38 protein-coding genes, 1 tRNA gene and 1 pseudogene are annotated in these 48,673 nt (G+C 35.5%); 16 read left to right on the top strand and 24 right to left on the bottom strand.

Annotated elements, in window-relative coordinates:
* Positions 1-260 precede the first annotated feature (260 nt).
* The 5 genes from WFZ86_RS18520 to thrA form a co-directional block, all read right to left on the bottom strand.
* Positions 261-1,283 carry a DUF4062 domain-containing protein gene (locus tag WFZ86_RS18520; RefSeq protein ID WP_342693317.1) on the bottom strand — a complete coding sequence of 341 codons (1,023 nt, stop codon included), beginning with the start codon at positions 1,281-1,283 and terminating at the stop codon, positions 261-263.
* Positions 1,284-1,421: 138 nt separating this feature from the next.
* On the bottom strand, positions 1,422-2,465 hold the full coding sequence (locus WFZ86_RS18515) for a tyrosine-type recombinase/integrase (RefSeq protein ID WP_342693316.1): 1,044 nt from the start codon (positions 2,463-2,465) through the stop codon (positions 1,422-1,424).
* Between the two features lie 378 nt (positions 2,466-2,843).
* A complete protein-coding gene (gene thrC, locus WFZ86_RS18510) occupies positions 2,844-4,139 on the bottom strand; it encodes a threonine synthase (RefSeq protein ID WP_342693315.1) in 1,296 nt (431 codons plus the stop codon).
* Positions 4,140-4,251: 112 nt separating this feature from the next.
* Positions 4,252-5,175, bottom strand: coding sequence for a homoserine kinase (locus WFZ86_RS18505; protein WP_342693314.1), 924 nt, complete (start codon positions 5,173-5,175; stop codon positions 4,252-4,254).
* A gap of 104 nt (positions 5,176-5,279) precedes the next feature.
* Positions 5,280-7,727, bottom strand: coding sequence for a bifunctional aspartate kinase/homoserine dehydrogenase I (gene thrA, locus WFZ86_RS18500; protein ID WP_342693313.1), 2,448 nt, complete (start codon positions 7,725-7,727; stop codon positions 5,280-5,282).
* 626 nt (positions 7,728-8,353) lie between these two features.
* Here thrA and hutH point away from each other — a divergent pair.
* From hutH to WFZ86_RS18485, 3 genes are read left to right on the top strand one after another with little or no spacing between them, the layout of a single operon-like run.
* Complete coding sequence (gene hutH / locus WFZ86_RS18495; protein WP_342693312.1) at positions 8,354-9,868, top strand: histidine ammonia-lyase; 1,515 nt, start codon at positions 8,354-8,356, stop codon at positions 9,866-9,868.
* Between the two features lie 50 nt (positions 9,869-9,918).
* The gene (locus tag WFZ86_RS18490) at positions 9,919-10,563 is read left to right on the top strand and encodes a DUF47 domain-containing protein (protein WP_342693311.1); all 645 of its coding nucleotides are present in this window, start codon (positions 9,919-9,921) and stop codon (positions 10,561-10,563) included.
* A 30-nt stretch (positions 10,564-10,593) separates the two neighbouring features.
* On the top strand, positions 10,594-11,883 hold the full coding sequence (locus tag WFZ86_RS18485; RefSeq protein ID WP_342693310.1) for an inorganic phosphate transporter: 1,290 nt from the start codon (positions 10,594-10,596) through the stop codon (positions 11,881-11,883).
* 72 nt (positions 11,884-11,955) lie between these two features.
* Here WFZ86_RS18485 and WFZ86_RS18480 read toward each other — a convergent pair whose 3' ends face one another.
* From WFZ86_RS18480 to WFZ86_RS18420, 13 genes are all read right to left on the bottom strand, one after another.
* Positions 11,956-12,423, bottom strand: coding sequence for a nuclear transport factor 2 family protein (locus WFZ86_RS18480; RefSeq protein WP_342693309.1), 468 nt, complete (start codon positions 12,421-12,423; stop codon positions 11,956-11,958).
* Between the two features lie 3 nt (positions 12,424-12,426).
* The gene (locus WFZ86_RS18475) at positions 12,427-13,104 is read right to left on the bottom strand and encodes a peptidoglycan DD-metalloendopeptidase family protein (RefSeq protein WP_342693308.1); all 678 of its coding nucleotides are present in this window, start codon (positions 13,102-13,104) and stop codon (positions 12,427-12,429) included.
* A 116-nt stretch (positions 13,105-13,220) separates the two neighbouring features.
* Positions 13,221-15,629 (bottom strand): alpha-ketoacid dehydrogenase subunit alpha/beta, encoded by a 2,409-nt coding sequence (locus tag WFZ86_RS18470; protein WP_342693307.1) that lies wholly within the window; start codon positions 15,627-15,629, stop codon positions 13,221-13,223.
* Positions 15,630-15,816: 187 nt separating this feature from the next.
* Positions 15,817-18,603, bottom strand: a complete 2,787-nt coding sequence (locus WFZ86_RS18465) for a gluzincin family metallopeptidase (RefSeq protein ID WP_342693306.1) — start codon at positions 18,601-18,603, stop codon at positions 15,817-15,819.
* A gap of 337 nt (positions 18,604-18,940) precedes the next feature.
* Positions 18,941-19,669 carry an LOG family protein gene (locus WFZ86_RS18460; protein ID WP_342693305.1) on the bottom strand — a complete coding sequence of 243 codons (729 nt, stop codon included), beginning with the start codon at positions 19,667-19,669 and terminating at the stop codon, positions 18,941-18,943.
* Positions 19,670-19,750: 81 nt separating this feature from the next.
* Positions 19,751-22,582 (bottom strand): excinuclease ABC subunit UvrA, encoded by a 2,832-nt coding sequence (gene uvrA, locus WFZ86_RS18455; protein WP_342693304.1) that lies wholly within the window; start codon positions 22,580-22,582, stop codon positions 19,751-19,753.
* Between the two features lie 118 nt (positions 22,583-22,700).
* Positions 22,701-23,654: a Fic family protein gene (locus WFZ86_RS18450; RefSeq protein WP_342693303.1), complete on the bottom strand. Its 954-nt coding sequence runs from the start codon at positions 23,652-23,654 to the stop codon at positions 22,701-22,703.
* Between the two features lie 112 nt (positions 23,655-23,766).
* On the bottom strand, positions 23,767-26,847 hold the full coding sequence (locus WFZ86_RS18445) for a WD40/YVTN/BNR-like repeat-containing protein (RefSeq protein ID WP_342693302.1): 3,081 nt from the start codon (positions 26,845-26,847) through the stop codon (positions 23,767-23,769).
* A 63-nt stretch (positions 26,848-26,910) separates the two neighbouring features.
* Positions 26,911-27,648, bottom strand: coding sequence for an outer membrane lipoprotein-sorting protein (locus WFZ86_RS18440; protein ID WP_342693301.1), 738 nt, complete (start codon positions 27,646-27,648; stop codon positions 26,911-26,913).
* 96 nt (positions 27,649-27,744) lie between these two features.
* Positions 27,745-29,544: a chloride channel protein gene (locus WFZ86_RS18435; protein WP_342693300.1), complete on the bottom strand. Its 1,800-nt coding sequence runs from the start codon at positions 29,542-29,544 to the stop codon at positions 27,745-27,747.
* On the bottom strand, positions 29,541-30,221 hold the full coding sequence (locus WFZ86_RS18430; protein WP_342693299.1) for a DNA alkylation repair protein: 681 nt from the start codon (positions 30,219-30,221) through the stop codon (positions 29,541-29,543). Before WFZ86_RS18430 ends, WFZ86_RS18435 begins: the two co-directional genes overlap by 4 nt.
* Positions 30,222-30,223: 2 nt before the next feature.
* The gene (gene ggt / locus WFZ86_RS18425) at positions 30,224-31,906 is read right to left on the bottom strand and encodes a gamma-glutamyltransferase (RefSeq protein WP_342693298.1); all 1,683 of its coding nucleotides are present in this window, start codon (positions 31,904-31,906) and stop codon (positions 30,224-30,226) included.
* A 91-nt stretch (positions 31,907-31,997) separates the two neighbouring features.
* On the bottom strand, positions 31,998-32,582 hold the full coding sequence (locus WFZ86_RS18420; protein WP_342693318.1) for an acyl carrier protein phosphodiesterase: 585 nt from the start codon (positions 32,580-32,582) through the stop codon (positions 31,998-32,000).
* Between the two features lie 148 nt (positions 32,583-32,730).
* On the opposite strand from WFZ86_RS18420, the gene glmM reads away from it, so the two are divergent.
* Both glmM and WFZ86_RS18410 read left to right on the top strand, forming a co-directional pair.
* Positions 32,731-34,119, top strand: coding sequence for a phosphoglucosamine mutase (glmM, locus tag WFZ86_RS18415; RefSeq protein ID WP_342693297.1), 1,389 nt, complete (start codon positions 32,731-32,733; stop codon positions 34,117-34,119).
* A 282-nt stretch (positions 34,120-34,401) separates the two neighbouring features.
* A complete protein-coding gene (locus WFZ86_RS18410) occupies positions 34,402-35,889 on the top strand; it encodes an aminotransferase class V-fold PLP-dependent enzyme (protein ID WP_342693296.1) in 1,488 nt (495 codons plus the stop codon).
* Between the two features lie 61 nt (positions 35,890-35,950).
* Here WFZ86_RS18410 and WFZ86_RS18405 read toward each other — a convergent pair whose 3' ends face one another.
* Positions 35,951-36,820 carry a lysophospholipid acyltransferase family protein gene (locus tag WFZ86_RS18405; RefSeq protein WP_342693295.1) on the bottom strand — a complete coding sequence of 290 codons (870 nt, stop codon included), beginning with the start codon at positions 36,818-36,820 and terminating at the stop codon, positions 35,951-35,953.
* A 113-nt stretch (positions 36,821-36,933) separates the two neighbouring features.
* Between WFZ86_RS18405 and WFZ86_RS18400 the strand changes: the two genes are divergently transcribed.
* Together WFZ86_RS18400 and WFZ86_RS18395 are read left to right on the top strand one after the other, a co-directional pair.
* Positions 36,934-37,572: a rhomboid family intramembrane serine protease gene (locus tag WFZ86_RS18400; RefSeq protein WP_342693294.1), complete on the top strand. Its 639-nt coding sequence runs from the start codon at positions 36,934-36,936 to the stop codon at positions 37,570-37,572.
* 64 nt (positions 37,573-37,636) lie between these two features.
* The gene (locus tag WFZ86_RS18395) at positions 37,637-38,332 is read left to right on the top strand and encodes an SIMPL domain-containing protein (protein ID WP_342693293.1); all 696 of its coding nucleotides are present in this window, start codon (positions 37,637-37,639) and stop codon (positions 38,330-38,332) included.
* 52 nt (positions 38,333-38,384) lie between these two features.
* On the opposite strand, the gene WFZ86_RS18390 is transcribed toward WFZ86_RS18395, so the two are convergent.
* The 5 genes and pseudogenes from WFZ86_RS18390 to WFZ86_RS18370 form a co-directional block, all read right to left on the bottom strand.
* Positions 38,385-38,465, bottom strand: a tRNA-Tyr gene (locus tag WFZ86_RS18390).
* A 171-nt stretch (positions 38,466-38,636) separates the two neighbouring features.
* Positions 38,637-39,026 (bottom strand): annotated as a pseudogene (locus tag WFZ86_RS18385) (peroxiredoxin family protein); the annotation flags it as partial.
* Between the two features lie 18 nt (positions 39,027-39,044).
* On the bottom strand, positions 39,045-39,803 hold the full coding sequence (locus tag WFZ86_RS18380) for a DUF4369 domain-containing protein (protein WP_342693292.1): 759 nt from the start codon (positions 39,801-39,803) through the stop codon (positions 39,045-39,047).
* A 169-nt stretch (positions 39,804-39,972) separates the two neighbouring features.
* Positions 39,973-40,413, bottom strand: a complete 441-nt coding sequence (locus WFZ86_RS18375) for a KTSC domain-containing protein (RefSeq protein WP_064714805.1) — start codon at positions 40,411-40,413, stop codon at positions 39,973-39,975.
* A gap of 162 nt (positions 40,414-40,575) precedes the next feature.
* Entirely contained in the window at positions 40,576-40,821 is a 246-nt protein-coding gene (locus WFZ86_RS18370) for a hypothetical protein (RefSeq protein WP_342693291.1), read from the bottom strand.
* A 91-nt stretch (positions 40,822-40,912) separates the two neighbouring features.
* On the opposite strand from WFZ86_RS18370, the gene WFZ86_RS18365 reads away from it, so the two are divergent.
* The 9 genes from WFZ86_RS18365 (at position 40,913) to WFZ86_RS18325 (ending at position 48,530) form a co-directional block, all read left to right on the top strand.
* Positions 40,913-41,482 (top strand): hypothetical protein, encoded by a 570-nt coding sequence (locus WFZ86_RS18365; protein WP_342693290.1) that lies wholly within the window; start codon positions 40,913-40,915, stop codon positions 41,480-41,482.
* Positions 41,455-41,607: a hypothetical protein gene (locus tag WFZ86_RS18360; RefSeq protein WP_342693289.1), complete on the top strand. Its 153-nt coding sequence runs from the start codon at positions 41,455-41,457 to the stop codon at positions 41,605-41,607. The genes WFZ86_RS18365 and WFZ86_RS18360 overlap by 28 nt, the downstream gene beginning before the upstream one ends.
* Positions 41,600-41,836 carry a hypothetical protein gene (locus tag WFZ86_RS18355; protein ID WP_342693288.1) on the top strand — a complete coding sequence of 79 codons (237 nt, stop codon included), beginning with the start codon at positions 41,600-41,602 and terminating at the stop codon, positions 41,834-41,836. Before WFZ86_RS18360 ends, WFZ86_RS18355 begins: the two co-directional genes overlap by 8 nt.
* Positions 41,826-42,212 (top strand): YchJ family protein, encoded by a 387-nt coding sequence (locus WFZ86_RS18350; protein WP_342693287.1) that lies wholly within the window; start codon positions 41,826-41,828, stop codon positions 42,210-42,212. The genes WFZ86_RS18355 and WFZ86_RS18350 overlap by 11 nt, the downstream gene beginning before the upstream one ends.
* 48 nt (positions 42,213-42,260) lie before the next feature.
* Entirely contained in the window at positions 42,261-43,055 is a 795-nt protein-coding gene (locus WFZ86_RS18345; protein ID WP_342693286.1) for an META domain-containing protein, read from the top strand.
* Between the two features lie 309 nt (positions 43,056-43,364).
* The gene (locus tag WFZ86_RS18340) at positions 43,365-44,483 is read left to right on the top strand and encodes a vWA domain-containing protein (protein ID WP_342693285.1); all 1,119 of its coding nucleotides are present in this window, start codon (positions 43,365-43,367) and stop codon (positions 44,481-44,483) included.
* A gap of 74 nt (positions 44,484-44,557) precedes the next feature.
* Positions 44,558-46,015, top strand: a complete 1,458-nt coding sequence (locus WFZ86_RS18335; RefSeq protein ID WP_342693284.1) for a magnesium chelatase — start codon at positions 44,558-44,560, stop codon at positions 46,013-46,015.
* A 92-nt stretch (positions 46,016-46,107) separates the two neighbouring features.
* Positions 46,108-46,968 carry an EamA family transporter gene (locus WFZ86_RS18330; RefSeq protein ID WP_342693283.1) on the top strand — a complete coding sequence of 287 codons (861 nt, stop codon included), beginning with the start codon at positions 46,108-46,110 and terminating at the stop codon, positions 46,966-46,968.
* A gap of 674 nt (positions 46,969-47,642) precedes the next feature.
* Positions 47,643-48,530 carry a right-handed parallel beta-helix repeat-containing protein gene (locus WFZ86_RS18325; RefSeq protein ID WP_342693282.1) on the top strand — a complete coding sequence of 296 codons (888 nt, stop codon included), beginning with the start codon at positions 47,643-47,645 and terminating at the stop codon, positions 48,528-48,530.
* The last annotated feature ends 143 nt before the right edge of the window (positions 48,531-48,673 follow it).

Genomic DNA, 48,673 nt, shown 5'->3' with positions numbered 1-48,673 from the left:
CACATTACAGTTTCCTAATAATGCAGCACAAAGTGGTTTAGTAACTACTCCTGAAAGTCGTCACTGATAGACCTACTATCATCTGTTTTAAAGCATCAACAACTACGTTGTTGTTCAAGTCACACACGTTCCAGCGATTGGCGAGGTTGCGAACTTCGGAACCGATTATTTTCTATCAAAGATAAAATTTCTTGCGAAAAGTAAATGTGAATTTACTACAAAATTCGCAATCTTGCCAAACGCTTGTTGGCAGTAGTTTATTATTTTTTTATCACTGCTCGAAGACTTATTAACTTTTCTTTTCCTTTTTCTGTTAGAGTAACCATTTTTACTAATTTTGTTTTATTGTCTTTGGTTGTTTCAACATCAAAAAGTTTGATTAATTCCAAAAGTTGGAATTGAATTTTTAATGTATCATAAAATTCATTTGATGAAGAAATTCTCAAATTACCGTCTAATTTTACATTACTGTTTTCATTAAGATAGTATTCTTTTAAAAAAGTTGTTATGCTTGCTTTAAAAGAACTTTCTGTAATTTGTTCAACGAGTTTAGGAAAAATATAATATGCAACTTTGTTCCAAGTTAAAATAATTTTTTTTCTTTCTATTTTAGGGCTGTTCCAACTGCCTGAAGTGATATCTATAGAAATTTCAATTTCTTCATTTCCATCAGCTAAATTGTCAACTTTTGCTTGATTTAAATTTAAGTTTTGACTTAATTGATTTTCTAAAAACTCAATTTTTTTATACAATTGAACGATTTCTTTTTCTGATGTTTCGCTAGCTAAATCAGCTCTTATCCAACCAATCCTTGGGTAATTTTTTTTAGCTTGACTTACACTTCTACTTACAACTGCTCCCAATTCTTGTGGAGTTTCCCAAAATTTACATAATTTTCTTTTAACTATTTCTTTAAAAGTGTCAAGTTTTTCAATTTTCTTTTTGTCCTTTTCTGTTTTAAGACTAGGAAGGTTGTCTATATTTCTGTGTAAAAAACCGATGATTGGTATATTTTTACTTAAAGCATATTCATATTCTTTTTGAGTATAACTTACACCTTTTTCATCTTCTGATCCATATTTTCCAGCAACAATTACAATATAATAATCTGATTCATCAATAAGTTTTTTGATAAAATCCCATTGGGTTTCATCAGCAGCTGGAAAATATTCCATACCAACAGGTATACAATCAAGCTCTAATAAGGCTTGTATAACTTCTATTCTTTCTTCTATTAAATCTTGGTAAGTTGAACTTACAAATACTTGATATCTTTTTTCCAATGGTGTTTTTTTAAATTACTGCCAACTAGTATATAGTCGCTACTTTATAGCGACTATACCGCCATAATGCAAGGCAAATGCGCTATTCAGTAGCGTATACTTTTGTACACTTGGTAAATATACATTTTAATTATTATCCTACAAATAATCAAATGGACTTTTAATTTGCTGAATACTTTTAGTACTAACATGTGTGTATATTTCGGTGGTTTTACTGCTATTGTGACCCAATAATTCTTGAATATAGCGTAAATCTGTTCCGCTTTCTAATAAATGGGTAGCAAAACTGTGTCGTAACCAATGCAAAGTTGCAGGTTTTGTAATGCCAGCTTTAACAAGGGCTTGTTTCATAACTTGTTGTAAGCTCCGACTATCATAGGGCTGTCCTTTGATGTTGCCTTCAAATAAATAAGTTTGTGGTTTGAATGTCGTATAATAGTCCCGAAGCAGGACTAATATTTTTGGGGATAAAGGAACGATTCTATCTTTTTTTCCTTTGGCATTTTTGATCATTATGATGTTTCTTTTAGAGTCAATATGTAAAGGTTGGAGTGCTAATAATTCACCGCAACGCAATCCACAGGCGTAAATTAAACTCAACATCATTTTGTGTTTGCGATTGCTATGGGCATTGAGAATCAGTTTTACTTCTTCTTTACTCAGTACATTGGGAAGTACTTTTTCTCTTTTTGGGCGATGAATTTTATCCATTTCAATTTTTGATTCGATTATAGTGGCAAAATAGAGTTTGATGGCGTTCACCATTTGATTTTGATAAGAGGAGGACAATTGATGCTCCAAAATGTATTCATTATTGAAACGAATAACATCATCATTGGTGATCGTTGTTATTGGCTTTTCGCGATAGAATGATAAGAATACTTTTAATGCCTCGGTGTAAGTGGTAATGGTACGATCACTATACCGTTTGGATAATAACCAGTGTTTGAATTTTTGGATATGCAAAATACCTTCGGTTGAAGGGAGCACTTTTGGGGTAGAATGAATTTTAAATTTTATCCGATACTCAAAGGTATCTGGCAAATGCCAAACGCCTAAAGTTTGACTCCAACGGGAACCTTCGAGTTGTTTGATGCGGGAGATTAATTCTGCGTCTTTTTCGAAAAAAACAGCTATTCTTTTTTCTTTTCGGTGGGTAATCAATTGGGCTTTCCAGAGCATAAGGCTTATAATTAGAGAGTTAAAGATGGTAAAAAAAGTAATTAGTGATTAGTCCTTAGTGAAAAGTCCTTAGTCCTTAGTGTGTGCTATGGATAACGGATTAGAGTTCTAACTTCTAATTTCTATTTTCTATTTTCTGCCTTCTATTTTCTGCCTTCTAACTTCTACTTTCTAACTTCCCTAGCCCTGATGGGAGTGGAAATCCTCTGGCTCGGATGGCTATTTTTTGGCGGGACGGAAAGAGCGACCTAAGAAGCTCCTTTGCGTCCCAGCCAAAAAAGCCAACCGAGGCGGAGATTATAACGGACAGCAGGATTAAGCTCCTAAAAAAAAGCGACTCCTTTACAGAAATCGCTTATGAATAGGGTAGTGGTGGAATTATTGGTTTTGTAAAAACGCTTTCAATACCTCGTAGGTGTTGATTTTGGTGCTTATTTTATCTTTGTTTAAGACGCTTTCTATTTGAGACGGAATGGGTAGAGTCACTCCTAATGCTGGCTCGACGATATCTAAAAACTTGATAGGGTGGGCGGTTTCGAGGAAAATCCCAAGAGCATTGGAATGATTTTGTAGTTCTTTTTTCAAGCCTAAATAGCCTACCGCACCGTGAGGTTCTGCGATGTAGCCTTTTTGTTGCTGAATAGTTTTCATGGCCTCGAGTGTGGCGGCATCGCTAAAGGTGTAGGACGAAAAGTCTTTTTCGAATTGCTTCAAATCATTTTGATACATTTCTTGTATGCGCACAAAATTACTAGGATTGCCCACATCCATAGCATTCGAAATAGTAGCGATGGAAGGTTTTGGGTCATATACGCCATTTTCTAAGAAACGCGGTACGGTATCGTTGGCATTGGTTGCGGCCACAAAGTGCTCTATAGGTAAACCTAATTTCTTGGCAATGATACCTGCGCAAATGTTGCCAAAATTCCCACTCGGACAAGAAAATACCAAGGGTTTTTGGTGTTGTTTCAAGGCTTTGTAGGCAAAGAAAAAGTAGAACATTTGGGGTAACCAACGTGCAATGTTGATGGAATTGGCAGAAGTTAAATGAACAGCAGCTAATTCAGGATCCAAAAATGCTTTTTTGACCATGTCCTGACAATCGTCAAAAACACCTTCGACTTCGAGTGCTTTGATGTTTTGTCCCAAAGTGGTCAATTGGCGTTCTTGAATGTCGCTCACCTTACCTGATGGATACAAAATTACGACATCTACTCCTGCCACGCCCAAAAAACCACTGGCCACGGCACCACCCGTATCACCAGAAGTAGCTACCAATACGGTGTTCTTTTTCGATGGATCGTTTCGGTTAAAATAAGCGATGCAACGCGACATAAAACGCGCTCCCACATCTTTGAACGCCATCGTTGGGCCGTGAAATAATTCTAACGAATAAATACCGTTTTCGACCTCGACTACTGGAAAATCGAAGCAAAGGGTTTCGGCTATAATTTGGCGTAAAGTGTCGGCTGGAATTTCGTCACCTACAAATTGTTGAATGGCTTGAAAAGCAATCTCCTCGTGAGATAGATCTTCGATGTTGTTAAAAAAATCGGACGTCAAAGGGCGAATCGATTCTGGGAAATATAAGCCTTTATCGGAGGCCAATCCTTGTACCACCGCCTCTTCAAAAGAAACGTTGGGTGCATTATGGTTTAAACTGTAGTATTTCATTTTTAGTAATTAGTCCTTAGTTCTTAGTTGTTAGTCCTTAGTTCTTGGTGATTAGTTTATGGTTTGTTCTTTTGCTTGCATAAAACTGTATTCCCTCTTTGGGGGTTAGGGGCTATGCTATTATGGTTACTCCCTCAGGGTTGATTTTCGACACGTGAATCTCGTAGGGCAACTTCATTTCTTCATAAACTTTACTCATGGCATCGGCTATTTTTTGGGCATTGATTTCACCTTTACTTAACGCAAAAATAGAAGGACCAGAACCCGAAATTCCAGAGCCCAAAGCACCGTTTTCGTATGCGGTTTGTTTGATGGCATCAAAACCTGGAATCAACATACTGCGCACCGGTTCGATGATTTCGTCATGTAATGAACGCCCAATAAGTTCGTAATCCTGAGTGTACAATCCTGCGACTAAACCACCCACATTCCCCCATTGGGTAATGGCACTTTTTAGGGAAACGGTTTGCTTTAAAACCGACCGCGCATCCGAAGTTTTGAGTTCAATTTGTGGATGAACTACTGTGGCGTATAATTCTGAAGGACTGTCGATTTTGATAATGTCTAATGGGGTAGCACTTCGCACTAAAGTAAAACCACCCAAAAGGCAAGGCGCTACATTGTCGGCATGGGCATTACCACTGGCTAGTTTTTCGCCTTGCATGGCAAATTGCACCAATTCCTTTCGGGAAAATGGTCGGCCTAACAATTCATTAATTCCAAAAACGGCTCCTGCTGAACTCGCAGCGCTACTTCCAATGCCGCTTCCGGCTTTTATGTTTTTATAGATTTCGATTTCAAAACCTATTTCTGTTTCGAAAGCTTCTAGCAGCGCCAAAGCAGCAACTCCAGCTACATTTTTTTCGGTTTCTAAAGGCAAATCGGCACCTACGATTTTGGTGATGCGAACGCCTTTTTCGGTAGCAGTTCGCACAATCATTTCGTCGCCTGCCGTAGCCAAACACAAGCCCAAGACATCAAATCCACAAGAAAGATTAGCGATAGTAGCCGGGCAAAATAGTTTTATTTCTTTCATAAGTCAGCCCCTCCCGACCTCCCCAAAAGGGAGGAGTACAGAGGATTTATTAGTTAATATTTATTTTAAGCTTTACGAAATTCCCCCATTTGGGGGCTAGGGGGCTACACATTTCCAATTCGAATGACATCGGCAAAAATTCCAGATGCTGTAACGGCGGCACCTGCACCAGCGCCCTTAATCAATAACGGTTGGTCTACATAACGATCGGTGTAGAATAACACGATATTGTCTTTTCCTTCTAGGTTATAAAACGGATGATCTTTGGCGATGCATTGTAATCCAACATTGGCTTTGCCGTTTTCGAATTGCGCTACAAATTTGAGACGAGCTTCTTTTTCGTTGGCTTCTTTTAATAGCTGTTGAAAATGCGATGCATGAGTAACTAAGGATTTGAAAAAATCGTCGTTGTTAGTCGTATTCATACATTCTTCCGGTAAGAAAGAAAGATTTTCTATGTCTTCAATTTCCATTTGATATCCGCTTTCTCGGATGAGAATCAGAATCTTTCTGGCTACATCAACACCGCTCAAATCGATTTTAGGATCGGGTTCTGTAAATCCTTGTATTCCAGCTTCTTTTACTACTTCATCAAAAGGGTTGTTTTCATTAAAATTATTGAAAATAAAGTTCAAACTACCCGATAAAACGGCTTGTATTTTGTGTACTTTATCTCCAGAAGCGATTAAATTTTTAACCGTATCGATGATAGGTAATCCAGCGCCTACATTGGTTTCGAATAAAAAGGGAGCATTGTATTTTCGAGATAAATTTTTAAGGTTCTGGTAGTTGGCATAAGCCGAAGAACAAGCAATTTTATTGCAAGTCACCACGGCTACATTTTGTTTTAAGAAATGTTCATACAATTGTGCTACCTTTTCGTTGGCAGTAATGTCTACAAAAATGCTGTTGCGTAAATTGAGTTCTTTTACTCTGGATACAAAGGCTTCAGCATTGCTAACTTCACCATTTACTAAAAGTGAAGGCCAATCTTTGAGGGACATGCCTTCTTCATCAAAATACATTTTTTTTGAATTCGAAACAGCAACGACACGCAAATTGATTTTTAAATTTTCTTTTAGGAATTTCTTTTGTTGGTGGATTTGCTCCATGAATTTTTCACCCACGTTACCCACACCCATGACAAACAAGTTGAGCTGTTTGGTGTTTTCTTCAAAGAAGTTTTCGTGCAAAGTGTTTAGTGCTTTCTTGACATCTCTTTCATTGATTACCACAGATATATTTCTTTCAGAAGCCCCTTGTGCGATTGCACGAATATTGACATTGTTTTTTCCTAAAGTGCTAAACATACGTCCGCTAAGTCCTTGGTGATTTTTCATGTTTTCGCCGACCAAAGCAATAATGCATAGGTTTTTTTCAACAATACAAGGTTCAACTTTGTTTTGAGCAATTTCTATTTCGAAAGCTTTGTTGATAGCGATTTCTGCGGTTTCGGCATCTGAATTTTGAATACCGATACAAATTGAATGCTCAGAAGAAGCTTGTGTAATGAAAATAACATTGATTTTTTCATTTGATAATACTTCAAAAAGGCGTTTGGAAGAACCCGCTACACCAATCATTCCTGAGCCTTCGAGCGTAATAAGTGTAATGTTATCGATATGGCTGATTCCTTTTACTGGTGTTCCATTCGCAGCAACGGAATTGGAAATTAAAGTACCCTCGGCTTGGGGCTCAAAAGTGTTTTTTATCCAAATGGGGATGTTTTTCTGTAAAACGGGTTGTATGGTTGGTGGATACAATACTTTGGCGCCAAAATGCGACAATTCCATGGCTTCTTGATAGGAAATAGTTGCGATGGGTTGTGCTTGTTTTACGAGTTTAGGGTTGGCAGTGTACATTCCGTTTACATCAGTCCAAATTTCTAATTCGTCCACAGACAAAGCACCAGCAAAAATTGCAGCGGTATAATCTGATCCGCCACGTCCTAAAGTAGTGGTGATACCATCTTCGGTAGCTGCGATAAATCCTGGAAGTAGCACCACTTGTGCATCATTATTTTCGAAATAATTTTGAATTAAAGCATTGCTCAGTTCGAAATTTACAGTGGCTTTTCCAAACACAGCATTGGTTTTGATTAATTCGCGACTGTCTTTGTAGTTAGTATTTTTTAACTTTTGTTTCAAAGCCTCCGCGATAATAAATGATGACAACAATTCACCAAAACTCAAAATTGTATCCGAAGTTCTAGGGGATAATTCGCCCAATAAGAAACAACCATCCAACAATGTTTCTAAATGATTAATGATGCGCTTGATGTGACTCAACAAAGCACTTTGTTCGCTAACAGGAATTAATTGTTTTAAAGTATCTAGGTGTTTTTTTTCTATTTCTAAAACAATGTCTCTGAAACTTTCGTCGTTTTGTGCAGCTTTGGAAGCGGCGAGTTGTAACAAATCGGTTACTTTGCTCAAAGCAGATACTACTACAGCCAAAGGTTCTTTTTCGGCTTTTTGTGCAATGATGGCTAAGACTAATTTGATATTATCGGCATTGGCTACAGATGTTCCGCCAAATTTTAATACTCTCATTTTTATTTTTATTTTATGTAATTGAATGCTAAGGTTTGCTGCCTCCCAAAAGTCTATTTTCTATATAAATAGATGGGATGATAAACGGATGATATGTAATAAAGTATACCCCTAAAGGGTAGTAGTGGTAGTTGTTGTAGTAGTGGTAACAGCAAAAGCAACCCCAGTTGGCGTTGTTAGTTGTATTGAGTATGTGCTGTTATTTTTTTTCATTTTGATTTTTCAAAAGTACAGTTTTTTTGTAAAGATTTAGAACTGTTTATTCTTTTTGCGAATATTTTAATAATCATGAATCAATCCTCTTAAAATTGTATTTAATTTATTTTTAACGATAGATGGTTGTGATATTTTTGGATATATCAAGTGTTTAAAAGCTAAAAGTAGTAGGCAGTTTTCAATGAAATTAGATAGGAATAAGTTTGAAGAAGTCGAATAGCCTTATTTGAAGTATTGTATCTGAGGTTTTTAAAAAAAAATGAAGCTTATGTATTACAAGATGAAAACTGTGTTCTTCTGATGAAGGAAGTAGTGTGTTAAAAATGTTTATTCTTTTTTTTAATTATTTCTATTTTCAGTTGGTTTTTAATGTGAATTTATTCAATTTTGACACTTAAACGATTCTTAAAATGGATAATACGCATTATATTTCTACTGAACTCCTTACTTTTGAAGTACTTCAAGAGATCGTAGCTTTTCAAAAAAACATTGCTTTGTCTGAAGAGGCCAAAGTAAACATTCAGAAATGTAGGGATTTCTTGGATAAAAAAATGGCCACCCATACAGAACCTATTTATGGGATTAACACTGGTTTTGGTTCCTTGTGCAACGTTAAGATATCAAATGAAAATTTATCAAAACTACAAGAGAATTTAGTAAAATCGCATGCTTGTGGTTCAGGTGAAGAAGTGCCTGCAGCTATCGTTCAATTGATGTTGCTGCTCAAAATTCAATCCTTAAGTTATGGCCACTCAGGAGTCCAATTGCAAACTGTTGAGCGTTTGGTTGATTTTTATAACAATGGAATTTATCCTGTGGTGTATACGCTGGGTTCACTGGGTGCTTCCGGAGATCTGGCGCCATTAGCGCATTTATCTTTGCCTTTGCTTGGAGAAGGCGAGGTATATTATAAAGGAAAAAAAGTCCATTCTAGCGAGGTACTGGCGGCCTTCAAATGGGAGCCTATCGTTTTACAATCCAAAGAAGGTTTGGCGTTGTTGAATGGGACTCAATTTATGGCGGCTTATGGTGCTCATATTTTGATTAAAGGGTATAAGTTTTCTTATTTTGCTGATTTAATCGGTGCGATTTCTCTAGAAGCTTTTGATGGACGAATGGAACCTTTTAATGAATTGATTCATTTTATTCGCCCTCATAAAGGTCAAATCGTGACAGCTCAGCGCATGAAAGATTTTTTAGAGGGAAGTGAAATTATCGCGCAACCCAAATCTCATGTGCAAGATCCTTATTCCTTTCGCTGTATTCCGCAAGTGCACGGTGCTTCCAAAGACGCCATGGAGTATGTGAAGAAAGTATTTAAGACCGAAATCAATTCGGTTACTGATAACCCCAATATTTTTATCGAAAGTGACCAAATTATTTCTGGTGGGAATTTCCATGGACAGCCTTTGGCATTAGCTTTAGATTTTATGGCGATTGCTTTGGCTGAATTAGGAAGTATTTCTGAACGTAGAACCTATCAATTGATTTCTGGATTACGAAATCTTCCTGCATTTTTAGTGGATAATCCGGGATTGAATTCGGGTTTTATGATTCCACAATATACGGCAGCAAGTATTGCTAGTCAAAATAAGCAATTGGCTACTCCTTCAAGTATTGATAGTATTGTTTCTAGTAATGGGCAAGAAGATCATGTGAGCATGGGGGCTAACGGAGCTACAAAATGCTTGCGAATTATGGATAATTTAGAACGCATCTTAGCTATTGAGTTGATGAATGCTTCACAAGCAATTGCATTTAGAAGGCCTTTGCAGTCCAGTGAATTTATTGAAATGTTTTTAGCTTCTTACCGAGAAGAAGTTCCTTTTGTTAGAGAAGATAGGATATTGCATTACGACATCGAAAAAACGATTTTGTTTCTTAATAGTTTTCATATTGAAGATGATTTGTTAACCTTAAGTTAACATCGACTTAAAATAATGAACTAATTTTGCAATTCTAAAATCCTCACAAAATGACGTTAAATAGTGTTTTCCAATTTTTAGTACCAAAGGACAAAAAGTTTTTTCCTTTATTCGAAGAAGCATCAAGCAATTTAATTGAATTAGCAACGAATTTGCATGAAGCAGTAAACTTACCCTTAAAAGAAAGAGAAGTTTTGTTCTTGAAAATTGATGAATTAGAACAACGTGGCGAAGATATAACTCGTCAAACCAATTTAGAATTAAGTAGAAATTTTATTACCCCATTTGATAGAGAAGATATTCACTCTTTAATTACTTCGATTGATAACGTAGCAGATAATTTACATGGCGCAGCTAGTAGAATGCGCTTGTATCAAGTAGATAAAATCACGAAATCTATTCGTAAATTAACAGAAATCAATTTAGAAGCTTGTCAGCATATAGATGAAGCTGTAAAGGAATTGAAGAATTTAGAGCGAATGCAAACGATCACAACGGCTTGTGCTAAAATCAACAAATTAGAGAACAAGTCGGATAACGTATACAATAAAGCTGTTTTTGAAATTTTTGAAAACGAAACGGACGTAAAAAATATTATTAAATATAAAGAAGTACTTTCTGTATTAGAAACTGCTACGGATAAATGTAAGAGTGTAGCTAGTGTTTTGGAATCCATCACTGTGAAACACTCGTAAATTTATTTATTTCCTATAGAAAATACAATTATGGAATTTACTTTATTAATAATTATCATTGTTTTAGCATTAATCTTTGATTACATCAATGGTTTTCATGATGCTGCTAATGCAATTGCTACTGTTGTTGCGACAAAGGTCCTTTCTCCTTTTCAGGCTGTATTATGGGCAGCTTTCTTTAACTTTTTGGCGTATTGGGTTTTTGGTTTTGGAGTAGCAGACACTGTTGCAAAGACCGCGAGCACAATGGATATAAATCTGGTGGTTATATTAGCTGGAGTTATAGCAGCGATTTGTTGGAACTTACTAACATGGTGGTTGGGGATTCCTTCTAGTTCTTCACATACTTTGATAGGTGGTTTTGCGGGTGCAGCGATTGCTCATGCTGGTTTTGGTGTAGTGACATGGTTCAAAGAAGGAAAAGACGGAGGTTTGCCTTCTGGTGTTTTAATAGTTATAGCATTTATTGTTTTAGCGCCTTTATTGGGAGCTTTGATTTCTTATTTAATTTCAATTTGGTTATTAAATTCTTCGAAGAAAAGCATATACCCAAAAATATTTACTTTGTCAATTATGGCAGTAACTGTTTGGTTTGTTGAGAAGCAAATGAAATATTATGCTGATATAGAAAAACCTAGATTTGATTCACACTTTTGGAGCGTAGCTTTTGAAGCACACAATATCAAATGGTTATTAGTAGCTTTTATTATTTTGTCTATTAGTTCTTTTTGTTTGATATTTAGTAGTTTGAATATTCATCAAGCGAATTCATGGCTTAAAAAGTTTCAATTGCTTTCTTCTGCTGCATTTAGCTTAGGACACGGAGGTAATGATTCTCAAAAAGTAATGGGAATTATTGCGGCAGCAGTTGCGGTATATATTCACACAAGTGGTGTGGCTCAAGAATCCTTGCCAGAATGGTTAAATGTGATTTTGCCTAACGAAGATAAAGGAATAAGTGGGGCGATGCCATCTTGGATTCCGCTAGCATGTTATTCTGCTATTGCAGCTGGTACCTTAAGTGGTGGTTGGAAAATTGTGAAAACAATGGGATCCAAAATCACTAAAGTATCATCCTTCGAAGGAGTTGCTGCCGAAACAGCAGGTGCATTGACCTTATATTTCACAGAACACCTTAAAATTCCAGTAAGTACCACACATACAATTACAGGTTCTATTATTGGCGTGGGATTGACCAAAAGAGTTTCTGCTGTTCGTTGGGGGGTAACGGTTAGTTTAATGTGGGCATGGGTTTTAACTATTCCTATTTCAGCATTGCTAGCAGCAATTACCTATTATATACTAAGTATCTTTTTGTAAAATAACTTTTATTTTATTAAGCATATAAAAATGGCTATTGAGAAAAATTCTTAATAGCCATTTTTTTACTTTTTAACGCTCGCTATATTTTTTTAATGAATAAAGTGCTTTTTCTTGAATTTTCTTCTGAAAAAAGCCCGTCCATCCTAATAAAAAACCTTTCCATCCCATAGCTTGTTGTGACCATTTCCATACATTAAAGTTGTCAGTATGTTTATATATTAAGCCATCTTTGAATTGAAATTCAGCAGCAATATGATTTACTACTTTTCGGTTAGTTTGTGAAAAAGTGTAATGTGCCACCCATTTTGCTCGTCCATAGGACTCATCTGCTTTTATATCAGTATATTTTATTTTTATAGTGCCTTTAGCTCTTTCTAAAAGCATTTTCCACATCATACTCGGTTGTTCTTTCTTTAAAATTCCAAAAGCAGGATCTTGAAATTGAATATCGGGATGATAACATTGGCTCATTGTGAGTGCGTCGCCGTTTTGAAAAGCGGTATAAAATTGATGGATGAGTTGTTCGTTTGGATGCATTTTTTATTTAATTTTTAGTAATAAATTTGGATTTGGGCAATTGGATAAATAAAATGGGAGAGTACTTTGACTACAAACTCCTGGATAATCTCCTTCTTTGTCTTGAATGTCTTTTATGATTTGAAAGTGCAAATGAGGCGCATAATCGCCATTAACGCTTGCGTTTCCTAATGTGGCGATTGTTTCTCCTTTTTTAATAATTTGTCCTTTAGATAGTTTTTGAATGCTCTCTAGGGATAAGTGTCCGTATAAGGTATAGAAGTGATGGCTATCTATTTCATGTTCTAGTATTATGGTTGGCCCATAATCTCCCAATTGATTGTTGAATTGAAAACTGTGAATTTTTCCATCTAAAGCCGCTAAAATTGGAGTATTAGCAGTTGTCCATAAGTCTAAACCAATGTGTATGTTGCGTTCCTCTTCCTTGGAGGTATTGAATACATGGCTTCTTTTATATAAGTTTCTTGTTTCGTTATATCCGCCATAAGCTATTTTAGCCTGATTTTCTTTTAAATAGTTTTCGATATAGTTTTCAAAATCATTAGAAGTGCTCAGATTATAGTTTGTTAATTCTTGGTTGTGAATGGATAAATCTAATCCCACGTATGAAGAATAAGGTACTGCTGGAGCGATTACTTTTATTCCTTCTAGTTTTTGTAGTACATGTTCAAGTGAGTTCATTCCTTTTTTTATCAGTTTTTAAAAGTAATAAAAAAAGTGTATAACAGAATGTTTATTTTTTTTAAATAAAAATGCCGTTCCTATTCGAAACGGCATTTGTTATAAGGATTAATTTTCTAGTACAAACTTGGGAATTTAGCAGGATTGCTCTCGTGTATCATGCTGTATACTTTTTCGAAAATATCTTCAGCAGATGGTTTTGAAAAATAATCTCCATCTGTTCCATAGGCGGGACGATGTGCTTTGGCAGTAAGTGTTTCAGGCTTGCTGTCTAAGTATTTGTAACCATCTTGAATTTCTATAATTTGTTGTAGAATAAAAGCAGAAGCTCCTCCTGGAACATCTTCATCAACAACTAAAAGACGATTTGTTTTGGCTAAACTTTTTACAATATCATGGTTCAAGTCAAATGGAAGTAATGACTGAGTGTCGATAACTTCACAATTGATACCTACTTCTAAAAGTTCGTTAGCCGCTTGTTGTACTAAACGTAAAGTAGACCCGTAAGAAACCAAAGTGATGTCGGTTCCTTCTTTCAGTGTTTCTACGACTCCAATAGGTGTTTTGAATTCACCATAATTAGTTGGTGCTACTTCTTTCAAACGGTAGCCATTTAAGCATTCAATTACCAAAGCAGGTTCGTCACATTCTAGGAGTGAATTATAAAAGCCTGCAGCTTGCGTCATGTTTCTTGGAACCAACACATGCATTCCTCTAACAGCATTGATAATCATTCCCATTGGAGAGCCAGAATGCCAAATTCCTTCTAAACGATGCCCACGAGTACGAACGATAAGTGGTGCTTTTTGTTTTCCAACGGTACGGTATTGAAGTGTAGCTAAGTCATCACTCATGATTTGAATAGCATACAGTAAATAATCTAAGTATTGAATTTCTGCGATCGGACGTAATCCTCTCAAGGCCATTCCGATTCCTTGACCTACAATGGTTGCTTCACGAATACCTGTATCGGCCACGCGAAGTTCTCCGTATTTTTCTTGCATGCCTTCTAAGCCTTGGTTTACATCTCCAATAGTTCCAGCATCTTCTCCGAAAATTAAAACTTCGGGATATTTGTTGAAAAGAGCGTCGAAGTTATCGCGTAAAATCATTCTTCCGTCTGTGTCAGCAGAAGTATTTTCGTTATATGTTGGCGCTACTTTTTGTACTGAATGTACATTGAATTGAGATTCAGAGTGAAGATTACTGCTGAATTTTGGTTGTGTGGTGGCGATGTAATTTGAAATCCATTGCGCTAACTCATTATGTCCATTTTGATTAATCAACAAACGTAATGACTTTCTTGCAGCAATTAATATTTCTTTTTTCAAAGGATTCTTGATTGCTTTTAAGTCGGCGCTATGTTTTAAAATAAAGTCTTTGTTGATGCTTGTTGGAGCTAATTTTTCTAATAATGCAATGAGTTCTTTTTGCTCGTTGATTATGGGTTGAATAAAGTTGTTCCAAGCTTCTTTTTTGGCTTCTAATACTTCTTTTTTGGCTTCAGAATCAATAGTGTCCAATTCTTCTGGAGAAGCGATATTGATCGCAATCATCCATAATCGCATTTGACGTAAACAATCAAATTCTTTTTCCCATCCTAAACGTTCACTGTTTTTGTAGCGTTCGTGAGAACCAGAAGTAGAGTGACCTTGTGGTTGGGTAAGTTCTTGTACGTGAATTAAAACAGGGACATGCTCTTCGCGGGCAATAGCTGCAGCTTTTTCATAAGTGGCTATCAATTCTGCATAATCCCATCCTTTTACTCTGAAAATTTCGTAACCGTTGCCTTTTTCGTCTCTTTGGTAGCCTTTTAGAATTTCAGAAATATTTTCTTTAGTTGTTTGGTGTCTAGCATGAACCGAAATTCCGTATTCGTCATCCCAAACACTCATTACCATCGGTACCTGTAGTACACCAGCAGCATTAATGGTTTCAAAAAATAAACCTTCGGAGGTGCTTGCGTTTCCGATAGTTCCCCAAGCAATTTCATTTCCATTGGTAGAAAAATTAGAGGCATTAGTAATGCCCTCAACATTTCTATATATTTTAGAAGCTTGTGCTAATCCTAATAATCTAGGCATTTGTCCAGCTGTTGGAGAAATATCAGCACTTGAGTTTTTTTGTTGGGCTAAGTTTTTCCAAGAACCGTCTTCGTTTAAGCTGTGGGTTACAAAGTGTCCTCCCATTTGTCTTCCAGCCGACATAGGGTCGAAAGTTAGATCTGTATGTCCGTAGAGACCAGCAAAAAATTGTACGGGTGTTAACTCGCCTATGGCCATCATAAAAGTTTGATCTCGGTAATATCCAGAACGAAAATCCCCATTTTGAAAAGCTTTGGCCATGGCCAATTGTGGTACTTCTTTTCCATCACCAAAAATACCAAATTTAGCTTTTCCGGTAAGTACTTCTTTGCGTCCTAAAAGGCTGCATTCGCGACTGGTAATGGCTAATTTGTAATCGTTTATAACTTCTGTTTTAAAATCTTCAAAAGTTAGAGTAGTGTTGTGTTCTTCTTTTACCATGATGCTGTAGATAGTAATTTTATACAAACTTACTTAAAAACAAGTGATTTTCATAATTCGTTGAATAAAATAAAATTAAATTATTTTCAATCAAAATGGTTTTTTAAGGCTTTGTAATTGCGTAATTCTTTTCTATTTTATTAAAAAAATAAATAATTGTTGTTTTTTGATCTATTTTTAAACGATTTTAAAACCATTTTCTAGTAAAAAGATTGATTAGTTTACTAGGGTCTAACGTAACTACAAACCGAATTTTTTGATTATAATTCTGTTGCGTGATTTCCCATCCTTTACTGGAATGGACAGGGAAATAAAGTTCGAAATAATCTGTTAATAAATTTAATCGAACGCCACTATCATAAACAAATTGTGCTTGGGTACCTCTATTTTTGACAAAACCAGCATCGCCATAGAGTTCGATCCAATTCCAAACATTGAAGCTAGCGTTGAAACTTGTCAACCATTGGTTGGCATAAGGCGTATCGAGTTTTGATTTAAATCCTCCTTCTGCCAAGATAAATTGTCGGCTGAAGAAACCAGTGCTTTCTGAACGTCCGTAATAGTTGTAATCAAACAAATAATCGGTTGGACGATCTAGTGCGTAGCTGAAAAAATCAGTATTAGTAGAAGTATTATACAAAAAACGACCAATGAACAATCTTAAATTCAGTTGTCGATTGCCTCGAAACAATTTTCGGTAATCAATCTCAACTGATGTTTTACCAAATTCTTTTGCCAATTGTAAATCCGTTGAAAAACTCAAGTGATTGGTTATTTCCGTTTTAGAATTAATATATTTAGCATTAAAAACCGAATAATTTAGCATGGAATTATCCACCACAATCGCGCTTTTCTCTCTATCGACCATGACATGACGAAATACTAAAAGTTGCTTCCGATTGTCACGAAAATCTTTACCTCTGATTTGCATTTGAATCATTGGATTCAGACGAAGATAGGTAGCATCTGGAGCATAATGAAAGTAGGATGCCCCAAGCGAATAGCGAACATTGTATAAACGGCTGTCTCGATAGTTCTCATTCACTACAAAAAATCCAGAACCCGAAAAAGTCTTCGCTTTTAATGAATACATCGGACTCATATCAAATGTAAAAGGCTTGTTTAAAATCGTTTTGTTGTGAAAACGAATTCCGGGAGAAAAACCATCATATACATTAAATCCTAAAACTGGAGTATACAATACTTGATTGTAATATGGATCTTCCAAGTCTTTCAGGAATACAAACTTTAAAGGGCGATTATTTGGAAAAAAACCATTCAATTTTCTCCAATTATTTCTTAAGTTAAATTCGGGAACTTCATTGTTTAAGTTCAAAATTATTTTTTCGGCATTTTCTCTTGGGATGGTGTAAATTGTATCTGAATTTTTTGGAATATCAAGCCATTTGCTAAATACGACAGTTCCTTTTTTTGTGCCATAAATTGGAACAGGAACAAAAACATTTGTCTTGTTTTTGATAGAAAAACGAATACTATCTTTTGTTTCACTAACTAAATCAAATTTAAAATCAATTAATTTTCTTGAGTTAATTATTTTCTCAAAAAACCAGTCAATGTTTTTTGTTGTATTCGATTTAAGTATAGTTATTAAATCATCACCATTGGTTTGTTTTCTTTGATTTAAATCATAAAAAGCCAATATGCTTTTAGGTACAGTTGCTTCTTTTAAATAATTGTTCAAGTACTTAAAACTCAATCCAGCTCTGTATTTACTTGCAATTTGTTCATTGAATTTTATTAATGTATTCTTTGGATCACCTAATGGTTGGTCTAGATTTTTTCTTGCCATTAGCATATAGAAGTAGCTGTATTGATCATTAAAATCAAGATTCACTAGATTGTAACTTTTTAATAGTTTTATCTTACTAATGGTTCCAAACATTTTGCTATCAGGATGGTAAGTATCAATATAATTCATCATAGTATAAATCTGTATACCATCATAAATCCAATTGTCTTTTCTGGGATCTAATCGTAAAGTGTTCTTTAGATAATTATTTAAAAAAGTTTTTAAAAACTGCAATTCAAATATAAATTCATTGCTAAATGGACTCAAAAAAGAGGGTAACTGATTCAATCCATAAAACTGATTGTGTTCATAATCAGATTGAGCAACTGTAATTTTAGTATGTGGATACAAGCCTATTTCATTTCTTGCAAAATGTACAATTCTATCAATAATAATTGCTTTTTGAATTGGGTCTATAGCATTGTCTTTAAGGTTAGTGTGTATGTCAATAAGATCACTTTTATAGTTTGTAAAGCTGCTTTTTTCCTCAACAAAAAGGCTAAAATCAGTTCTATTATTAGCACTCAAAGAATAATTTGTAGCGTTACTGTCTGATTCTTTTTTTGTAGCTATCAAGTCTGTAGTCACGGCATAATTTAGAGGAACTTTTAGCATAACTTCAAAGGAACTTAATGCGTTTGCAATATCTTCTGAGTTTGCATTACTGTTTTTTGTAAAGGCATGATTTTCATATCGAGCTGGCGACAAAAACCAATTTTTCAGGTTCATTTTTTTAGCAGAATAGCCAATACCAGTAAATCGATCACTTGGTATTTTGGCCAAGTAATTAAGTTGAATTATAAGATTTTCGCCTGGAAGTAGTGGTTTTTTTAATTGTATTTCAATGACATCCGGCTTTTTATTCAAACGTTCCCAAAGAAACTCCTGTAGTTCTTTATCTCGAATACTTAAATTAAAAGTTCCGCCTCGTTCTTCTTTTTTAGACAAATGAAAACCGCGATAAAATTCGTCAGAAAAACGTTTGCTAAGCGGAGTCGATATATCAGAGTAAGCGTGGTTCCAATCGTTCAAAACAATCGTTTTTAAGGTATCGCCACTATCATTATTAAAATTGATTTCTTGCTCTACATAAAGTGATTTGGCAGTCCAATTTACTGTGGCTTTAAGATTTGTATGATGTTGGCCTTTTGTAGAAAAAGACAAGAACAACAGTGACAAAAAAAATAAACAAGTAAATTGGCGCATCAAACAGCTATTGGATTTAGGGGTAAATTTACATTCAATTAAAATAGAGTTGCTTTTTTTGAAGCAGAAAAAATAGGCTTTTCAGGAAACAATGTCCCGCTATCCGCTATATCTTTGTTTTTTTGCTGCAAAAAAACAAAGGATGCCGCTACTATCGGGGCTAAAGATAAACATTTAGATTTCTTGTTTTCATTTGAAAATGACAGATTCAAACTGCATTTCATAAATATACATATTCTCCTTGAAATGAACTACTAATTGTAAAAAAAAACTGTCCGAAAGGACAGTTTTTCTATTAAAAATTTGGACTCAAATCATACTTCTTATAAAACTTATCCAATACATCTAGCACTTCATCTTCAGTATCTACGAGTTTGAATAAGTCCAGATCATCTACGCTGACAGTATGTTCTCTTTCCACTAACACGCTTTTAATCCAATCAATCAATCCAGTCCAGAAGCTAGTTCCCACCAAGATAATTGGGAACTTTCCAATTTTTTTAGTCTGAATCAAAGTAATTGCTTCAAATAGTTCATCCATTGTGCCAAAACCACCTGGCATCACGATAAATCCTTGTGAATATTTAACAAACATCACTTTGCGCACGAAGAAATAGTCAAAATTCAGGTTCTTATCGTGGTCAATATACGGATTGAAATGTTGCTCAAACGGCAATTCTATATTCAATCCTACTGATGTTCCACCGCCCAAATGTGCTCCCTTGTTTCCAGCCTCCATAATTCCAGGCCCACCACCAGTAATGATTCCATAACCAGCTTTACTGACTTTATATGCAATTTTTTCTGCCAATAAATAATAAGGTGTATCAGGTTTTAGACGTGCCGAACCAAAAATAGTCACACAAGGTCCAATTCGACTCATTGTTTCGTATCCATTTACGAATTCGGACATAATTTTGAAAATCGCCCAGCTATCATTCGTGCGAATTTCATTCCATGTTTTGCGTTTTAATTTGTCTTGAATCACTTTGTCTTCGTCGTTATCAAAATCTTCTAATTTCATATATTACAATTTTATTATTTTTTTTAACGGATAAAAATCTGTTATTATTATGTTTTTGTTCTTTTCTGTTATTGATGGAAATTATACCAATTCTTTTTTCAAGAATTCTCCAGTATAACTCTTTTTTACTTTAATGATTTCCTCAGGTGTGCCTTTGGCTACGAGTTGTCCACCACCTTTTCCTCCTTCGGGACCAATATCGATGATGTAATCGGCGAGTTTAATGACATCCATATTGTGTTCGATAATCAAAACGGTATTGCCTTTATCTACCAATCGATTAATCACATCCATCAACACTCGAATATCCTCAAAATGCAAACCAGTAGTAGGTTCATCTAAAATATAAAAAGTATTTCCTGTATCTTTTTTAGATAATTCTCCCGCTAGTTTAATACGTTGCGCCTCACCACCAGAAAGCGTGGTGCTTTGTTGTCCTAAAGTTATATAGCCCAAACCAACATCTTGTAAGGTTTTGACTTTTCTATATATTTTTGGAATATTTTCAAAAAACGGTACCGCTTCATCAATCGTCATATCCAATACATCCGAAATCGATTTGCCTTTGTATCGAATTTCAAGGGTTTCTCTATTAAAACGTTTCCCTTGACAGCTTTCGCATTCTACATACACATCAGGTAAAAAGTTCATTTCGATAGTTCGAACACCAGAACCTTCGCAGGTTTCGCAACGGCCACCTTTTACATTAAAACTAAAACGTCCCGCTTTGTATCCACGAATCATACTTTCAGAAGTCATCGTAAACAAGTTACGGATTTCGGTAAAAACTTCTGTATAAGTTGCAGGGTTGGAACGTGGCGTTCTTCCAATTGGACTTTGGTCAATATCAATTACTTTATCGATATGTTCTAAACCTTCTATTTTTTTATAGGGCTGTGGTTTTTTGACCCCGTTAAAATAATACGCATTCAAGATAGGGTAGAGGGTCTCGTTGATTAAAGTCGATTTTCCACTCCCCGAAACACCTGTCACACAAATCATTTGCCCCAATGGAATTTCTATAGAAACATTTTTTAGATTGTTTCCAGTCGCTCCAGTTAGTTTTAGAAATTTTCCATTGCCTGTTCTACGTTTTTTGGGAATATCAAATTTCATTGTTCCATTCAAATACTGAGCAGTAATTGTGTTAGAGGCTAAGGTTTCTTGTGGAGTTCCAATACTGATGATTTCGCCTCCATATTTTCCTGCTTTTGGACCAATATCTATTACATAATCCGCACGTTCAATCATATCTTTATCGTGCTCAACTACCAAAACTGAATTGCCAATATCACGCAATTGCTCTAGCGAATGAATTAGTTTTTCATTATCTCTTTGATGTAAACCAATACTAGGTTCGTCTAGAATATAAAGCACGCCCACCAATTGCGAACCGATTTGGGTGGCCAAACGAATACGCTGTGCTTCACCACCCGAAAGTGATTTTGAGCTTCGACTCAACGCCAAATAATTTAAACCAACATTCATCAAAAACGCTAATCTGTCTTTGATTTCCTTGATGACTTCTGTTGCAATTCGTTTTTGTTTATCGGTCAAATGATTTTCAAGATCCAAAAACCAATTGGTCAAATCTGAAATGTCCATATTGCACAATTCAGAAATATTCTTTTCGTTTACTCTAAAATAATTAGCTTCTTTTTTAAGTCGAGAACCTTCACAAACTGGACAAGGAATTTCGTCCATAAATTCTTTAGCCCAGCGTTTGATTGCAGTAGAGCCGCTTTCATCGTGTTGATTTTTGATAAAATGTGAAATACCTTCAAAATCAATTTTGTACTCTCTCGTAACACCCAAATCTTTAGATTGAACTGAGAATTTTTCTTTACCACCATTCAAAATCATTTCCATCGCTTCATCTGGAATTTTTTCGATGGGATCCGTAATTTTAAAATTGAATTTTTCTCCAATAGTTTCTAGCTGCTTAAAAATCCAAGACGACTTGTATTCTCCAAGTGGAGTAAAACCACCCGCTTTGATGGATAACTTTGGATTTGGAATGATTTTTTTGGTATTGATTTCATTAATAGTTCCTAATCCATTGCAGTGTTCACAAGCTCCTTTTGGTGAGTTGAATGAAAACAAATTGGGTTCAGGGTTTTGATAGGATATTCCAGTGCTTGGACACATCAAATTACGGCTAAAAAAGCGTACTTCACTGGTATCCTGATCCAAAATCATCAATACATTTTCACCATGATGCATAGCGGTATTGATGCTTTCGGATAATCGTTTTTGAATATCTTCAGAAGTATCAACCGCAATTCTATCCACAACAATTTCTATATCGTGTGTTTTGTAGCGATCAAGTTTCATTCCAGGTGTAATGTCTACAATTTCTCCATTTACTCTTACTTTTAGAAAACCTTGTTTGGTAATTTGTTGGAAGAGTTCGGCATAATGTCCTTTTCTCGCTCGAATAATAGGAGCTAAAATATTAATTCTTTTTCCATTAAAATCCTGAATAATTAATTCTTTGATTTGCTCATCAGAGTAAGAAACCATTTTTTCTCCCGTATTATAACTGTAAGCATCAGCGCCACGAGCATATAACAAACGCAAGAAATCGTATATTTCAGTAATAGTACCAACAGTAGAACGCGGACTTTTGCTAGTAGTTTTTTGTTCAATCGCAATCACAGGCGAAAGGCCATCGATTTTATCTACATCTGGACGTTCCAATCCTCCTAAAAATTGTCGGGCATAAGCCGAAAATGTTTCTACATAGCGGCGTTGTCCTTCGGCATAAATAGTATCAAAGGCCAAAGACGATTTCCCCGAACCCGAAAGCCCTGTTATGACTACGAGTTTTTCTCTAGGAATAGCAATGTCGATATTTTTTAGATTATGAACGCGAGCGCCTTGAACTTCAATGGTATTGTTTGTGTCTAGCATAATTTTGCAAATTCCGAATAGGTCGGAAGCAAAGTTACTATTTTGATTTATTCTTTTAGTAGAACACTATCGAAGATTGTGTTAAAAAAGGAATACTAAAAAACGCTAACTTTTGGGGTTAGCGTTTTCTTTTTCTGGTGCTGATATAAGCTTCAATGGCTTCTTTGGTGGTATACCAATTTCTGCCTTCTTTATAGGCATCTATTTTGCCAGTGCGAGCTAGTAAGCTAACGTATTCTTGTCCATAAGGGCTGCTTGGTTCACTAACAATATTAGCTATTGTCTGAAAGTCGTTGTTGCTATCAGGCATAGCATTTAGGTAAATATTCAAACTTCGTTCAAGTGCTTGACTCATCAAAAGTATTAATTTTTGATAGTTACCATTATTAGCTTGATTGAGGGCTTCATAGTATTTTTTTCTATCGTTCTTGAGAATAATTGCTGGAGGAAAACCACATCGCATCAATAACATATTCATACTCAAACGAACTGTTCTTCCATTGCCATCAAAAAAAGGATGAATCCAAACTAATTTGTGATGAAAGATGGTTGCCAACTCAATATCGTTTAAATTTAAAGGGTTGGTGTTAATAAAATCAATCAATTCATCTAGTAAATCTGAAACTTTGTTTGCATTAGGTGGAACAAAATTAGCCCCCGAAATACGGACACCTCCATTACGTAATCTACCTGCGAAATCATCTTCAATCGAGCGTAATACCAAACCGTTTAACGATAATATATCAATACTTCGTAACACATAGTTCTCATTGATTATAGAAAAAAGGTAATCAATGGCTTTGTCGTGATTGTGTGCTTCGAAATGTTCTCTTAAAGAAATCCCTTTTATAGTAATTCCTTCTTGCAAGACCATTTGTGTTTCTCTAAGTGTTAAGGTGTTTCCTTCTATACTATTGGAATTGTAGGTCCATTCTATGGATAAACTTTCTTTGATTTTATTCAAAGCGATGGTTGGCAAAGGTCTGCTATTTTGCAAATCTTGCTTTTTTTGATACAATCGTTCAAAAGTTGATTGAAATTCTTCCCGATATCCTAAGTCTATATCCCACATAATCTCACAAAAATGCAATTAATATCGGATATAAAAAATTTTATCACTATCCGATAATAAAAAAAACGCTAACTTCGGTTAGCGTTTTTGATTCATTGACTTTTAAATGGGCTTATTGTGCCACAAACTCAGCATAGGTTTTCAAAACAAACGGGATGTTTTGTTCTTTTGCTTGTTTTAAATAAGTAGCTTCATTTTTAGCTTTAACCGTTTTGAAATCTTTCATTTCGCTATCAAAGCGTTGCATAATGGCTTCTTTATTTTCTAATTGTGAAGGCGAAGGAGCCGTAAAGTTTCCAGCAACAGAAGCATATAATTCTCCAAGTTTCTCTCTCAACTGAGGTTCTGCTGAAGCTACGTAGCCATCACCAGTAGTAACTACCATTTTTGCTTTTACATTCTCAAAATCAGTTTTGATTTTTGTGCCATTTTTAGCAAAACCTTTATTTTTAGCAATCAATTGATCTAATAATTTTACAGTTTCGTCAATTTCATACACTGCATAGGCTAGTTCTTCATTTTTGTTGAACAACTCTCGTGTAGTTTCTTTTTGTTTCACTCTATCAGAAGCTGAAATACTACTTTTAGGATCATTAAGTACTTTAAAGGTGTGCGTGTAAGTATCTTTTCCTTTAGTCATCACTACTTTATAATTACCTTCTTGTACACGTGGCGAAGTAAAACCGGCAAATGATACTGTTTTTCCAGCAGCAATTTTTGGATTTTTCATATTGTAATCCCAAGTTACTACATTGATTCCTTTTTGTTTACCTGCAGGTAACGACACAATTTTATTGCCTTGTTCATCTTGTATTTCAAGATCCATCTTACCCAAGGTATGTCTTTTTTTCAAGTAATAGATAATTTGAGCACTAGATGATGGGTTACTACCCACAAACTCCAATTCTGTAGCAGTAGTTCCAAAACTTGATTGCTCTTCAATTACAGCTGGCTTCAAATCAAAGAAATGAACATCTTTAGCAAGAACGTCTTGACTTATTTGACGCAAAGGTGTAATATCATCTAAGATAATAATACCACGACCATGAGTTGCCATAACTAACGAATTGGTTTTAGTACTTAATTCCATGAAGTGCACGGCAACTGAAGGCATTTTATTAGTAAAATGAGACCAGTTCGCGCCACCATCTATAGTAATGTATAAACCTTTTTCGGTACCCAAGAACAATAAATTCTCATTGGTAAAATCTTCTTGAATGTTACGAACAAAACCATCAACATCAGGAGTAATGATAGATTTCCATGTTTTTCCAAAATCTGTAGTTTTGTAGGCATATGGAGTATAATCATTTTTTGCATGACCTTCAAAAACAGCATAGGCTGTTCCTTCTCCAAAAGTACTGGCTTCAATGTGATAACACCAAGTGTTTTTTGGAAGTCCAGTAATGTTGGCAACCACATTAGTCCATGTTTTACCTCCATCTTTAGTAACTTGTACATTACCGTCGTCAGTACCGGCCCAAATTACTTTTTCATTTAATGGAGACTCGGCAATTGTAAAAATAGTACAGTGCTTCTCTGCACCAGAATTGTCAACAGACAATCCACCAGATTTTTCTGTATTGTATTTTAATGCATCGTTCGTAGTTAAATCTGGTGAAATTTTGGTCCATGTACGACCCATATCTTCTGATTTATGTACGAACTGACTTCCCATATAGAAACGATCGGTTTGTTTTTTGCTTACTTCCATTGGAGCATTCCAGTTGAAACGTAATTTTGGATCACCTTTTACTGCTAATGGCTGAATCGTAATCAATTCTTGTGTATCCGTATTGTAGCGCCAAACATTTTCAGCACCTTGCATTTCGCTGTAAATAATATTTTTGGTTGGATGTTTGATTACTCTGAAACCATCACCTTGACCAATTCTTGTCCAGTCTCTAGATTCAATTCCACCTGGACTTTTTGATGGGCCGTACCAAGAACCGTTATCTTGTAAACCTCCATAAACATTAAATGGTTCTTTATCGTCGATACTTACGTGATAAAATTGAGAAACAGGAATGTTGCTAACCATTTCCATAGTATTTGCACCATCCCAACTTCTATAAACACCACCATCTGTCCCACAATACATTCTATTGCTATCATTAATATCAAAAACGATATCATGGATATCAGAATGCATGTTTCCTAGGTTTTTGAAGGTTTTTCCACCATCTCTACTAATGGATCCACTTAAACCTCCTTTTACTACAATTTCAGGGTTTTTTGGATCAACAGTAATTCTAGAAAAATAGAAAGGTCTTACCACTAATCCAAAATCACTATTCAGGTGTTTCCAATTGGCACCAGCATCATCAGAGCGATACAAACCATTCAATTCTGCTTTTTCTGTTTCAAGTACAGAATATAAGATGTTACTATTAGAAGGTGCAACAGCAATGGCTATTCTACCCAATTGACCTGCAGGAAAACCAGTGTGGATTTTGTTCCAAGTTTTCCCACCATCTACAGATTTATACAAAGCTGATTTGGTTCCTCCTGAACTGAATGACCAACCTGTTCTTCTGAATTCCCAAAAAGAAGCATACATTATGGCGCTATTTTTAGGGTCTATAATCAAATCTGAACATCCAGTTTTGTTATCTACAAAAAGAACTTTATTCCAAGTGGTTCCTCCATCTGTTGTTTTATAAATACCTCTTTCGTCACTATCTCCCCACAAGGCTCCAAGAACACCAACCCAAACAATATCGCTATTCTTTGGATCAATGATAATAGAACTAATTCGGTCAGATTTAGGTAATCCCATGTTTTTCCAGTTCTGACCTCCATCTGTCGATTTGTAGATACCATCACCCATAGAAACACTATTTCTAGTCCATGTTTCTCCTGTACCCACCCAAATGTTTTGGTCTGGTTTTGAAGGATCAATAGCTACACAGCCAATGGATTGGATATGTTCATCAAATATTGGATTAAAAGAGGCTCCACCGTCGTTACTTTTCCATACACCACCGCCAGCTGTTCCTGCAAATACGATTTTATTGTTAGTAGGATGTACTTCGAGATCGGTAATTCTACCACTCATTAAAGCAGGGCCAATATGTCTTGCTTGCATGTCACCAAAAAGTTCTTTGCCTTTTAGCACAATTTTATTTTGTGCTAAAGTATTTGTTGCAGATAGTAAACCTATACAAGCAACCCATATAATTGTTTTTTTCATAAAAATGCTAGTTAAAAAAAGCCCTTATTTTTCAATAAGGACTTGGGTTTGATTATATTGATGTTATTGCGCTGGGAAAACGTAAATTTTTGAATCAACAGTAGGATTTAGGATGATTTTTTTAACTTTCATCACTTGACCACCTTGATTCATTGAAAATGGAAAATAGATTCCATCCACTTCTTGATAATCACTCATAGTAGAAGTTGATTTTTGTCCTTTTGCAGGTCCTTGCTTAATTTCAGTTTCAGCTGCGATTGGTAAATTGTTTTCGGTTTCGAAAAAATAGTAAGTAACATCATCAGATTTTACACCATCAACCATGATTGGTTTTTTGGTAAATTTAATTTTATAGCATTCAGTACCTTCTTTAGTCTCTTTGCCGATAAATTCTGCAGTGTATCCTTTTGATTTGTAATCCAAAAAAGGATCAGGAAAATCTGCATTACTTAATTTAGCATTTGCTGTAGCTTCAGCATCCATTTTTTCAGCTTTCATAGTCATAAAGTTAGTGCTCCACATGGTTTCGCCGTCTGACGCCATTTGTGTTATTTCTTTTCCTTGGAAGTTAAGCTTTACAGCCATTTTTCCTCCTTTTTCTTGGAAAATTTCAACTGGAATTTCCATTCCTTGAGCGTTAGCTACCATTTCCATCTTCACACTTTTAAGTGCTTTTAGTTTTTCTGCTCCACCAATAGTGGTTATGTATTTTGAAATAATTTCATCTGCTGTTTGAGCAAATAAAGAAGCACTGCTTGTACAAAGAAAAAGTGCTAAGGCTGTCATTTTTAATGTTTTCATAATGAGTGTAATTTTGGTTTTATGATTATGTTCAAAGGGATAAGTAGGTTTTTTAGTAAAATGTTACATTTTTTTATAATTTATTTAAAAAAAAAATTAATCTATTGTCATGGCTTTAAGTTTAGATCGGTATGCTTCTAAAGCTACTGATTTTGAAATGAAACCAAAATATTTTCCATTTTGAACCACAGGCAAAAATGCTTTTCTGGTTTGTTCAAATTTATTCATCACAATTTCCATACGATCAGTTGGTGCAATTAATGCAGCTGGTGCAATCATAATTTCTTTGACCAAAGTATATTTTACACGATAGGTATTGAATATGATTTCTCTAATGTCATTAAAATGAACGACACCTAGTAATTCATTTTCTTCATTAACAACGGGAAAAATAACCTGATCTGAGTGGGAAATTAAATCCACCAAGCGTTCTAAGTTTTCGTTTGGTGAAATAGTGAGATAACTAGTGTCAATTATACTACTAGTTTCTAAAGTTGATAAAACATTAGCATCTTTATTACTGGTAAAGGCGTGTCCTTTTTTGGCTAAATTTTTCACATCCATCGAATGTTTTTCAAAGCGTTTTGAAATGGCGTAACTAGTTGATGCTACAATCATCAACGGAATCATCAGTCCATAACCACCTGTAATTTCGGCAATCAAGAAAATTGCTGTAAGTGGAGCGTGAAATAATCCACTCAAAATACCTGCCATTCCAACGATTGTAAAATTACTTACAGGCAATTTCGCTATACCAATAAGATTGAGTAAGGATGAAAAGAAAAAACCAACATAAGACCCTAAAAATAGAGAGGGAGCAAAATTTCCTCCATTTCCTCCACAACTTAAGGTAAATCCCGTAGCAAATACTTTGAGCATCATACTAGCACCAATGAATAAAAGTAATATCCAATTGTTATTGCGGAATCCTTTGAAAAGGGTGTTTTCTAACAGTTGACCAGGATCGTTTTGAGATAAAATACGGATGCTTTCATATCCTTCTCCAAAAAGTGTAGGGAATACAAAAATCAATAAAGCCAAGATACTTGAGCCCAATAAAGCCTTTTTGTAAACAGAAAGTTTTGAAATATGAAAATAGCGTTCTATTTTTTGAAAATATCTTGAATAATAAACGGAAATAAATCCTGTAAAAACGCCTAAAAAGACATAATAAATGATATTCAGATGATGAAAATGCTCTTGCTGTTTGAAGGATAGTAAGATGCTTTCATCTAATGCAACCACAGAGACCATCGCACCTGTTGCAGCGGCAATCATAATGGGTGTAAATGCAGAAATGCTTACATCCACCAACAAAACTTCTACCGCAAATAATACACCGGCTATGGGAGCGTTAAAAGCTGCCGCAATTCCTGCTGCAACGCCACAGCCAATAAGTAAAGTTCTGTCCTTGTAACTCAAATGATATTTTTGTGCATAATTGGAACCAAAAGCTGCACCAGTAATCACAATGGGACTCTCCAAGCCAGCCGAACCTCCCAGACCAACTGTTAATGAACTAGTCACAATTTGAGCATACATTTGTTTTTTGGGAATAATACTTGCTTTTTTAGCAACGGCATACAAAATTTGAGAAGTACCTTTTTCGATGCTACCTCCTAGTAATTTTTGAACCACAAAAACCGTCAGCAAAATTCCTATTATAGGCAGAATACTGTTGATGTAGTTTAGCTTTAGAATGCCATTAACATAGCTTGCAAATGTAAAAACTGAATGCGCAAACGATTTTAGGATAATAACCGCTAAACCTGCTGATATTCCTACCAATACACTTGATAAAAAAATGAATTGTTTATTAGTAAATTTACTTTGACTCCATACAATTAGTGATTCGAAGCGATTGACCACGCTAGTAATAATAGTGCTGAAATTCATAGTTTTTGTTTTTCAATAATACGTAAGGCTTCTTTTGTACTTAATGGTTTTAAATTGGTATTAATAACATAGTTTTGGACAGCTATCGGATTGATTTTACTGTATTCTCTTAGTGCCCAACCCATTGCTTTCTGAATAAAAAACTCATTGCTTTCTTTAAAGTGTTCACAAACAGCTTCTAAGATAGTAAAATTGGTATTCTTTTTATAGTCTAATTGAAATAAAAGTGTACTTCTGTTCAGCCAAATATTTGAAGCATTAGAAAATTTCTCAATCACCTTATTCGTTTGTTCAGGGAATTGAACCAAATAGCGTCCCAATAAATATTTGCTAATCGTATCGACAGAATCCCACCAAGAGTAGGTGAGCAGTAGTTGTTCTATCCACCTAATGTCATCTAAGACAAGTTTTTTGCTGCAATTCTGAATTAAAAGTTCTATTGCGCAATAATGAAATTCTCTCTGTGGTTTGTCATAAAGTTGAAGTGCCACCGTGCGAACATTTGTTTTTAAACTATCTGAATGAGCAGTATTAACCGATTTTAAAATTGCTCTTCGTTCTGGCATTGGAATACCAAAAAACTGAAAATTATTTTTCATATACGCTTCCATTGCCATACTTTGTACTGTATCTGCTTGCGCTATAAATTCTTTTTCTAAGGCTGTAATGAAATCCATAATTAAAAGCCAACCGCCGTATCGTCACCTCTAAAATCAGCTCCACCTTCAAGTTTTTTATTAGGTAAAACCAAAATAGCATCGACTTTGCCAATGACAGGAGTCGTTTTTTCATTGATGATATAGCCTTTTGTTTTTAGTTTTTCAAAAGTTGAAGTATCGAATGTTTTTGGTTCAAACGTAATTAAATCAGGCAACCACTGATGATGAAAACGAGGTGCATTTACAGCTTGTTGCATATTCATTTTATATTCGTAAACATTGAGAATCGTTTGTAGAACAGAAGTAATAATAGTAGAACCACCTGGCGAACCTACTACCATAAATAATTGACCGTTTTTTTCAACGATAGTTGGGGTCATAGAACTTAGCATTCGTTTTCCTGGAGCAATACTGTTGGCTTCGTTTCCAATTAAACCAAACATATTTGGTGTTCCCGGTTTGGCGCTGAAATCATCCATTTCGTTATTGAGGAAAAAACCTAAAGCATCACAATAGTATTTTGACCCATACCCATCATTTAAGGTTGTGGTAGCTGCCACGGCATTACCAGCTGCATCTACAATAGAATAATGAGTAGTCTCGGTACTTTCGTTATAGTTCACTTTTCCTTCTTTAATTTCAGAGGACAAGGTGGCTTTTTCAAAACTAAAAGTGCTCATTCGTTGTCGTAAATAGTCATCAGCTAACAATGCTTTACTTGGGATTTTAACAAAATCGGGGTCGCCAAGATAGTGACTCCTATCTGCGTAAGCCCTGCGTTCCGCTTCTACAATTACTTGTATAGATTCTGTTGAGTTGTGTCCCATTTTAGATAAATCAAAAGGAGCAATCATTTTAAAAATTTCAGCCAAACAAATACCACCGCTACTTGGTGGAGGCATAGAGATGATTTTCAAATCCTTATATTGAAACGAAAGGGGAGTACGCCATTTGGCCTCGTATTGTCTTAAATCTTTCATCGTGATGATGCCTCCTTTTTGTTGCAAATACTGTACTAACGTTTTTGCCGTTTGTCCTTTGTAAAATTCATCGCGACCATTTTTTGCGATTCGTTTTAGCGTTGCTGCTAGAGCGGGATATTTTATGGTATCTTTTTCTTTAAAAGGTTGTGCAAACAAGGTTTGATTACCGTTCACTTTTATAATGGCTGCACGATAATCGTTTAATCGGAGTTCTTGTTTGCGCGTAACTATAACCCCTTTTTCTGCCAAAGCAATTACAGGTTTTAGTATTTCCGACATAGGCAGACTTCCCAGTTTTTTATGAACGGCAAAAACACCAGCGATGGTTCCCGGAACGCCAATAGCCAAAGGTGATTCTGTGCTTTTACCTTTAATGACATTACCTTCTTTATCCAAAAACATCGTTTTATGAGCTGCCAAAGGTGCTTTTTCTCTATAATCCAAAGAACCAATTTCGCCATTTGCTTTGCGATACACCATAAATCCACCACCGCCTAAATTTCCCGCATACGGATAAGCAACTGCCAAAGCCAATTCGGTAGCCACCATAGCATCAAAAGCATTGCCGCCTTTTTGCATAATTTCTACACCTATTTTAGACGCTTCTTCTCTTGCAGACACCACCATAGCTTTGTCTGCGATTAGACCAGTTTGCGCCCGGACATTTTCACTCAAAAAACTACAGAAAATAAAAAGAAAAAGAAATTGAAAAATTTTCATATAGGTAAAAGTTATTTATTAGTTGTCATATATGGTGTCGCCTTTTATTTATCGGTGTTTGTTTTCAACAAACCTGTTGTTAATGGCGATTTCATAGTTGTTGCATTTTTAGGGTAACTTGTTCTTGTAAGTCTTTGAAAAAGATAGTGAACTCTTCTTCAAATTCGGGATAAAATTCAACCAATTCATTAGAGGAAAACCTCATTTTGGATTCGTTTTTGGTTCTATTATCCATCTGTGTCAAAATCCGACCAATTCCTTCTACTGTTTGATAACTCAATAACCAATTGTGTTCTATTAGGTAAGGCATCATACCTTTGGTTCTTTCGGATAGAATATCGTAATTGTCTCTTAACGATTGATAAAAAGTTTCGGTAAAATCCTCTAGATTTTCATCAGAATAAGTACTCCAATTTTTGGCCAAAAAATGGTCGTAAAACAAATCAACAATCACTCCAGCATAGTGATGGTATTTGGAGTGCAGTCTTTGTGTACTCTTTCTAAAAACAGGATGCGCATCCGTATAAGTATCAATAAAACGATGTAAACGAATGCCTTTTTGTATGGACAAAGGGAAGTGCTCGTACTGTTTTCCACGAATGCCATCGGCCATAAAATTGCCTATTTTGAGTAATTCATCATCACCCGATAGAAAAATGTGCGCGAGAAAGTTCATTGTTTTGCTTTGACTATTTTCAAAGATACAAACTTTAAAAAGCCTCACAATAGAAGCCTCATTTTCCTTAACTAAAAACTTTTCGTTGGAAAGACTATAAGCCCATCCAACTTTTTTATATTTGTAGCTATAACCAAATTGAAATAAAATGACATTAATCAAATCAATATCAGGTATCCGAGGAACCATTGGAGGAAAAGTTGGTGACAATTTAACCCCTGTAGATGCAGTAAAATTTGCTTCGGCCTACGGAACTTGGTTAAAAAAACATAGCAATAAAGAAAAAAATACCGTTGTAATTGGTAGAGATGCTCGTATTTCTGGACCTATGATTCACAATTTAGTGGTGAATACCTTATTAGGGTTAGGCATTGATGTAATCGACTTAGGATTGTCCACGACACCTACCGTTGAAGTAGCAGTTCCAATGGAAAAAGCCGATGGCGGAATTATATTGACCGCGTCACATAATCCAAAACAATGGAATGCTTTGAAGCTTCTCAATGAAAAAGGCGAATTCTTAAGTGGTGCTGATGGCGAGAAAATATTAGAAATTGCCGAAGCGGAAGCTTTTGATTTTTCAGACGTGGATAGTTTGGGAGAAATCACAATCAATGATGCTTATATGGATATTCATATCGATGAAGTGTTGAACTTACCATTAGTGGATATTGAGGCAGTAAAAGCGGCCAACTTCAAAGTGGTAGTCGATGGTGTAAATTCATCTGGCGGAATCATCATCCCAAAATTGTTAGATCAAATGGGGGTTGAAGTAGTAAAATTGTACTGCGAACCCAATGGTCATTTCCCACACAATCCTGAGCCGTTAAAAGAACATTTAACGGATATTTCAGCTTTAGTGGTCGAAGAAAAAGCACATTTAGGAATCGTCGTTGATCCAGACGTTGATCGTTTGGCTTTCATTTCTGAGGATGGCGAAATGTTTGGCGAAGAGTATACTTTGGTAGCTTGTGCGGATTATGTGTTGAGCAGAACTCCGGGTAACACGGTTTCGAATATGTCTTCTTCAAGAGCGTTGCGCGATGTAACTGTTGCTCACGGCGGCAGCTACGAAGCGAGTGCAGTAGGAGAGGTGAATGTAGTGGAATTAATGAAAAAAAATAACGCTATCATCGGAGGTGAGGGCAATGGTGGAATCATCTATCCTGAATTGCATTACGGTCGCGATAGCTTGGTGGGTGTGGCTTTGTTTTTGACGCATTTGGCCAATAAAAAGATGAAAGTTTCTGAGTTGCGTGCTTCGTATCCAGAATATTATATGAGTAAAAACAAAATCGAGTTGACACCTCAAATTGATGTGGATGCAATTTTGGTAGCGATGACCGATAAGTATAAATCAGAAAACATCACGACCATTGACGGAGTGAAAATTGATTTTGCCGAAAATTGGGTACACCTAAGAAAATCAAATACAGAACCAATTATCCGTATTTATACCGAGGCAGCTACACAACAATTGGCAGACGATTTAGCGTTACGTATCATAGACGAAATCAAAGCAGTCGCTGGAATCTAATATAACAAGTTGAGTTTTTAGGACCAACGCATTAGGCTAATCAGGAAACAGGAATCCCGCTATCCGCTATATCTTTGTTTTTTAAAGAAAAAAACAAAGGATGTCGCTCCTATCGGGGGTAAAGTGCTACAACTGGCTTTTTTGGTTTCATTTTTTAGCTTCATATATTAATTAAAACCTTTTCAGTTGTATTGAAAAGGTTTTTCTTTTTAGTGTTAAAACTAAAATCAATTCTACGTTTTCAATCAAATACAATATATTTGCAATCAAATGAAAGATATAATGACAAATAGCAGAAAAGAGACGGCTTTAGAACAGTATTTTCAACAATTTCGCAAAAATATTATCGGAATTGAGCAAGAATTTGAATCTCCATTTGGACGAAAAAAAATTATCTACACTGATTGGACTGCAAGCGGAAGATTATATCGCCCCATCGAAGAAAAATTGATGAATGCCTTCGGACCATTTGTCGCTAATACGCATACAGAAACTACCGTTTCTGGAACGGCTATGACCAAAGCGTATCATCACGCTAGAAATATCATAAAGCAACACGTTAATGCCAATCAAAATGATGTTTTAATCACAGATGGTACAGGTATGACTGGCGTTGTGAATAAATTTCAACGTATCTTAGGGATTAAAGTTCCTGAAAACCTAAAAGATTTTGTAGCTATTCCAGCCGAGAAAAAACCAGTAGTTTTTATTTCTCATATGGAGCACCATTCCAATCAAACTTCTTGGTTAGAAACCATTGCCGATGTTGAAGTGATTCCTTCAACGGAAGACGGACTTTTTTCTTTAGATAATCTAAAAGTATTACTCGAAAAATATAAAGAGCGAACACTAAAGATTGCTTCAATTACTTCTTGTTCTAATGTTACAGGTATTCGCACACCATATCACGAGGCTGCCAAAATGATGCATCAGCACAATGGAGTTTGTTTTGTAGATTTTGCTTGCTCAGGTCCCTACGTTTCCATCGATATGCATCCTGAGGATGAGGAGGCGTATTTAGATGCTATCTTCTTTTCACCGCACAAATTTTTAGGTGGACCAGGCACTTCTGGAGTATTGGTTTTTAATAAAAAATTGTACAACAATATGGTGCCGGATTGCCCAGGTGGTGGAACCGTATCGTGGACAAATCCATGGGGTGAACATAAATATATTGACAATATTGAAGACAGGGAAGATGGAGGAACGCCAGGCTTTTTACAAGTCATAAAAACAGCTTTGGCCATTCAGTTGAAAGACGAAATGGGTATTGACAATATTTTGAAACGCGAACACGAAATTGTGGACTATGTTTTTGATTCATTACAAAATGTTCCCAATATTAAAATTTTGGCTGGACAACATCAAGAACGATTGGGCGTGATTTCGTTTTTTATTGATGATTTGCATTTTAATCTAGGAGTAAAACTTCTCAATGATCGTTTCGGAATCCAAACAAGAGGAGGATGTAGTTGCGCAGGAACTTACGGGCATTTTTTACTGCACGTAGATCAAGAAACGTCTCATAAGTTGGTTAACGAAATAAGTTTAGGAGACTTAATCCGCAAACCAGGATGGATCAGAATGTCAATTCATCCGACTACAACTTCGGCTGAAATAGAATATGTTTGCAATGCTATTAAATCTTTAGCCGAAAACCATAAAGAATGGGCGTTAGAGTATCGTTATGATTCAGAAACCAATGAATTTATTCATCAGCAAGCAACTTCTTTCGAAAATACATTAGTTGAAAAATGGTTTGCTATGTAGACTTTAAATTATTCTTATAAAAAAAAACTCATTACAGTTCGTAATGAGTTTTTTTTATAGACTAACGCTTGTGTTTCCATCTTTTATGTGTCCACAAATAATATTCTGGTGCATCTAAAATTTGCTGCTCTACCATTTTCAAAAATCGCTCGGTGATTTCAAAATCAGGTACACTTCTCGCATCAGATGATAAATCAATAAAAGTAGCTTCGTAAAAACCTCTTTTTACTTTTTTTACATCAACAAATAGTACATTCATATCGTAACGCTTGGCAAGCATTTCGGCACCAGTGTGAACAGGAACTTCAACTCCCATAAAAGTGTGCCAGTGAAAAGCGCGATCTAATTTAGGCGATTGATCACTTACCAGACCATACATACACATTTTACCGCTCTTTTGATTTTCACGCATCATTGGTATAGCTTGTTTTGTTTCTGCCAATTCAGCATTAAATTTGGATCTAATATCACGAACTAATTGGTCAAAATATTTATTACCAATTTTTTTATAAACACCAATACCAAAAAAAGCCGTTTGATCATTAAGCGTCATTAACCATTCCCAGCTTGCATAATGTGAAGTCAATAAGGCTACACTTTTTCCTTTTTTTTCAAAATCTTTTACCAATTCGATATTGGTTATTTTAAAACGCTTGTCCATTTCGTCTTTAGAGATAGATAATGTTTTTACCATTTCTAAAAACAAATCACATAAATGATGGTAGAATTTCTTTTCTACAACAAGTCGTTCTTGTTCAGTTAAATGCGGAAGCGCCAGAGCTAGGTTCTCACGGACTGTTTTTTTACGGTAGCCAATTAATCGATAAACAATGATGTAAATAAGATCTGAGAACCAATAAAAAACACGAAAAGGGAGTATAGAAATAATCCAAAGAATTGGAAAAACTATGATATAAACCAGAAACTGCATGCTAGATTTTTTATGCAAATATAGCCCAAAAAAGGAAACAATTTAATGTTGGCACAACTAGGGTTTAAAAATGTAAGATTACTATCTTTACCATTATATATAAAAAGTTTACTATGAATATGATTTTGCTAGTCCTTATTTTGGCTAATGTGGTAATAAGTTACAAAGGTTGGAATGACCTTTATTTCTTTAGAAAATACGAATTCCATATAGGAAGTATTCGAGCAGGTGAACAAATCCGAATGTTGACTTCTGGTTTTCTACATGTAGATGCTTCTCATCTTATTTTTAACATGCTTACGTTGTATTTTTTCGCCCCAGTAGTAATAGGCTTTTTAGGGACTTTTTCCTTTGTTTTGGTGTATTTTGGAAGTTTGGTTTTTGGAAGTTTACTTACGATGTCTTTTCACAAAAACGACTACAGTTATAGAGCTGTAGGAGCTTCAGGTGCCGTTACAGGGGTGTTGTATTCTGCTATTTTATTGCAACCTGATATGATGTTGGGATTGTTCTTTGTAATTCCAATTCCAGCGTATCTTTTTGGTATATTGTACTTGTTCTATTCTATCTACGGAATGAAAGCTCAAAATGATAATATTGGTCATACGGCACACTTTGGTGGGGCTGTTGGGGGTTATGTGATCACTTTGGTAAAAGAACCGCAGTTATTGGTTGAACACACTTTGATGGTGATTCTTTTGGCGATTCCAATTGTTCTTTTGTTTATTTTAGAAAAAAGAGGAAAATTATAATGGCATTACTTTTGTAATTAGTATTAGATATAAATTCATACATTAATAATTAAATAGTATTCTTATGAAAAAAGTACTTATCCTATTGTTTATCTTTTCAGTGTTTGTAGTTCAGGCTCAAGACACTAAACCCATTCCTCAAATTAGCGTGAATGGAGAAGGGAAAGTAAAAGTAACGCCAGACCAAGCAGCAATTGTAATAACAGTTGAGACAAAAGGAGCCAATGCTAAAGATGTTAAGAAAGAAAATGACCAAAAAGTTGAAGCTGTTCTAAAGTTTATAAAAAAAATAAACTTACCTACAGAAGACTACAAGACTCGTCGTATTGCGCTAAACCCACAATATGAATATGAATCTAAAAAGCGTTCGTATAATGCTAGTCAAACCATTGAAATTTTATTGAAAGATTTGACTAAATATGATGGTTTAATGGAGGGCTTGGTAGATGCAGGAGTTAACCGTATTGATGGTGTTACGTTTCAATCATCAAAATTAGCGCAATATCAAGCTGAAGCTCGAAAATTAGCGATGAAGGATGCCAAAGCTAAAGCTGATGATTTCGTGTCTGTATTGGGACAAAAAGTAGGTAAAGCGTTAATGATATCTGATAATTCTCAAAATTACTATCCGTCACCAGCTCCAGTATATGCAATGAAGGCCACTATGAGCGATGATGCTGAGTCTACGCCGAGAGAAACTTTAGCCATTGGAGAAATTGCAATTGTAGTAAATGTTAGCGTAAGTTTTATTTTAGAATAAACCAGAATTTTGTATAAATAAAAAGTCCCGATGCAAATCGGGACTTTTTTTGTGGGGAGAGCAGGATTCGAACCTGCGAAGTTTTCACAGCAGATTTACAGTCTGCCCTCGTTGGCCGCTTGAGTATCTCCCCAAGACTCATAAGCTGTTGCTTATTGTGCTAACCGAGTGCAAATATAAGAACACTTTTGAGTTCTCCAAATTAAAAATACACTTATTTTTCGGATATTTTTTAATGTATTGGTAGTGAATAAAATAAAAAAATCTCCCTCGTGGAGATTTTTTTATTTTTAAGTAGTTTAGACTATTTTTTTGCTAAAAGTTCCACTACTTTGGCTTTTAGAGCAGCGCCATTTAATCCTTGTGCTACAATATTTCCTGAAGCATCTAGGACAAAAGTAGCTGGAATGGCTTCTACTTTGTATTGTTTTGCAATTGGCTCATCCCAAAATTTTAAATTTGAAACTTGTGTCCATGCTAGTCTATCTTTTGCAATTGCTTCTTTCCAAGCTTTTGCTGATTTATCTAAGGAAACGCCAATGATATTTAATCCTTTTGCGTGTAACTCTTTGTATAAAGCTACCATATTTGGATTTTCTTTCCGACATGGAGGACACCATGAAGCCCAAAAATCAACTATAGTAACTTTGCCTAAGCTTTGTTTTAAGCTGATCACTTTTCCTTGCGGATTAGGCGCAGAAAAGTCGGCTCTTCATTTTGCTGAACCTGGAGCTGCAGGTGCTGTAGGAGTAGCGCCTACAGAAGGTGCTTTCATTTCAGTCAAACGAGCTTTGATTGCTTTACCTGGTTTGGTGTTTTTTAAAGTTTCCTCTAAACTTTCGTATAGTTTCTCTGCTTTTTTAACATCTGTAGATGGGTCATTTAACATTCCTTGAACGATCAATGCACTAATGAATGATTTTGGGTGAGTTTCTGCATAAGAAACATATTTCGTTTTTGATGCAGTGCTAACTTCTTGTTGTATAGTCATGAATTCTTTCATCAAGCTGTTGATAACGGCTGTATCTTTTTTAGCTTGAGCGTCATTCATTTTTTGCGTATTAGCTGTTTGGAAATCCACTAATTTCTTTTGAACTTTTGTGATTTCTTCATTGAAAGTAGCATACTCATCATTGTTGTAAGTACCAGAAATTTTAGATTTTTGAAGTGTGTCTTTGTTGATCACGATTTCAATAGATCCGTTTTCTAGGATGAATGGTAATTTTCCTTGAATTCCTTCAACAGTAATTAAATGGAATGCTGGTTCAGTAGCTTTACCTTCAATTTCAAATTTACCATTTTCAACTTTTACAGTATCAATAGCAATTACTCCAAGTTTCTCATCTTGGCTTTCTAAAATAATGGTTTTTCCGTTTTCAATTCCTTTGGCTGTACCAGAAATTGTGTAGGAAGTTTTGTTGCATGAGAACAATACAACAGAAGCAGATAATAATAAAATGACTTTTTTCATTTTTGAGTTATGTTATTAGATTTTGTTTGCAAAAGTATTTAAATTTATAAATTACGCACACTATTGCACCCTAAATTTTTGTTATAGTCTTATTTTTTTAAGGAACATTTAAAAACTAAATAGAAAAGCACTCAAAATGAGTGCTTTTCTATACTATTTTTAAGAGTAATTAGTCTTGATTGATAGTTTTTCTCCAAGTGAACGCATTAAGAATGTGTCTTTTGGCAAAACGACCTGGTGAATCAGCATTGACCATTTTTACGTAAGTTGCTTTTGGTACACTAATGTATTCATATACACTTCCGTTAGAAAAATTGATAATCAATCTTCCTTCTACAAATTTGTAGTCAGTAATGGTTGATGTAGCAATAGTTTCAGTATATTCTGGTAAATTTTGTTTGATAGTCTCTGGATTGATGCTTACTAAGAAATGGTAAGCTTCAATGATTTTTTTACTGTTTTCTTCAGCAGCTTTTAATCCTTCTTCATCGCCTTGGAATTTATCAGGATGCGCATCTTTCATCGCATTGCGATAAATAGTTTTTAACTCTTTAAGGTCTACGTTTTTGTCTACATTCAGTAGTTTGCGGTATTCAACGATTTTTTTCATAAATAAGGTAACTTATTGTCTTTTAATGTGAAGTAATGAATTAGAATTCAGAATTGACAAATTTTTTGCAAAGGTACACTTTTTTTTATCTTTTTAGTTTCGGACCAAAAAAAAATCAAAAACTAGCTAAAGTTTTTGATTTACAGTGTTTTGAAAAATAGTCTATTGTTCAGGCTTCATGTTAGCTTTGTCAAAATTCCTTGATTTTTTGGGGTATTTATCATAACTTTTATCACTTGGGTTTTCGATTACTGTTTTGATCGTGATAATATCACCCAATTTATATTGCAAAGCCATTTTGTAGTCTAATAAATAAGGGCCACAAAAGAAATTTTTGTCTTCATCTTGTTCCACTATTCCAGTGTGTATTCCTTTTTTTAACATTTTACTTGGTATTCCTTTTTCCATGATCCTGAAACTTCAAATTTATAAAGGGCAAAGATACATAATAATTATGGCTATTATTTGGGGTTTGGTTATTCTGCTTACCTTTGTGGCTATGAAAAACGTTTTTCGACCCGCACCGCAATCTTTTAAAAATACTTTTTGTGTTTTTTATGAGGTTGCTTTGGAGCAAATTGAGGGATTGGTTTTACAATATCATAGCACATCAGGAAGTAAGTACTATTATACTCCAGAAGGAATGTATCGTTTGTCTAATCATTGGGGACGATTTGCGAATAGTAAATGGCGTTTGGAACCCTTGGAACCCGCCACTAGCTCTAAATTTAAAGTGGGATTTGCGCGTTGGGAGGTTTTTTATCCAGATAATGCCGAGGAAAAACTGTATTATTTAGCAGCAGATTATGCTAAGCGAACCGTAAATTACCAACACAAACAAAATCCAGATTACGATCAAAAAGCAGTACTTCGCACTAGTTTTGAGACTACCAAAAAAATCAAACAAATTCGGAATTTGTTCGAATTGACCAATTGGGCGAAATATTTTGATTATGAAGATATAGACGAATTAAGGAAAAGAATAATCGAGCAAATTATATACACCGATCGCTCGCTTGAAGAAATAAAACGTAGCATACAATGGGAAGAAACAACGAAAGAAACATAAAAAAACACAACGATAAGTTGCATAAAGCCCAAGATAAGGCCAAGAAGGCAGCTATGGAGCGCAAAGAGAAATTGAAAGAAATCGTAAAAAAGTTTAATGCAGACCAAGCGTCTAAAAATGAATAATATGAGCCAGAATCCGTTTGACCAATTGAAAATACAAGTGCAAGAAATCATTGACTTGATGGCACAAAAACAAAATCGTGAAGCCAATAACAAATTGACTGAAGTAAGTGAGGCTTTGGACGAACTTTTAGATCATTCTGATGAAGACGAAGATTTAATCGAAATCAGTAAATATCAAGTGTTGCTGAATCAGTTGTTTCAGAAAATAAATCCAGAGGATGAACAATAGTGTTTGTCCTTGTGGCTCTGGAGTAGCCTTTATGCAATGTTGTGAAAAATACATTTTAGGCTACGAAACCGCTCCAACCGCTTTGGCTTTGATGCGGTCCAGGTATAGTGCTTATGTGGTTAAAAATGCAGATTATTTGATAGCAACTACACACGAGAGCACAAGAAACCTTTTTTCTAAAGATGAAATTTTGCGTTGGGCTAGCGAAAACCAATGGCAAAAATTAGAGATTATTTCTTTTGAGGAAACCATAGTTGAATTTCAAGCGTTTTTCAGAGGTCCTGATGCCAAAGATTACATTCATCACGAACGCTCTACTTTTGAAAAAGTGAAAGGACATTGGTATTATATAGATGGCGTTTTTTTCGAAACTTAGCCGTTTTTTTTGCTAAATTTAGGAGTTACATTCTAAAACAAATGCCTTATGTTACACTACAGCCGTTTACTTTTTGTGATTGTATTGTTTTTGGGTTGTAAAACTGCCATCAATGTTCCAGTCGATACTTCTTTGAACACGAAACCAACCAAGGCCTATCAGGAGCAAATAGAAAATATAGAGCAAGGAATTTATTTTCGAGCAATGGGGAATGAACCCGGGTGGAGTTTGAAAATTAGTGCTACACAGATTGAGTTTACTTCTTTATTACCCGATTTTAAGTTATTTACTGCGCCTCATGTTGATCCGATAAGAGCAATGGACGCCAATGTGAAAACCTATCGATTGACTACTTCTACAGGAACGGCAGTCATCACCATTGAGCAACAAAAATGCACCAATACAATGTCTGGCCAAGAATTGCCTTATACTGTTCGTATTGAAATGACGAACAATTCTAATACCTCCAAAACTTTTTCAGGTTGTGGGTATTATGTGATTGATGCTAGGCTACACGATATTTGGGTATTGGAAAAAATGAACGGTGAGAATGTTTCATTAAATAAATTTGCCAAACAATTACCTTATATTGAGATAAACAGCACCAACGGAACGTTTATGGGATATGCTGGATGCAATCGTATGAATGGAACTGTTTTTTTTGAAAAAGGCATTTTACGTTTCACAAATGTAAGTACTACTGAAATGGCTTGTGAAGCTCAAAATAGAGAGAGTGAGCTGCTACATTCTTTAGAAAGTAGTACGACCTATCAGATTTCAAATATGCGCTTAACACTTACTAATCCTTCTGGTATTGAATTGGTTTTTAAGAAAGTAGATTAGCAGTACAATCTTGTTTCTTGCTTTTAACTAAAAATTAATAAACGTTAGACCAGTCACCGCTACAAAATACTGTACTTTTAAAATTGTAAATAGTATACGTAATGTATTGGTGTTTTGTGTTTACAAATTATCCAATTGTTACTCTTTAGCCCCGGCAGTAGCGGCATCCTTTTTCTTTTTTCTTTAAAAAGAAAAAGATATAGCGGATGACGGGACGATGCTGGCTAAAAAGCCCATTGTTACTGCTCCTAAATTAGGAGGTAGCCATAATTAAAAGTATAAATTCATAATCCAATTTTGTTGTTTGCGATGAAAAACCAAAACCGTGCTGGATTTTATTTTAAGACCTACGAAGCGCCATTTCAGTCGCCGTTTGATCGATTGTTCCCTATTTTTAAAGAATTAATTACGCATACTTCGGGCGATTTTGACGAAGCGATTGCTTGGTTACGCGAATTGGACAAGGAGTATAAATTGACCGATTCTAGTTATACTATCGATGATTTTATTGAAGATTTAAAGAAAAAAGGGTACATCCGTGAGGAATTGAAAGACGACGGCACAACAGGAACGGGTATTACGGCCAAAACCGAACGCGCCATCCGACAGCAAGCGCTGGATACCATTTTTGGTACTATGAAACGCTCGGGGAATGGCAATCATAAAACGAAACATAGCGGAAATGGCGATGAACATACGGGTGAGTTTCGAGAGTTTCATTTTGGAGACAGTTTGGAACGTATTTCGCTCACAGAAAGTTTGCGCAATGCCCAAATCAATAATGGGGTTGCCGATTTTAAACTCACGGAAAACGACTTGGTGGTCGAAGATACCCAATACAAAGCCCAAATGAGTACGGTTTTGATGATTGATATTAGCCACAGTATGATTTTGTACGGCGAAGACCGCATCACGCCTGCCAAAAAAGTAGCGATGGCATTGGCCGAATTGATTACAACACGCTATCCAAAAGATACTTTGGATATTTTGGTTTTTGGAAATGATGCTTGGACGATTGCGATTAAGGATTTGCCGTATCTAAAAGTCGGACCTTATCATACTAATACTGTTGCGGGTCTGCAATTGGCAATGGATTTACTCCGAAGAAAACGCAACACCAACAAGCAAATTTTTATGATTACCGACGGGAAGCCAAGTTGCGTGCGGGAGAAAGATGGCTCGTATTATATGAATAGTAATGGCTTAGACCAATACATTGTAGACAAATGCTACACTCAGGCACAACAAGCCAGAAAATTACACATTCCTATCACCACTTTTATGATAGCGAATGATCCGTATTTGCAAAAATTCGTGACTTATTTTACCGAAGCCAATCAAGGAAAAGCCTTTTATACGGGTTTGAAAGGATTGGGTGAAATGATTTTTGAGGATTATGAAGCGAATAGGAAGAAGCGTATTAGGTAATTGTCGGTTATCAGTTATGAGTTATGAGTTTAATAGAGCAAGCATAAATTAAGATCAAAATAAAAATACCATCAATGAAGGATATAACAACTTTAGGCGCATTAAAACAATCGGGTTATCAGCCAAGAACGATTAAAGAAGAATTGCGCGATAATTTGAGGAAGAAATTGCAAGCGGGTATTCCGACTTTTGAAGGGGTACACGGATTTGAAAATTCGGTGATTCCAGAGTTGGAACGCGCTATTTTGTCGAAACACAATATCAATTTGTTAGGGCTTCGCGGTCAAGCGAAAACGCGTTTGGCTAGAAAAATGGTCGAATTATTGGATGAGTACATTCCATTTGTGGCGGGTTCTGAGATTAATGATGATCCTTTCCGCCCGATTTCTCGTTACGCCAAGGATTTGATTGCCGAGTTAGGAGATGCAACGCCCATAGATTGGTTACCAAGAAATGAGCGTTTTTATGAAAAATTAGCGACGCCAGACGTAACAGTAGCTGATTTGATTGGTGATGTCGATCCTATTAAGGCGGCGAATCTAAAATTGTCGTATGCTGATGATCGTGTGATTCATTTTGGTATGATTCCAAGAGCGAATCGCTGTATTTTCGTCATCAATGAATTACCCGATTTGCAAGCTCGAATTCAAGTAGCGTTGTTTAATATTTTGCAAGAAGGCGATATTCAAATTCGAGGATATAAGTTAAGAATGGCTTTGGATATGCAGTTTGTTTTTACCGCCAATCCAGAAGATTACACCAATCGTGGCAGTATTGTTACGCCATTGAAAGACCGTATTGGCTCTCAAATTTTAACCCATTATCCAGAAACTATTGCCATTGCTCGCACCATCACGCAGCAAGAAGCCAAACTTGAAAACAGTCAAACCGATGTGGTGTATGTTCCTGCTTTAGCCAAAGATTTGTTGGAACAAATTAGCTTTGAAGCGCGAGATAGCGATTTTATTGATCCCAAAAGTGGCGTGAGTGCTAGAATGAGTATCACGGCCTACGAAAATCTGATTAGTACGGCTGAACGACGTGCTTTAAAAGCAGGAGAAAGCACAACATCAGTTCGTTTGTCTGATTTTATGGGCGTGATTCCTGCCATAACCGGAAAAGTAGAATTGGTTTATGAAGGGGAACAAGAAGGTGCTGCGGTGGTAGCCCAACATTTGATCAATGATGCGATTCGTACGTTTTTCCCGGGCTATTTTCCTAAGATTGAAAAATTGGAAAAACAAGGAGAAAAAACAGCTTATACCGATACTTTAGAATGGTTTTTTGCCGAAAGTGGTTTTGAATTATTGGATGATGCCACGAATTCGGAGTATCAAACTATTTTGGATAGTGTTACACCATTAGAAGTCATCATCAAAAAATACCAGCCTCAATTACCTAAGGAGGATTATTATTTTATGAAAGAATTCTTGTTGTGGGGCTTGGCTTCGTATAAAAAGTTGAGCAAAGATCGTTTTTCCGAAGGGTATCAGTTCAAGGATCCGTTTGGGAGTTACATCAGTAAATTATAATTTTTATTAGGGGGAAAGCAGAAAACTTTCCCCTTTTTTATACACTGAAAATTTGCTACAGAATCATTATTTTTGAGCCCTAATTCATAGCTATGCTCTTTTTAATTCTAAGTATTGTTTGCAGTGTTACCGTGGGTGTACTTTTCAAATGGTTCAGAAACCACCAAGCGTTCAACAGTAAAGCCATTATTGCGACCAATTATGCGATTGCCTTGTTGCTGTGTTACTTTTGTTTTCCACCTCAATTTAGTACGCTAGTTGAGCAAGCCCCGTGGCCGTTGTATCTCGCTCTTGGTCTCTTGTTGCCTGGCGTTTTTCTATTGCTTTCACAATCCATTCAACATATAGGTATTGTCAAAACTGATGCCGCTCAGCGCTTGTCGTTGTTTATTCCGTTACTAGCTTCTTGGTTGCTTTTTGGCGAGCAATTTAGCACACTCAAAGTATTGGCTTTCGGGGTGGGATTTCCAGCCTTGCTGTTTATTTTATCTAAGCCTACCGCGAATAGCAATTCCAATTGGGGTTATCCCGCTATGGTGTTGCTGGGTTTTGGAGTCATCGATATTTTGTTCAAACAAATCGCCTTGCAAACCCAACTGCCATTTACCACCTCGCTTTTGGTCATTTTTGCGTTGGCTTTGGTGATGATGAGTGGAGTAGTGGGCAACGAAATTTTCATTCAACGCCAAAAAATTGCGGGTATCAATGCTCTTTGGGGAGTCGCTGTAGGCGTTTTTAATTTTGGAAACATCTATTTTTACCTCAAGGCGCATCAAGCTTTTTCCGAAAATCCGTCCACAGTTTTTGCAGGAATGAATATGGGAGTTATTGTGTTAGGTAGTCTCATTGGCGTATTGATTTTTAAAGAAAAACTTTCCCAGAAGAACTATTTTGGCCTATTCTTGGCATTATTAGCCATTATCCTCCTAACGTATGCACAATTAAAGGGATAATACTTTGTAGGAGCACCACTTCTTTGCTCGCCACAAGAGTTGTCCCGCTCTTCGCTTCAATCTTTATTGCCGAACCCCGGCAACAAAGGATTTCCACTACAATCGGGGCTAGGCGAGTACGTTTTGTTTTCATAACAAAAAGACAGCAACATCCATTTAAGAATGTTTCTGTTTTAAATTAGATTGAGCATTAGCAATCTACTATAACTATATTATTTTATCATTTTATATTTTTTAGAAGAGTTCAGTGTATCGGTTTATATATTGTATAACTATTCATTGAACTTCGTTTTCTTGTTTAAAATATTCCGTGAGCTCTTGCTTTTACTGAATAATTCAGTTTCGCTTCGAGGCCAAATGTTTTCTGGGTTTAAGAATCTTCATTTTTTGAATAAAAAAAAATATTTTTTAGGAACAAAAATTCTAATCTTACTCTAAAATGAGTTTGACGTTATCACTAATCCTAGATGTATATTGATAATAATGGTAAATTTTTGTCTTATTTTTAATGTATTTATTTTTTTTAACTTAAAAAAAATAACATTATTTAATTTTATTTTTTATTGTGATATTATTTTATGTAAATTAGCGTAATCGATTACATTATTATTGCAATAATTAAAAATTAGTAAATTCTATTTAGAATTTAATTTAACAACCTTAAAAATTAAATTATGAAACATTTAAAAATTGCAACCCTTGCGTTGCTGAGTATGCTTTTAGGAAGCTGTGAAAAAGATGTATTGGAAACTTCAGGAAATGAAGAATTACTAGTTACATCGGAATCTTCTTTAAGTCAAAAGAATTCAACTGTAACTACTTTAGCTGCTCTTAAAAGCGCTGTAAGTAGTGCAGTTGCAGGAGATGTAATAACAATAAGTGGAACTATAAAGTTAGACGGAACACTAACTTTGAGCAAAAATGGTACTTCAAGTTCTAAAATTACTTTTCAAGGGGGGGTTATTGATTGTTCAGGAGTACCAGGGACAGGTCGTGGCGTAGCTTTAACGGGTAGTTATTGGATTGTTAGAGATATGACAATCAAAAATGCACCAGACAATGGATTAATTTTACAAAATGGAGGTTTTAATACTGTGTCTAATGTGAAAACGCTCACAAACAAAGACACTGGGTTGCAAATCGCAAATGGATCACATGACAACTTAATAACGGGTTGTTATTCTGCAAATAATAATGATACTGCTAATGGCGGTGAAAATGCAGATGGTTTTGCTTGCAAACAAACTGGAGGAAAGAATAACAAATTTGAAGGTTGTACAGCAGAGAGTAATTCAGATGATGGGTGGGATTTGTATGAACAACCATATACGGTTATCATCAATAAATGTATAGCAAAAACAAATGGGAAAGGAGCTAATGGAGATGGTAATGGATTCAAATTAGGTAGTGCCGGACAAAAAATACCTCATACCGTTACAAATTGTACAGCTACGAATAATAAAAAAAATGGTTACGATGGTAATGGAAACACTGGAAAAATTACCATTACAGGAAGTGGTGGTTCTGGAAATGGACAATCATTGTTCTCCAGGATTTTTTAATCATTGCTGTTAAAAGTGTCTAGTCCTGAAAAAGTGATACAGGATTAATAAAAAATAAAAGTACAATTTTAGACAGTAGCAAGCTCAGGTTTGCTACTGTTTTTTGTTTTATAGGTTCTCATTTTAATTTTGTTTTGGTGATG

It is taken from the genome of Flavobacterium polysaccharolyticum, from assembly GCF_038739875.1.
Lineage (GTDB): Bacteria > Bacteroidota > Bacteroidia > Flavobacteriales > Flavobacteriaceae > Flavobacterium > Flavobacterium polysaccharolyticum.
Note: the sequence above shows the minus strand (reverse complement) of the source record. Positions and strands in the feature narration are given on the sequence as shown.

Excerpts from the sequence above, each read along its gene's own strand:
- WFZ86_RS18460 (WP_342693305.1), bottom strand. The coding sequence starts at position 19,669 with ATGAAATTAGAAGATTTTGATAACGACGAAGACAAAGTGATTCAAGAC.
- thrC (WP_342693315.1), bottom strand. The coding sequence starts at position 4,139 with ATGAAATACTACAGTTTAAACCATAATGCACCCAACGTTTCTTTTGAA.
- WFZ86_RS18420 (WP_342693318.1), bottom strand. The coding sequence starts at position 32,582 with ATGAACTTTCTCGCGCACATTTTTCTATCGGGTGATGATGAATTACTC.
- ggt (WP_342693298.1), bottom strand. The coding sequence starts at position 31,906 with ATGAAAATTTTTCAATTTCTTTTTCTTTTTATTTTCTGTAGTTTTTTG.
- WFZ86_RS18380 (WP_342693292.1), bottom strand. The coding sequence starts at position 39,803 with ATGAAAAAAGTCATTTTATTATTATCTGCTTCTGTTGTATTGTTCTCA.
- WFZ86_RS18325 (WP_342693282.1), top strand. The coding sequence starts at position 47,643 with ATGAAACATTTAAAAATTGCAACCCTTGCGTTGCTGAGTATGCTTTTA.
- WFZ86_RS18335 (WP_342693284.1), top strand. The coding sequence starts at position 44,558 with ATGAAGGATATAACAACTTTAGGCGCATTAAAACAATCGGGTTATCAG.
- uvrA (WP_342693304.1), bottom strand. The coding sequence starts at position 22,582 with ATGCTAGACACAAACAATACCATTGAAGTTCAAGGCGCTCGCGTTCAT.
- WFZ86_RS18410 (WP_342693296.1), top strand. The coding sequence starts at position 34,402 with ATGACAAATAGCAGAAAAGAGACGGCTTTAGAACAGTATTTTCAACAA.
- WFZ86_RS18375 (WP_064714805.1), bottom strand. The coding sequence starts at position 40,413 with ATGAAAAAAATCGTTGAATACCGCAAACTACTGAATGTAGACAAAAAC.
- WFZ86_RS18400 (WP_342693294.1), top strand. The coding sequence starts at position 36,934 with ATGAATATGATTTTGCTAGTCCTTATTTTGGCTAATGTGGTAATAAGT.
- WFZ86_RS18515 (WP_342693316.1), bottom strand. The coding sequence starts at position 2,465 with ATGCTCTGGAAAGCCCAATTGATTACCCACCGAAAAGAAAAAAGAATA.
- WFZ86_RS18485 (WP_342693310.1), top strand. The coding sequence starts at position 10,594 with ATGGAATTTACTTTATTAATAATTATCATTGTTTTAGCATTAATCTTT.
- WFZ86_RS18435 (WP_342693300.1), bottom strand. The coding sequence starts at position 29,544 with ATGAATTTCAGCACTATTATTACTAGCGTGGTCAATCGCTTCGAATCA.
- WFZ86_RS18355 (WP_342693288.1), top strand. The coding sequence starts at position 41,600 with ATGAATAATATGAGCCAGAATCCGTTTGACCAATTGAAAATACAAGTG.
- WFZ86_RS18440 (WP_342693301.1), bottom strand. The coding sequence starts at position 27,648 with ATGAAAACATTAAAAATGACAGCCTTAGCACTTTTTCTTTGTACAAGC.
- WFZ86_RS18430 (WP_342693299.1), bottom strand. The coding sequence starts at position 30,221 with ATGGATTTCATTACAGCCTTAGAAAAAGAATTTATAGCGCAAGCAGAT.
- WFZ86_RS18345 (WP_342693286.1), top strand. The coding sequence starts at position 42,261 with ATGTTACACTACAGCCGTTTACTTTTTGTGATTGTATTGTTTTTGGGT.
- WFZ86_RS18365 (WP_342693290.1), top strand. The coding sequence starts at position 40,913 with ATGAAAAACGTTTTTCGACCCGCACCGCAATCTTTTAAAAATACTTTT.
- WFZ86_RS18340 (WP_342693285.1), top strand. The coding sequence starts at position 43,365 with ATGAAAAACCAAAACCGTGCTGGATTTTATTTTAAGACCTACGAAGCG.
- WFZ86_RS18450 (WP_342693303.1), bottom strand. The coding sequence starts at position 23,654 with ATGTGGGATATAGACTTAGGATATCGGGAAGAATTTCAATCAACTTTT.
- WFZ86_RS18370 (WP_342693291.1), bottom strand. The coding sequence starts at position 40,821 with ATGGAAAAAGGAATACCAAGTAAAATGTTAAAAAAAGGAATACACACT.
- thrA (WP_342693313.1), bottom strand. The coding sequence starts at position 7,727 with ATGAGAGTATTAAAATTTGGCGGAACATCTGTAGCCAATGCCGATAAT.
- WFZ86_RS18445 (WP_342693302.1), bottom strand. The coding sequence starts at position 26,847 with ATGAAAAAAACAATTATATGGGTTGCTTGTATAGGTTTACTATCTGCA.
- WFZ86_RS18350 (WP_342693287.1), top strand. The coding sequence starts at position 41,826 with ATGAACAATAGTGTTTGTCCTTGTGGCTCTGGAGTAGCCTTTATGCAA.
- WFZ86_RS18480 (WP_342693309.1), bottom strand. The coding sequence starts at position 12,423 with ATGCATCCAAACGAACAACTCATCCATCAATTTTATACCGCTTTTCAA.
- glmM (WP_342693297.1), top strand. The coding sequence starts at position 32,731 with ATGACATTAATCAAATCAATATCAGGTATCCGAGGAACCATTGGAGGA.
- hutH (WP_342693312.1), top strand. The coding sequence starts at position 8,354 with ATGGATAATACGCATTATATTTCTACTGAACTCCTTACTTTTGAAGTA.
- WFZ86_RS18330 (WP_342693283.1), top strand. The coding sequence starts at position 46,108 with ATGCTCTTTTTAATTCTAAGTATTGTTTGCAGTGTTACCGTGGGTGTA.
- WFZ86_RS18405 (WP_342693295.1), bottom strand. The coding sequence starts at position 36,820 with ATGCAGTTTCTGGTTTATATCATAGTTTTTCCAATTCTTTGGATTATT.
- WFZ86_RS18490 (WP_342693311.1), top strand. The coding sequence starts at position 9,919 with ATGACGTTAAATAGTGTTTTCCAATTTTTAGTACCAAAGGACAAAAAG.
- WFZ86_RS18470 (WP_342693307.1), bottom strand. The coding sequence starts at position 15,629 with ATGGTAAAAGAAGAACACAACACTACTCTAACTTTTGAAGATTTTAAA.
- WFZ86_RS18505 (WP_342693314.1), bottom strand. The coding sequence starts at position 5,175 with ATGAAAGAAATAAAACTATTTTGCCCGGCTACTATCGCTAATCTTTCT.
- WFZ86_RS18475 (WP_342693308.1), bottom strand. The coding sequence starts at position 13,104 with ATGAACTCACTTGAACATGTACTACAAAAACTAGAAGGAATAAAAGTA.
- WFZ86_RS18360 (WP_342693289.1), top strand. The coding sequence starts at position 41,455 with ATGGGAAGAAACAACGAAAGAAACATAAAAAAACACAACGATAAGTTG.
- WFZ86_RS18395 (WP_342693293.1), top strand. The coding sequence starts at position 37,637 with ATGAAAAAAGTACTTATCCTATTGTTTATCTTTTCAGTGTTTGTAGTT.